Annotated in this window: 43 protein-coding genes and 1 pseudogene (1 of these 44 running past the window's edge); 16 read left to right on the forward strand and 28 right to left on the reverse strand. The window is 64.0% G+C overall.

The features are described from left to right. Positions 1-211, forward strand: a 211-nt coding sequence (locus G8760_RS22830; protein ID WP_166355153.1) for an IS30 family transposase, incomplete at its 5' end; no start/stop codon positions are given. A gap of 309 nt (positions 212-520) precedes the next feature. On the opposite strand, the gene G8760_RS22835 is transcribed toward G8760_RS22830, so the two are convergent. The 4 genes and pseudogenes from G8760_RS22835 to G8760_RS22850 all read right to left on the reverse strand — a co-directional run. Next, positions 521-2,197, reverse strand: a complete 1,677-nt coding sequence (locus G8760_RS22835) for an extracellular solute-binding protein (RefSeq protein WP_166355154.1) — start codon at positions 2,195-2,197, stop codon at positions 521-523. A 197-nt stretch (positions 2,198-2,394) separates the two neighbouring features. Further along, a complete protein-coding gene (locus G8760_RS22840) occupies positions 2,395-3,291 on the reverse strand; it encodes a carbohydrate ABC transporter permease (RefSeq protein ID WP_207782629.1) in 897 nt (298 codons plus the stop codon). Between the two features lie 86 nt (positions 3,292-3,377). After that, on the reverse strand, positions 3,378-4,313 hold the full coding sequence (locus G8760_RS22845) for an ABC transporter permease (RefSeq protein ID WP_211198999.1): 936 nt from the start codon (positions 4,311-4,313) through the stop codon (positions 3,378-3,380). 911 nt (positions 4,314-5,224) lie between these two features. Further along, positions 5,225-6,214, reverse strand: a pseudogene (locus G8760_RS22850) (IS110 family RNA-guided transposase); the annotation flags it as partial. A 584-nt stretch (positions 6,215-6,798) separates the two neighbouring features. On the opposite strand from G8760_RS22850, the gene G8760_RS22855 reads away from it, so the two are divergent. After that, positions 6,799-7,530: a FadR/GntR family transcriptional regulator gene (locus G8760_RS22855; RefSeq protein ID WP_166355156.1), complete on the forward strand. Its 732-nt coding sequence runs from the start codon at positions 6,799-6,801 to the stop codon at positions 7,528-7,530. A 19-nt stretch (positions 7,531-7,549) separates the two neighbouring features. Here G8760_RS22855 and G8760_RS22860 read toward each other — a convergent pair whose 3' ends face one another. From G8760_RS22860 to G8760_RS22870, 3 genes are read right to left on the reverse strand one after another with little or no spacing between them, the layout of a single operon-like run. Further along, positions 7,550-8,896, reverse strand: coding sequence for an amidohydrolase family protein (locus G8760_RS22860; protein WP_343074450.1), 1,347 nt, complete (start codon positions 8,894-8,896; stop codon positions 7,550-7,552). Continuing rightward, on the reverse strand, positions 8,832-9,308 hold the full coding sequence (locus G8760_RS22865) for an amidohydrolase family protein (RefSeq protein WP_166355158.1): 477 nt from the start codon (positions 9,306-9,308) through the stop codon (positions 8,832-8,834). Before G8760_RS22865 ends, G8760_RS22860 begins: the two co-directional genes overlap by 65 nt. Continuing rightward, entirely contained in the window at positions 9,271-9,639 is a 369-nt protein-coding gene (locus tag G8760_RS22870) for a hypothetical protein (protein ID WP_166355159.1), read from the reverse strand. Before G8760_RS22870 ends, G8760_RS22865 begins: the two co-directional genes overlap by 38 nt. Positions 9,640-10,724: 1,085 nt before the next feature. Between G8760_RS22870 and G8760_RS30635 the strand changes: the two genes are divergently transcribed. After that, positions 10,725-10,847 (forward strand): hypothetical protein, encoded by a 123-nt coding sequence (locus tag G8760_RS30635; RefSeq protein ID WP_281355175.1) that lies wholly within the window; start codon positions 10,725-10,727, stop codon positions 10,845-10,847. Positions 10,848-11,306: 459 nt separating this feature from the next. Continuing rightward, positions 11,307-11,939: a helix-turn-helix domain-containing protein gene (locus G8760_RS22875; RefSeq protein WP_166355160.1), complete on the forward strand. Its 633-nt coding sequence runs from the start codon at positions 11,307-11,309 to the stop codon at positions 11,937-11,939. A 12-nt stretch (positions 11,940-11,951) separates the two neighbouring features. Here the strand turns inward: G8760_RS22875 and G8760_RS22880 are convergent, their stop codons facing one another. The 5 genes from G8760_RS22880 to G8760_RS22895 form a co-directional block, all read right to left on the reverse strand. Beyond that, positions 11,952-12,266 (reverse strand): hypothetical protein, encoded by a 315-nt coding sequence (locus G8760_RS22880; RefSeq protein ID WP_166355161.1) that lies wholly within the window; start codon positions 12,264-12,266, stop codon positions 11,952-11,954. A gap of 333 nt (positions 12,267-12,599) precedes the next feature. Further along, on the reverse strand, positions 12,600-13,403 hold the full coding sequence (locus tag G8760_RS22885; protein WP_207782631.1) for an SDR family NAD(P)-dependent oxidoreductase: 804 nt from the start codon (positions 13,401-13,403) through the stop codon (positions 12,600-12,602). Next, on the reverse strand, positions 13,330-14,031 hold the full coding sequence (locus G8760_RS29980) for an enolase C-terminal domain-like protein (protein WP_246222662.1): 702 nt from the start codon (positions 14,029-14,031) through the stop codon (positions 13,330-13,332). The genes G8760_RS22885 and G8760_RS29980 overlap by 74 nt, the downstream gene beginning before the upstream one ends. Before the next feature lie 64 nt (positions 14,032-14,095). After that, complete coding sequence (locus G8760_RS29985; protein WP_207782633.1) at positions 14,096-14,521, reverse strand: enolase-like domain-containing protein; 426 nt, start codon at positions 14,519-14,521, stop codon at positions 14,096-14,098. After that, entirely contained in the window at positions 14,518-15,903 is a 1,386-nt protein-coding gene (locus G8760_RS22895; protein ID WP_166355162.1) for an endo-1,4-beta-xylanase, read from the reverse strand. The genes G8760_RS29985 and G8760_RS22895 overlap by 4 nt, the downstream gene beginning before the upstream one ends. Before the next feature lie 251 nt (positions 15,904-16,154). Between G8760_RS22895 and G8760_RS22900 the strand changes: the two genes are divergently transcribed. Together G8760_RS22900 and G8760_RS22905 are read left to right on the forward strand one after the other, a co-directional pair. Continuing rightward, positions 16,155-16,847: a FadR/GntR family transcriptional regulator gene (locus G8760_RS22900; protein ID WP_166355163.1), complete on the forward strand. Its 693-nt coding sequence runs from the start codon at positions 16,155-16,157 to the stop codon at positions 16,845-16,847. Between the two features lie 82 nt (positions 16,848-16,929). Beyond that, positions 16,930-17,544, forward strand: coding sequence for an RraA family protein (locus tag G8760_RS22905; RefSeq protein WP_281355176.1), 615 nt, complete (start codon positions 16,930-16,932; stop codon positions 17,542-17,544). A 1,455-nt stretch (positions 17,545-18,999) separates the two neighbouring features. On the opposite strand, the gene G8760_RS22910 is transcribed toward G8760_RS22905, so the two are convergent. The 5 genes from G8760_RS22910 to G8760_RS22925 all read right to left on the reverse strand — a co-directional run bounded on the left by G8760_RS22910 (position 19,000) and on the right by G8760_RS22925 (position 26,417). Continuing rightward, positions 19,000-20,895, reverse strand: a complete 1,896-nt coding sequence (locus tag G8760_RS22910) for a UvrD-helicase domain-containing protein (protein ID WP_166355165.1) — start codon at positions 20,893-20,895, stop codon at positions 19,000-19,002. After that, entirely contained in the window at positions 20,888-22,783 is a 1,896-nt protein-coding gene (locus tag G8760_RS22915; protein ID WP_166355166.1) for an ATP-dependent nuclease, read from the reverse strand. Before G8760_RS22915 ends, G8760_RS22910 begins: the two co-directional genes overlap by 8 nt. A gap of 278 nt (positions 22,784-23,061) precedes the next feature. After that, entirely contained in the window at positions 23,062-23,595 is a 534-nt protein-coding gene (locus tag G8760_RS22920) for a M23 family metallopeptidase (protein ID WP_166355167.1), read from the reverse strand. Beyond that, entirely contained in the window at positions 23,505-24,269 is a 765-nt protein-coding gene (locus tag G8760_RS31280) for a hypothetical protein (protein WP_484549617.1), read from the reverse strand. Before G8760_RS31280 ends, G8760_RS22920 begins: the two co-directional genes overlap by 91 nt. 549 nt (positions 24,270-24,818) lie before the next feature. Continuing rightward, complete coding sequence (locus G8760_RS22925) at positions 24,819-26,417, reverse strand: Ig-like domain-containing protein (protein WP_166355168.1); 1,599 nt, start codon at positions 26,415-26,417, stop codon at positions 24,819-24,821. A gap of 99 nt (positions 26,418-26,516) precedes the next feature. On the opposite strand from G8760_RS22925, the gene G8760_RS22930 reads away from it, so the two are divergent. Next, complete coding sequence (locus G8760_RS22930) at positions 26,517-26,720, forward strand: hypothetical protein (protein WP_166355152.1); 204 nt, start codon at positions 26,517-26,519, stop codon at positions 26,718-26,720. Between the two features lie 229 nt (positions 26,721-26,949). Continuing rightward, positions 26,950-29,529, forward strand: coding sequence for a LuxR family transcriptional regulator (locus G8760_RS22935; protein WP_166355169.1), 2,580 nt, complete (start codon positions 26,950-26,952; stop codon positions 29,527-29,529). A gap of 16 nt (positions 29,530-29,545) precedes the next feature. Here G8760_RS22935 and G8760_RS22940 read toward each other — a convergent pair whose 3' ends face one another. From G8760_RS22940 to G8760_RS22960, 5 genes are all read right to left on the reverse strand, one after another. Continuing rightward, positions 29,546-30,961, reverse strand: coding sequence for a copper amine oxidase (locus G8760_RS22940; protein ID WP_343074451.1), 1,416 nt, complete (start codon positions 30,959-30,961; stop codon positions 29,546-29,548). A gap of 197 nt (positions 30,962-31,158) precedes the next feature. Then, positions 31,159-33,141 (reverse strand): choice-of-anchor G family protein, encoded by a 1,983-nt coding sequence (locus G8760_RS22945; RefSeq protein WP_166355170.1) that lies wholly within the window; start codon positions 33,139-33,141, stop codon positions 31,159-31,161. 444 nt (positions 33,142-33,585) lie between these two features. Beyond that, positions 33,586-34,074 carry an acyltransferase gene (locus tag G8760_RS30970; protein WP_425502375.1) on the reverse strand — a complete coding sequence of 163 codons (489 nt, stop codon included), beginning with the start codon at positions 34,072-34,074 and terminating at the stop codon, positions 33,586-33,588. 266 nt (positions 34,075-34,340) lie between these two features. Further along, a complete protein-coding gene (locus tag G8760_RS22955) occupies positions 34,341-36,167 on the reverse strand; it encodes a choice-of-anchor G family protein (RefSeq protein WP_166355172.1) in 1,827 nt (608 codons plus the stop codon). A gap of 136 nt (positions 36,168-36,303) precedes the next feature. Then, positions 36,304-37,245, reverse strand: a complete 942-nt coding sequence (locus G8760_RS22960) for a class I SAM-dependent methyltransferase (RefSeq protein WP_166355173.1) — start codon at positions 37,243-37,245, stop codon at positions 36,304-36,306. Positions 37,246-37,386: 141 nt separating this feature from the next. Between G8760_RS22960 and glgX the strand changes: the two genes are divergently transcribed. After that, positions 37,387-39,534 carry a glycogen debranching protein GlgX gene (gene glgX / locus G8760_RS22965; RefSeq protein ID WP_246222660.1) on the forward strand — a complete coding sequence of 716 codons (2,148 nt, stop codon included), beginning with the start codon at positions 37,387-37,389 and terminating at the stop codon, positions 39,532-39,534. Between the two features lie 6 nt (positions 39,535-39,540). Here glgX and G8760_RS22970 read toward each other — a convergent pair whose 3' ends face one another. The 3 genes from G8760_RS22970 to G8760_RS22980 form a co-directional block, all read right to left on the reverse strand. Next, entirely contained in the window at positions 39,541-39,939 is a 399-nt protein-coding gene (locus G8760_RS22970; protein WP_166355174.1) for a hypothetical protein, read from the reverse strand. 1 nt (position 39,940) lies between these two features. Then, positions 39,941-40,876: a DUF222 domain-containing protein gene (locus G8760_RS22975; protein ID WP_166355175.1), complete on the reverse strand. Its 936-nt coding sequence runs from the start codon at positions 40,874-40,876 to the stop codon at positions 39,941-39,943. A gap of 212 nt (positions 40,877-41,088) precedes the next feature. Continuing rightward, positions 41,089-41,487 (reverse strand): UTRA domain-containing protein, encoded by a 399-nt coding sequence (locus G8760_RS22980; RefSeq protein ID WP_166355176.1) that lies wholly within the window; start codon positions 41,485-41,487, stop codon positions 41,089-41,091. Between the two features lie 42 nt (positions 41,488-41,529). Between G8760_RS22980 and G8760_RS22985 the strand changes: the two genes are divergently transcribed. Then, the gene (locus tag G8760_RS22985; protein ID WP_166355177.1) at positions 41,530-41,715 is read left to right on the forward strand and encodes a hypothetical protein; all 186 of its coding nucleotides are present in this window, start codon (positions 41,530-41,532) and stop codon (positions 41,713-41,715) included. On the opposite strand, the gene glgP is transcribed toward G8760_RS22985, so the two are convergent. After that, positions 41,704-44,265 (reverse strand): alpha-glucan family phosphorylase, encoded by a 2,562-nt coding sequence (gene glgP / locus G8760_RS22990; protein ID WP_166355178.1) that lies wholly within the window; start codon positions 44,263-44,265, stop codon positions 41,704-41,706. The genes G8760_RS22985 and glgP overlap by 12 nt on opposite strands. Before the next feature lie 160 nt (positions 44,266-44,425). On the opposite strand from glgP, the gene G8760_RS22995 reads away from it, so the two are divergent. The 6 genes from G8760_RS22995 to G8760_RS23020 all read left to right on the forward strand — a co-directional run bounded on the left by G8760_RS22995 (position 44,426) and on the right by G8760_RS23020 (position 53,899). Continuing rightward, positions 44,426-46,423, forward strand: coding sequence for an alpha-1,4-glucan--maltose-1-phosphate maltosyltransferase (locus tag G8760_RS22995; RefSeq protein WP_166355179.1), 1,998 nt, complete (start codon positions 44,426-44,428; stop codon positions 46,421-46,423). Beyond that, a complete protein-coding gene (gene treS / locus G8760_RS23000; protein WP_166355180.1) occupies positions 46,420-48,123 on the forward strand; it encodes a maltose alpha-D-glucosyltransferase in 1,704 nt (567 codons plus the stop codon). The genes G8760_RS22995 and treS overlap by 4 nt, the downstream gene beginning before the upstream one ends. A gap of 2 nt (positions 48,124-48,125) precedes the next feature. Beyond that, the gene (locus tag G8760_RS23005) at positions 48,126-49,532 is read left to right on the forward strand and encodes a maltokinase N-terminal cap-like domain-containing protein (protein ID WP_166355246.1); all 1,407 of its coding nucleotides are present in this window, start codon (positions 48,126-48,128) and stop codon (positions 49,530-49,532) included. Beyond that, positions 49,532-51,385: a 1,4-alpha-glucan branching protein GlgB gene (glgB, locus tag G8760_RS23010; RefSeq protein WP_166355181.1), complete on the forward strand. Its 1,854-nt coding sequence runs from the start codon at positions 49,532-49,534 to the stop codon at positions 51,383-51,385. Before G8760_RS23005 ends, glgB begins: the two co-directional genes overlap by 1 nt. Positions 51,386-51,685: 300 nt before the next feature. Further along, positions 51,686-52,615 carry a type IV toxin-antitoxin system AbiEi family antitoxin domain-containing protein gene (locus G8760_RS23015; protein WP_166355182.1) on the forward strand — a complete coding sequence of 310 codons (930 nt, stop codon included), beginning with the start codon at positions 51,686-51,688 and terminating at the stop codon, positions 52,613-52,615. 141 nt (positions 52,616-52,756) lie between these two features. Further along, positions 52,757-53,899, forward strand: a complete 1,143-nt coding sequence (locus G8760_RS23020; protein WP_166355183.1) for a glycerophosphodiester phosphodiesterase family protein — start codon at positions 52,757-52,759, stop codon at positions 53,897-53,899. A gap of 11 nt (positions 53,900-53,910) precedes the next feature. Here the strand turns inward: G8760_RS23020 and G8760_RS23025 are convergent, their stop codons facing one another. Both G8760_RS23025 and G8760_RS23030 read right to left on the reverse strand, forming a co-directional pair. After that, entirely contained in the window at positions 53,911-56,676 is a 2,766-nt protein-coding gene (locus G8760_RS23025; RefSeq protein WP_166355184.1) for a S8 family serine peptidase, read from the reverse strand. A 317-nt stretch (positions 56,677-56,993) separates the two neighbouring features. Further along, positions 56,994-57,671 carry the 3' portion of an HpcH/HpaI aldolase/citrate lyase family protein gene (locus tag G8760_RS23030; protein WP_166355185.1) on the reverse strand. It continues 159 nt past the right edge of the window, so only the last 678 of its 837 coding nucleotides appear in the window; the start codon falls outside the window, past its right edge — the gene reads right to left on this strand; its stop codon occupies positions 56,994-56,996.

The following is a 57,671-nucleotide window of genomic DNA, read 5'->3' on the forward strand; positions in this document are numbered from 1 at the left end:
GCGTGGCACCAACGAGCACTTCAACGGCCGCATCCGCAAATACCTGCCCAAACGAACCCGCCTCGACACCATCACCGACGACGAACTGGCCGACATCATCACCGAGATCAACAACCGGCCACGCAAAATCCTCGGCTGGCAGACCCCAGCCGAAGTGTTCAACCACCTATGCTCGACCCCAGCCACACCAACCGTTGCACTTCAGATTTGAATCCGGGGCCGCCCCGGCCTAAGATCGGTCGTATACGCTAGGGACCTGGCGTCATTACCCTCGGTCGACGGTGCCAGATCCGGCCGCACCCCTCCATAGGGCACATACGACGGCAACTCAACACCGGCCACCTGCACCGAACCCGCAGCGCCCTCATCCTGACCGCTGCCGACCGGCGCGTCGTCGACAAACCTGCGAACACCGAGCAGCCCTGCGCCAACTACGTCCGACGCTGTGGCTCCCTGTAGGCAACGCCGCCGACTCAACGACTGATCTCCTGCCATCATCGATGGCCAACATCCTTCGATATCACACGTCGAATTCAGCGTGGGCGATCTCGAATTCCTCGCGGATCTGATCTCCACCGCTTGCGCGCCAGTCCTCAATAGCCTTATCCCAGTCGTCCAGAGTGTTGCGTCCTTGGACGATGTCGTTGCGGAGTCCGTTGAGAGGCTGAAACAGACTGGACGCTTGACGGTCGTTGGTTTCTGAGTACAATCTCGCAGAGTCGTCCTGAACCCCGCCCGGGATAGCTTCGCTGTGGTGCTCGTGCATGGCCTTGCTGAACTCGGCGTGCCCTGGGTCAAAGAACACTTGAGGCGCACCGGCCAAAAACCGTACTGGAATCAGTTCGCCGTCTTGTTCGGTACGGACCGGAGCCTGCAAGTCCTCGTCCCACGTATAATGGACATTTTCATCACCATACTGGAGGTACAGATATTCTTCACTTCCGAAGGGCGCAGCTAGATAGTTCAGCAATTCTAATAGCTCACGCACGCGCTCTTGGGAATCTTGTTTGCGAATTGCGGTTATCCGATACGTCCCCGTCCCCAGCTCTGCCCTGGCTGGGCCACCACCGTCGGCCATTGGCGGGGTGAAGATGCCCATCCGCAAGCCGGGGATGTTTTCGTCGAGAATAGCCCGATAGCCGTTACCTCCTTGGTTGTGCAGCACAGTCGTGCCGCCCTTGAAAAACTCCAACAGGTTCACCGAGCCGAATGAGTCAGGATGAAAGACTCCCGCGTCCCATAGCCGGGCCGTGTATTCTAACGCAGCGCGATATTCCTCGGTCTCATACATGTGCACAAAAGCGCCGTCGTCATCGACGCCCCACTGCCACGGAGCATCGAACATAGCTCTCGCTACTCTGTTCAACACTTCGGCAGGAGCCGCACTAGCGTATCTATTGGCCGCCGCGTCAGTGACGTCGAGACAGAAGTCGAAGAACTCGTCCGCGTCACCAGGCTGCGGGTTCGCTCCCAACTCGTCGATCAGGTCCAGGCGAGTCAGCCAGGACACAGTCTTCACCGTGTTCTGTGGCGGCACCGCATAGATTTTACTGTTGAACACCGTCGCCTGCCAGCCCACTGTGGGCAGGTTGGCCAAGAACGGATAGTCCAGCACGCCGTCACCAGCCAGATACTCAGTCAGGTCCTCGAACTCTGCCTCCATGACATCTGGCAACCGAGCCACGCCGAATATCTGCACCAGGTCGGGCAGATCACCGCCGGCGATCACGGTGTTCAGCCGGGCACCGTAGTCCGCAACCGGTGTCATGTTCACTTGAAGGTCCACTCCGAGCCGTTCGTTCAACCCCTGCCACCAGGGGTTCTGCCCCACGTTCGGCGGCACCGGACCAACTGCCCCCAACATGGCCGTCACAACACCCCCACTGCCGGGCGGACCACCCGCGGCCGGCTCGGCCGGACGTGGGTATGAGAAGTACCCCTCCGGCACGCCCTCCGCGCTCCCTGGCAAGTCTGGCACCACCACCTCAGCACGCTGATACGTCGGCAGCTCCAACTCCCCGCCGCGCACACCACTACCGACATCACTGCCGCCATCGTCACTTGAGCTACTTTCACCAGTGCCATCACTGCCACATCCGGCGAAAGCCGACACCCCAACTGCCGACGCCCCCAGGGCCGCCGCGCCACGCACAAAACCACGCCGGCTAAACTGACTCCTGAAACCGGTACCAGGCATCTCGACACTCCATCTCCGTTGATCCATCTATCGCTCGCGACTTAGGAACCGACTCACAATTTGATGATCTTGGAAGTCCGCCAACGATGTCTAGTAGCGAACGTCTTAAGTCTTAAGTATTAAGCTAGCTACCTCCGCATTAGATTGTCAATAGCCCGAAGAGAACGGCCCGGTACCTGCCCGGCTCGCGCCGGTCTCTAACCTTTGACAGCGCCGATGACGACACCTTTGGCGAAGTGTTTCTGCAGGAGCGGATAGACGAGGCAGATCGGGATGAGGGAAACCACGAGGATGGCCATCTGCAGCGTTTGCTGTGGCGGGACCACATCCCCGGGTAGATCGACCCCAATGGCGGTGTTGTCCACCACATACGTCCGCAGCACCAGCTGCAAAGGCCATTTCTCGGTGGAGTTGATATATAACACTGCGTTGAAGAATGCGTTCCAATACGTCACCGCGTTGAACAACGCGATCACGGCCACCACGGCCTTCGACAACGGCAACACAATGCTCAAAAGGATCCGTAGCTCGCTAGCCCCATCGATCCTAGCGGCATCAATGATCTCCTGTGGGGTTTCCAGGAAGAACGCCCGCATGATGATGATCTGAAAGGCTGATGTTAGCGTCGGCAAGATGAGCGCCCAATAGGAGTCGATCAACCCCAACTGCCGGATCAACAGATAGTTGGGGATCATGCCCGCGTTGAACAACATAGTGAACAGGACGAGGAGCAGAATGGGTTTGCTGCCCCACGTCCCCGGACGGCTCAATGAATAGGCGAGCAACGCGACCACGGTGACGGACAGGCCAGAGCCCACCACGGTGATCCCAATCGATACCAGCGTCGCTCGGGTGACGACACCGCCGCGGAAGATCGCCTCGTAGGCGTGGAAGCTGGGGTTGTCCGGCCAGAGCACGTACCCGCCAGCCTGGTTGATCTGCGCCTGGTCCGCCAAGCTGGTCGAGATCACCGCGAGGAACGGGATGATCACCACGGCGCAGCACAAGAACAGGACAATGCCCTTGACGCCGCGCAGAGCCAGGCTGGGGGGGGTCGCGCCGTTGATCGCCTGCAGTCGCTGCTGCCGTGACACCCCTGGGAGGAGCTTTGCTGGGGGACCCTTCCTCCGCCTACCGTTGGTGGGTGGTTTGAGGGCGGTGTCAGGTCGTATGCCGGCCATCAGCGCGAGTCCTTTGCCGAGGAGTAGATGCCACGTTCACCAAACAAGTGCGCCACCTTGTTCGCGCCGAGGACGAGGATCGTCCCGACGAGACCCTTGACCAGGCCGACCGCGGCAGAAGTGCCCCAGTTCCCGCCGACGATTCCTCGGTTGTACACATACGTGTCCAACACTTCTGACGCTTGCAACCCCGCCGGGCCTTGTTGCAGAAAGATCTGTTCAAACCCGACCGTGAGCACGTCACCGAGTTTCAGGATGAGCAGCAGGATAATGACCGGGCGGATCGCGGGCAGGGTAACGTGCCAGAGCTGGCGCATCCGCCCCCCGCCGTCCACCGCGACAGACTCGAAAAGCTCCAGGTCGACGCGGGAGATCGCGGCCAGGAAGATGATCGTTCCCCACCCCGCGTCCTTCCAGATCACCTGCGACGTGATCAACGCGATGAACAGATCCGGGTCCCCAATGATGTTCATCTGAAAAAAGTCATGCTGCCGCGCCCACGTGTTGTACAGCCCGGCGTTCCCCAGCATGTGCTGGAACAACGCGACCACGATCACCCACGACATGAAGTGCGGCAAGTACAGAATCGACTGCACCGTGCGCTTGATTCGCTCGCTCAAAAGGCTGTTCATCAACAACGCCAGTGCGATCGGGATCGGGAAGACGAACGCGATCTGTACGAACGAAATGATCAACGTGTTCGACAGGGCGTTCACGAACGCCGGGTCACCATTGAAAAGGATGGCGAAATTCTCAAGCCCCACCCACGGCGACTCCATGATCCCCAGATACGGCTGGTAGTCCTTGAACGCGATCACATTACCCAGCAAGGGGACATACTGGAACAACAGCACCAGGATTATGCCCGGCAAGCCCAATAACAACAAGAACCGGTCCCGCTTAAACCGATCCCACCGCGATATCGGCCGCAACACCGGCCGCTCCTTGCCCTCGGAGTCTCGCCCTCCCCTAACTGTCGTTATATCTGTCACAGAAGCCGCCTTTTTCTAGCTCGAGGCCGTGATCTTACGTCACGGTTCATAAGGAATCACGGCCACACTCGGTGAAAGCCGACACCCCACCTGGCCGACGCCCACAAGGATCACCCAGCCACACAAAGATCATTTCGGCTGAGCTGACTCCTGAAAGCAGTACCGGCCATCTCGACACTCCACATCCGTTGATCTACCGCGGGCAAACTGGAAGAACCCACAAACCATGGGTGATCTTGGACGCTCACCGACGCTGCAGCTTGGCGGACGTCTTAAGTCTTAAGTGTTAAGCTAGCTTCCTTCACACCAGATTGTCAATACCCGAAAAGAAGCATGGCCCCAGCGCGTTCCCGCCTCGCGCTTGCGCCAGCCCTCATCTATTCGCCGTGGTCATGAAATGGCAAAAAGACACTCGAGGTGGCGAGTGTCCCTGAGCTGGGAGCATGACGGTGTCGGCTCCTTGTCCATGCAAGCTTAGAAGGAGCACTTTCCTGGGCAGTGCTTGCGGCCGGTTGGATGGCATCTAGTGATGGGGTAGCACATCGCGTTGCACGCCAGACCGCAGCGTTGCAGATACCGGCCGGCGAGGTCATGTCTGGCCGGCAGAGGCCAGGCGACATGTTTGAAGGCCACGGCTCGGCAGCCGCGGGTGAACGACCGCGGCCGGGTGTTGTCGAGTTCGCGTCGTGAGCGTCGTCGATGTCCCACGTCATCTCGAGGATCGCCAGCGCGGGGTGGGCTCAAGGAGGCGATCGGACCGGACATGTCGGCATGAGAAACCCTATGTCAAGCCGCTTCGTTTTGAGGGGTGAGGAAGCGTTGCAGGGCGCGGTGTTTGTCGGGGTCGTAGGTGAGGCCGTCTTGCCAGCGACTACGCGGGCTTTGCCGGATTGTCGGGTGGAGGGTGCGGCGCCGGCCAGGCAGGCCAGCGACTCGGGGGTGGGAAACTTCGCGCGGCAGTCGCCGATTTCGGCGAGCAGTCGGGCGGCGCGCACGCGCCCGGCGCGGGGCAGGGACGTGAAGATGTGCGCATCGGTGTGCGCGTCGAGTTGGTGGTCGATCTGGGTCGAGAGGATCTTGATCTGCTCGGTGAGGGTTTGGAGCACAGCCACCAGGGCTGCGGTGATGTGGGCTTGGGCGGTGGCGTGTTCGCCGGTGGCGCCGCATGGGGCGTCGAGAAGGCGTTGGTGCAGTACAGCGGGGTCGAGTCTGCCGGAGTAGCCCTGTTTGGACAGCCAGTCGCCGAGCCGCTTGGGGGTCAGCCAGTCGGCCTGGTCCTGGATGGTGAACCGGGTCAGGAACGCCAGGCTGATCGCCGAGTCGAGATCTCGGAACAGGCCGACCACGGCGGGCAGGACGTTACGCAGGTGCACGCGCAGTTGGTTCGCGGCCGCGACGCGGTGGGAGGCGAGGTCTTTTCGGGCACAGCAGGAACGGCGCAGCGCGATGGTGGCGTCGGAGTCGGGGACCAGGGGCCGCAGCCGGGCCCGGTCGGTGCGCAGCGTGTCGGCCAAGACGTAGGCGTCGAACCGGTCGTCCTTGTTGCCGGCCGAGCCGTACCGGCCGCGCAGGTTCTTGACCTGGTTCGGGCTGATCACCACCACGGTGAGACCTGCCTCGAGCAGGGTCTCGACGACCGGGCCATCGGGGCGCTCGATGGCGACCTCGACCACACCGTGTTTGCCCAGCGTATTGACGAGTTGCCGCAGGCCAGCGGTGGTGTGCTCGACGGTGTGCCGGTGGATCTCGCGGCCACGGCCGTCCACGATCGCGACCGCGTGGTCGTCGCGGGCCCAGTCGATCCCGCCGGTCACGTCGTTGAGCGCAACCACAGGCAGGAACAGGGGCGGTTCACTATTGCTGGTGTTGGTGGCAGACTCTGGCACTGCCAGCCTTGGCGCACAGCCCTATCGACGGTCCACAGACTCCGGGCGACCACCAAATCCCGCAGATCTCATACTGGACATCACCCGTGTCAAGCGAGCAGGGCAGTGACCTGGCGACACCCGGGGTGCATCGACGCCCCTATCGGAGAACGTCGACATCAGGAAGGTAGACCAGTGAGCCATGTGCCGGGAGCAGGAGAGATCGCCGCTACTGGCGACACCGGTCGAAGTGCAGAGGTGCTCCTGCGGTGAATGACGATTGGGCGCACGTGCTAGGCCCACGTCGCGCCCGCACGGCGAGGAACGGCGGGCGATGCGGGTCGCCCGATCGAGAAAGTCAGTGGGTTTCCGGCCGGATGCAACCCTGTTCCCGATGGTGTCTGGGATCAGATGAGTAGGTGGAGGCATGTGTCCTAGTTTGAGGCTGACACCATGATACATAGACCCAGCACATCTTAAGCCCTAGGCATTAAGATGTTGGTAGTTCACGAGTTGTAGCCTGAAGCCGAACAGACTTGGCGCGATCAGTCAGAAGGAGCATCGTGGCAGACGCCGATCCACCTGCCCTACGGAACAACCGCGATCCGCTTGGCGCTCAGTTGGCCCAGCTCATCCTGGTGTGGATACGCGAGGAAGGGCTACCTGACGGCGCTCCCCTACCGTCCGAGAAGGAGTTGGGCCAAAAGTATGGGGCCAGCATGCGCGTGGTCCGCGACGCGCTTCGGCTGCTGAGCCAGCAGGGCGTAATTCGCACCAGCCAGGGACGCCGGGCTGAAGTCAGTCAGCTGCGCCCAGTCGCCGTGGGCACCCATTTCCGACTCATGCTCGACGCGCACGAAGGTGCGCTACGAGACTTCGTGGAATTCCGCACCGTCCTGGAAGTGACAGCAGCCGGAATGGCCGCCGAGCGAGTTTCCGACGCTCAGCTCGAGGAGCTCTCAAAGATACTTGACAAGATCGAAAAGCTTGGCAACAACCGGGTGCCCGAGCGCGCCGAGCTTGACCTCGCCTTCCACGTCGGGATCGTCAACTGCACCAGCAACCACTTCTTGATCGCCACCATGGAAGCGCTCGCCGAAGTTCTAACGACCGAACGGCAACGTAATCTCGCCACCACCGAATCCATGGGAATGACCCACGATGAGAGCGACGCTGAGCACCGCGACCTGCTCGCCGCGCTCAGAGCGCACGATTCGGGACGAGCTGAGCAACTCATGCGCACCCACCTCGAACGGGTCCGACGCAACATACTCGCCTGGCTGTCCCGCCGCTAGGCCAGCTGACGATCGCTCACTACAACCAATCATCACTCTTCACCAGCTGCCCGTCGTTCACCACCAGCCGTCCCGCCTGCCAGACCTGGCGTACGCTCCCCAGGCTGTCAGAAGAGGCGTCCACCACTCCGTCGAGAACGACAAAGTCGGCCACCTTGCCTTCCTCGATGCTTCCGACACTGTCTTCCACACCAGGTGCCTCAGCGGCGCGAAGCGTCACCAGACTGATCGCCTCGCTGACCGCCAACCCGAGAGCCACCATGCCGCATCGGATGGACTGGCTGAGACCGTCGAAAGACGTCAATCGCACGCCCGCGTCACTCGCCACCACCAAACGTGCCCCAGCCGCCCGCATGCTCCTCGCCCAAGCAAAGTCCTCACGCAAGTCACCGGTATCCGAGCTGATGAGCGCAGCTTTCCTCAGCGCGGAGTCCGGCGCACAGTTCGGCAGAAGTCCCCGCTGGATTCCGGCCATCGTGAGAACGACGAACGGACCGCGCCGCACGATCTGCTCGACCACCCTGGCGTCGACGCTCAGCCGTCCGTCCGCAGACCGCCAGGTGCAGTGCTCTATAGTGTCCACTCCAGCACTCACCACGTGCCGGATCGCTTCCGTGCTGTGCGCATGAGCTGCCACCCGCAAGCCTTGCGTGTGCGCTAGCGCCACGAGCTCTCGCAGCTCAGCCTCGCCGAACTGCGGCGCCCACGGACTCGATTCCCTAGTCATATTGCCGCCGCTGGCCATGACCTTCACTAGATCCACCTTGTTAGCAAGTAGGCCCATGACAGCTGTGCGCATCTCTGTGAGCGAAGCGACGGCACCTCCACACCAGGACAGATGTCCGCCAGGCACAGTGATCGGCGGGCCGGCAGCCAGAACACGAGCTCCACGACGACGGCCGGCGGCGATGTCGTCCCGGACCCGCAGCGACACGAACTCCCGGTCCCCGCAGTCCCGCACTGTAGTGACCCCACCGCGCAGACATTCAAGAGCCCGGCTTGCTGCCTGCTCCACCAACTCGTCCCGCGTGGCATTCTCCACTGCCGCCCTCGTGGAAAGGTGATCCTTCCCATTTCCAAAGATCAAATGGACATGGGCGTCCACGAACCCCGGAACCAATGTCGCGCTGCTGAGATCAACCACGTCAACGCCGACGCCTCGACCATTCGCCCATGGCCGCACCTGGACAATTGGGCCATCGGCAATCTGCACCGCCATGTCTCGCGCCGGCGCGTCGCCGTGCCCGGTCAGAAGTGCACCGCAGTGAAGCCAACGCCCAGTCGACCCGCCTTTAGCACCGCTAGACACGATGGTAAAGCCGCTCGAAGTTCCCACGCAGCACCAACCGCTTGTCGTTCTCTCCATACTGACGAAGAACTGACAGCGTCGGTTCACGTGCGTCCTGGTACGAGGCTGCCTCGGTGCACAGCGGCCAGTCCGAGCCCCACACGACACGCTTAGCGCCAAACGCATCCAGCGCAGCGACGAGGAAAGGCGCGAGGTCGTCATACGGCGACCCCTGCTGGGAGAAGAACGGCGCGTTCGGCGTCTTCAACCAAACGTTCTCGTGCTTAGCCAACGCCAGCACCGCCGCAAAACCCGACCCACCTATCCCCTCGCGCAGGTCCGGTCGCCCGAGGTGGTCCAGCAAGTACACGATTCCTGGGTACGCAGCAGCCAGCATGCCGACGAGGGCGATGTTCTCTTTGCCCGCGTGCAGGGCAACGGGCAGACCCGCCTCAGCTACGGCCTCCCCATGCGGACCGCGCGTTGCCATCGAGCACATCACCCTGCTCGGCAAGGTCAATCCGAAAACCTCTCACATTGTCGTCGATCTGTTCTTTCAGCGTCCTGACACTTGACGAATCGGTGAGCCGAACACGTGAGATTGCTACCAAACGCTCGGGATGAGCGTGCGCTGCTTGAAGGGTGACAGAGTTATCCCAAGCCATCGACCGCGGCGTAATCACTGCCGCCATGTCAACGCCAGCCGCATCCATGGCCGCCAACAGGGAGACGGCCCGTCCGTCCTGCAACGAGCCGGCAAGAAGCTCAGGCCACGGTGGCGACTCCGACCACACGTGTACATGCGCGTCGTTCACCCGCACGAAACACCCTCCTAGATTCATAGGTCTTAGGTTTTAAGTTATCGCTACGGGTGTTGGAATGTCAATCAAGATCATGGCTAATCACGAGGCGCCCAGCGAAAGCCAACCGCCTGCGCAACATCGGCAGGTGCCGTTGCCCCGCAGCACGCGACTGTCGCAGGAGTGGTGCCCACATGGTCACCGCAGCCGAGCCCAGCCAGCTACAGCGTCCCTGGAGGAAGGCCGACTCGTTCACGTTGGCGCTGAAGACAAGTGGCAGGCCACTCCGCTACCGAACTGGAACCTCAGCCGCAAACAACTACCCATGTTGTGCGAGTCGCACCCTATCCGCTCAGCCGACCCTCTTGGTGAATAGAGTCTTGAATAGGAACCAGCATCTGCAGCCTCTTCTCACCTTTCACTGTGCAGTGGACGGAGCGAATATCGTTCGCAGCCACCAGTTGCGGGACCCGCATGCAGTCGTGTCGCCTCTGCGCTCAGCAACGCCGCTTTTCCGGAAGCACCAGATGACCACCGCGTGGTAGCGGCGAGCCGAGCCTTAGCCCGCCTGACAATCGCCTCCGGCGAGAAATGACCACATCGACAAGGTTCTGGTTCGTAGAATTCGAGCTGCCTGCCGAACTTAACGCCGCGGAGTGGCTAACCAGCGGCGATATGCCAAATGTCGAACGTCGCCGGCTTCGCACCAATCTTCTGGCTCGATGACGTCATCGAGCCACCGAAACGTCCCCCGCCGGCAAGTGGTCGCGCATCTTCTCCTTGCCAGGCTAAGGCTGTTCACTAAGGAGAGCGTCTCGGCGCGGCGCCCCAGAGATTTCGGTCGTGTCGCAGGCTATTGCAGTATCAGACGAGTTCGCCGCCGGCTCGAGCCTCACGCTAGAGGCTCTGGCAGGCCAAATCAACATCAGCCCTCGCAACTGGCTCACCGCCTCCGGTCACCCCCGGCTTCCCCCGAACCAATCCCTTCCGAGATTTGGATGGCGCAGGTGCATCGCCAACTTCACGACTCACTGAGCGAGACACTTGAGGCTGATAAGTCTTAGGTTTTAAGTTGCCGTGATTAGTGTTAAGGTGTCAACAAGATGATGACCACTGACCCAAAAACGTCCTGGGAGTTGGCGGTAGGCATCGTCGGCCCAGGTGCCATCGCCCGCCACCACGTTGCCGCTATCCGAGCCGCGCCGGCAGCCTCAGGGCTGCCACCATGATCGGGCATGTCAGCAGCTGTGGCGCCACCGGCAGCTGCAATAGGCAAGACTCCCGTTGTCCAGTCCATCCAGCAACCACTCCCTAGCAATGAGAAACCGGTTCCACGCATACTACTACAACGTTTCGCGCAGCCGAGCTGCAATCCGCCGTCGGCGTCGTCGCCGCATCGGCCACGATGCCCAGTAGCCTTACTCAATCGGTCCGACGACATGCGGGGAGGTCGGCTGCCCTTGAAGGTCATCCTTCGTGGCGTGTGGAGAATGGGCCATGGCGGTCCGTGGAGCCTCCCGCCTGAACGCGTCCACGATCTGCGGCTCATTGTCGTCCAGGCAGGTCGTGGCGTCTGGACTGTAGACCGGCAGCCGTTCCTGGTTGAAGCGAACTCGTTGCTATGCTTCCGGCGCGGCCAGGTTCGTCACGCATCGATGGTCGCCGGAGAGTCCTTACGCTACATAGCCGTGAGGTTTGAGGCGCGCGACTCCCACGAACACCAGCCGGCTTGGCTGACACTTCCGACCGTGCTCACCCTCACCCCTGGACTTCGCGACCACACTGTCAGCTCTATCGAGGACATGGAACGAGAGTTGGAGGAGCGCGGTCCACATTTCGGTGACGCGGTAAACCTGCTGGCCCAGCAGTTGTTCCTGAGAGTGCATCGCGCATACCTCAACGGCGTCGCCGCGGTGGGAGTCAACCCGCCGGCCAGCCATTCCTCGGTACATCATGCCGACATGATCGACGACCTCATCCACTACGTCAGCCGCAACCTCACCGAGGACCTGAGCGTTGCCAAACTTGCCCAACGGTACGCCGTATCAGAATCGCATCTGCGGCGCGTAGTCCGCGAGTGGACCGGGCTGGCCCCACGAGACTATGTCGTTCAGGCTCGTCTGCGCCGAGCCAAAGAGCTTCTGGAGGCGCGGTACAAAGTAGGAGAAGCCGCAGCTGCTGTCGGCTATCAGGATGCTTTCTACTTTAGTCGGCTGTTTCACAAGCATGTTGGCCATTCACCCACGGATTTTCTCCGTGCTCGCACCACGCGCCGGTTCCCCGAAACATCAGAAAAGGCGCCTGTGCCGGGTAGTAGATAAGTCGGACTGCCCCTACCGCGCTGCGAAATAATGCGTCATTGCAACAATCGACTCAACCACGTGAGCATAACCCGCGGCGTCAGGGTGCAGCGCCTCGTGCAACATGTGTATGTCTTCTGAACCGAGCGCATCGGGCCCTTTGAGCAGGTGTACACGCGCATCACTGTGTGCGCGGAGCGACCGGTCGGCTTCAGCCGCCTGTTCGCGCATGTGCGACAGCTTCATACCGGTACGACCGACGGTCTCCTCGCGGTCGAGCGCGTCGACCGCTAGATCGGCGTGACGGCCACCATAGGCGTCTGCGGGTTGCTGAGCCAGACGCACCACCGGGGGACCCGCCCGAGACCCGACACGACGTCTCGGACCATTCTCGCCAGCATCGGCTACACATAGCGCCAACCGCCGAAGTCCAGACATGCCAGGTCCGCCCCCATCTCGCGAGCGACCAACGCCGACTAGTAATGAGCGCGGTAAGCGCCAGACTGGCACTCGGGTTGGACCTGCCATACGTGATCAGCCCGGGACGTCGACGGGTCGGCTTTATTCACACCCGAGCATCGCCATTCAACAGAAGAATCGATGGCGAAAGTCACCAAATTGCGCGAGCCATCGCGTACCCATGTGCTCACACGATCAATTCGCCAGGGCACCATCCTTAGTTTAGAGGGTCATCCCGCCGTCAACTACGATCGTCTGGCCGGTGATGTACTCACCCGCCGGTGAACACATCAGGAGCGCTGCACCGACGCAGTCGGTTGGCTCGCCGATGCGGCCGACGGGGATGTGGTCAACGAGTTGCGTAGCGTAATGGTGATCCGCCAAAGCCTCGCGGTTGCGGTCGGTGTTGATCACGCCTGGTGCAAGTGAGTTGACGGCAACACCATGGGATGCGAGTTGTCGCGCAAGATTGCGAATCAGATTGTCCTGTGCCGATTTTGTTGCAGCGTAGACGGCCATCTCCGGGTGCGGGCGGATCTGCTGCACACTTCCAATGGCCAAGATCCTGCCCCACCGCCGCTCACACATCGCCGGCGCCAGTGCCTGAACAAGTTCTAGCGACGACTGGACGTTGACTCGCCATTGCCTTTCCGCGTCGTCAGCAGTGATGCAGTACCACGGTTGGCGTATCTGTAGGGAGGCACTGAGAACGAGAATGTCCACATGTCGTCGAATACGCGCTACAGCGTGGCCCAGGCTGCGGCCGCCACCCGGACGGCTCAAATCCTCGTGGATGACGGCCACAGATGCGTCAGAAGCTTCCTCCCCTGGAAGCCCATGCGCGATGACGTCGGCGCCGTATGCCGCCAAGCTATCGTGGATAGCCCGACCGATGCTCTTGGTGGATCCTGTTACCAATGCGGTGCGACCATCGAGGCGAAACACGTCCACGCTAGACTCCGCCGACGATCGGATACCAGTCTGGCCGTCGAGGATCAGCGTGGAATCGAGCGTAATAGTCGCCATGCTCGTCAAAGTATTTCTCGTACTTGTCCATCTTCTCCGGATCCAGCTCCACTCCAAGCCCCGGACCTGACGGAAAATCAAGGGACCCGCTGCGGTACTGCATAAGCCCACCAACGATGATGTCGTCGGTCAGGTAATGGTAGTGAGCGTCCCCGGAAAACGTCATTTCGGGTATGGTAGATGCTGTGTGCAGCATGGCCGCGAGTTCGACTCCGAACTCGCCCCCGCTGTGCATGGCGACACCGAGATTGAAGGTCCGGCAGACAGCGGCCAGTTCTTTGACCCCTCGCGGACCCTCCCAATAGTGCAGGTCGGTCAGGATGATGTCCACCGATCGCAACCGGATCGCAGGTGCGAGGTCGTCGAACCGTGCGGGGAACATATTCGTCGCCACTGGGATGCGTACGCGCTCGCGCACCGCGGCATTACCGTTCAGCCCCCATGCGGGGTCCTCGAGGTACTCCGGTCTTACCGCCTCCAGACGCTGCCCTATCCGAACGGCAGTGGGCACGGACCACACTCCGTTGGGATCGATGCGCAGCCCGAAAGCTGGCCCAAGCCGCTCGCGGCACAACTCCAGAACTCGGGCTTCCTCATCCGGCTCAAGTACGCCGGCCTTTAGCTTCATCGCCCGCACGCCGAGAGTCTGATGCAGTTCTTCACACCATTCAGCCAGGTCCTCCGCACACCGATCATCCCCGCCCGACGGACGGTCGTATCGCCAGATACAGATAGGCGATCATCGGAATCTTGGTTCGCACGCTGCCGCCCAGCAGGTCACTCATCGGGCGTCCCAGTACCTTGCCTTGAATGTCAAGACACGCCATCTCGACTGCGGCGTATAGACGCGCATTGGAAAGATAGTAAATACTGCGCAACAGCTTTAGCTTAACCGTCTCGAGACGAAAGGGATCGAGACCGATCAGCCGAGGCTTGAGCTTCGCCAACGCCGCGCGCTGGTCACCACCACCAACCTCCCCCAAACCCGTGATCCCCTCATCGGTGACGACTTCAACGATCGTGCGCACAAAGTAGCCGGGATGCACGCCCGTGTTGTGCCGTAGCTGTGCGGTTGTGGGAATCGCCACGGTGCGCGCACGAAGATCAACGATCTTCACAGTGCTTCCCCCACCTTTACGAAAAGCGGCCCGTCATCGCCAGGTCGTAACGTAAACGAGCCGTGCTCTGTGGAACCGTCTGGCAGGCGAACCTCAATCTCGTAGGTGCCGAAGAATCCACGAAACCGCGCCTGGCCGCCTCGAATCTCCGCCGTGACATCCGTGGACCACCTCTGCAAAATCAGGTCCGTCAACACGTCGTACGCTGGCTTTGGAGAAAGATCCCGACGCACCAGACCGCCGACATCGCAGAAACTGTGGCGATCAGTAAGATCCCACCAGATCATCGCGTCCATCTCCGGTCGAGAGAACATATACGTATAAAGCGACTCCACATCGCATGCCTGTCGTTCCTCGGCAGCAGATTGATCGGGACCGTCGGTCTTGAAAGTGATCTCAGTCAGGTGGATGGGCAAGCCGAACTCCCCGAGGGCATCCAGCCCCTCGGCAATGTTGTGCACCAACTCAGCATTCAGCCGGCCGAAATGTCCCTGAACACCGAGCACATCGATTTCTGTCCCCAGCTCAAGTGCTCGCTGTAGCAATTCGATCGAGTGGCGCCTGTGCTCCGGACTGAACGCCTCCCTCGGGCAGAGATTCAGAGTCAACCGACCTCGGGGGTTTGCCGCACGCGCGGACGCGAACGCCCGCCTCACCGCTTCCAGCGGAGTCCCAGGCGGCGTGCACCGCAGCGGCTCATTAATGCAGTCCCATAGGTCAACGACGTCACCGAACCGCCTCAAGAGCGTACTAATCCGCCGTTCCGACCACCGCCAGTAGGAATCGTGATCCATCTCTAACAACTCGCGGGGAACCATCCTCCGGTTCTGGAAGACCAATGGATGGCCCTTGACCGCCAGGCCACGCGCGCGCGCCCAACCGATCATGGATGACACACGATGCAGTCGCATCGCGTTCAAGTCCGGCGAGATAGCGGACTCGTAAAACGGAACAACCGCAAGGTTAAATGGCCGTGCGAACAACTCCGCATAGCGCAAATCATCCGAGTCACGCAGTCCGTCATACTCAGCCCCATGGAGCCGGACTCGCCTATTGATCGCCGCATCCGCGACCAATCGCTCTACTTCATCAAGTTGCGCATCGACGGACTCTTGGCCACCCACGCCCACCGTCGCCGCGACATCGGACCGGCCGACAGCGTCAGGCTGACGTAAGCGAGCCATCTTGCCCAGGCCAAAAGCGTTACCACCGAACGAAAACGCGTGCCCGGTCTGCACGAACCTTACTTGGCCATTATCTAATACACCCACCGGAGTAGCGACCTGAAGGACACACTCTCGAGTCCGGTTGGCTTGGATCCCCACGTCCATCGACTCGAAATCTGAGAAACTAACCGCATCTGTGGCTTCGGCAGCAGCCATTCATTCTCCTCCTTCATCCTCCGCGCACGCGTGCCCGCGCGCCGCTCTCGAACCGTCGCGCATGGAACGACCAACGGCCATGGATCAGAAAGCAGAGACATGGACATATCGCTCAAACATGTTCAGTACCTTTATGGTAGGTTTAAAGCTCGATCGGATGGCGCAAGATTCGCGCCCCACGCCCAGCCTGAATCGGAGAAGCAGCAGAGTTGCCTTCACACGAGATACGGCGAGAGACACTAGGCCAACAAGTGAGTCGCGCGCTCCTGACATCGATCACCGATCAGGGCCTCCGTCCGGGCGACGAGCTCGCCTCAGAGGGCAGCCTCGCCACCGAGTTCGGTGTCAGCAAGCCGGTATTGCGCGAGGCCGTCCGGTCGCTCGAAGCCGTCGGCGTGGTCGTGACTTCCAACGGCCGCCCACCGACCGTCGGCTCGGTCACCTCCAAGCCACTGCGCGACTACTTTCAATGGGTCGCCTACGCGCAGGACAGCGCGGAGATCGAATTGCTCGAAGTTCGCCAAGCTCTGGAGACGCAGTGCGCAATACTCGCTGCCGATCGGGCTACCGACGACGAGCTCACCCAACTCAGCCAGATCATTCACCGAATGAGTGAGTGCTCCAACGATCCCGACACGTTCATTAAGATCGACACAGATTTCCACCTCGCGATCGCACATGCCTCACACAACACCCTACTGAGCCATCTCCTTACAGCGATACAAGAACCGATACAGGAGATAATTCGACGGGGTCTAATACGTAAATGGCCGCATGACCACCAACGGATTTACCAGGTCCATGCAGACATCGCGGCTGCTCTAGAAGCTCGGGACTCCGAAGCCGCATATATTGCAATGGCAAGACACTTCACGAGTGCAATTGGCCGGACCAAGAATGTTCCGAAAAAACTCCGAATGGAACCCAAGAAAAATCGACGCTGAGGCCTACCGGTACGGCGACATGAAGGTCGAGAAACTAGTCGAGCGCTAACGGAGCCTCTACACAGGCGCCGCGTACGACATAATGGAAGAGATGGGCTACCCGAACCAGGCCCTCGCGAACGACATCAAGCCGATACGCGACGATATGATCCTCGCAGGACCCGCATTTACCATAAAGGGAATAGGTGACTACAACGACGACACTGACATGCGGGCCAATCGCATCAACCTTTTTAGCAATATGAAGCAATTCGGGGTTCCCCTCATTTACGTCCGTGAGAGCGGCGGTGACAAGATCGTCGCCCACTACGGTGAAATGACCGCTGCGCTTGGCCGCGCTTGCGGCGTGGTGGGTGCCCTTATAGACGGCGGGACCCGCGACACCGGGTTCCTCCTCAAGCAAGACTTCCCAGTCTTCAGCGAATACCGATCGCCTGTCGAAGCATTCGGCCGCTGGAGCTACTACCAATGGCAAATCCCAGTCGCGCTACGCGGCGCACTGACAAAGGTCGTCATGGTACGCCCCGGCGACTTCGTTTTCGGTGATCTCGATGGCGTCGTCATCATCCCCCGAGAGATCGTCGTCGACGTTCTGCAACGCACGGAGACACTCGTCAACGACGAGAACACCGATCGCAGCGACTACGAAAGCGGCATCGACCCCACGGAGGTGTACCGCCGCCGCGGCCGACTGTAGCGGGGCAGATCACAGGAATCCGACTCATGTAGAACCCCAGGTCAAACCCACGCGTGAAACAACGCTCCTCATGCGTACCGTGTCGACATTTCCGGCGGTGACCGTGGCGTCACGGACATCGTGGATTCACAGCCCAATTCGGCAGAAGCCGGAGCCCCGACCAGCCACGGTGGCCGGCCTCGCTGGGTCGATCCGTGCGGGTGGGGCGGTGCGGGACCGAGACCAGCCAGGGATCCGGAAGGCGTCTCCGGCGGGCAGGCTGTCAGATGGGCTCAGCGCCGGTCGGCGACATGAAGGTAGGACAGGTCGACATCGAACAATTGCTCGCATAACCGTATCAATATCGATCACCGTCGACCCACCTGATGGCTTACATTTCGGCTATTCGTGCTGTTGGCGGCGAGCGCCTGGCGGGCGTGCTGTTGGCGCCCTGCATCGGGTGGAGAGGACTGGAACTGCGTAACGGGTGCAAGTCTTCCTCGGCTCGCGTGACCGGCGGTGCCTTATCGCCGTCGGGGTCGCTGGACGGTCAAGTTCGGCGAGCTCTTTCTCGACGTCGGCGAGGCGTTCTTTGGCCTCGTTGAGTTCTGCGGCACGATCGAATAGGTGTTCCGAGAAGTGTGGCGATCTGCTCGGCGTGGGCGCGTTGTTCCCGCCAGGTTTTGGTTCGCTCGTAAAGGGCGGTTCTCGATCCGGTTGAGGTAGCCTTCGAGTCGTCTGCGCACCCGTAGCCGGGGTTCGCGCCGCCGATCTCGTCGGCCCGGACGGCACGTGGACGCATCAGGGATGCCGTCCACGCTGACGGTCACCTTCACGGAGCGACCTTTCGCTTCGATGCGGATGTCGAATCCGCCCAGTGCACCGATGTCGTCGGTGGTCGCGTCGGACCGTTGTGCGTGTTGGATATGGGCGATGACGTGGAACAAGGCGCGGCCGGCGTCCGGGCGGGTGGTGTAGGCGCGTCCCTTGATGGTCATCGCAAATTGGTCACCGTCGGTGGGTTGACGTCTAGTGAGCGCGGTCCGAAGTGCGGCGATGGCTGTGGCGGCGGATTCGATGGCCGGTTGGGCTTGACGGGCGGCGAAACGGTTTCTCGGTTAGATGAACGCCTAGCACGAGCGGATGCTCGGCAGCAGCAAGCGTAACCGCGTGCCCAATCGCCCGGAGGCTTCGCGGCTTCCATAGTGGAGGCTCGGCCATCACCTTCCGTAGGCGCCAGGCGACCACAACGAGCTTGCGTCAGCGTCGGTACCAATGCTTGCCGGACACGGAAACGACGAATACTCTTCCAGGATCATGAAGGGTGTTCACCCTTCGGGTTTGTCTGCCTGGCAGCCGACATCGAAAGGTGAACACCCCCAAGGCGAAGTACCGATAGGACTCGCCGATCAACCGTCACATCAGGCCGTACCCACCCCTGCATGAGGCCGCACCGCTGTGGACGGCACCGCTACGTCAAAGCGCAACACCACGATCGACCAAGTCAGTCGGGTCCGCCGGGTTCGTCGGCTCTGACGGCACATCGACCGTGCGTCTCACCTCGACGGAATCGAGGTAACTGACCCCCTGACCGACATCAGCGAACTCGACAGTGAGCTCCGTGTGCTCACCGCTGCTGAATGTCTCGGTGATCAGTACCCACCCGCCGTCGGCGCCCACGGTGTGCGGCCCGGTCAGGGGGGTTCCGTTGGCACCACGCACGACGTAGCTGATCGTGCCGCCGGGAGATCTCACCCAGAAACTCATCGTGTAGGCGGTATCGGACGCCGCCCTTACCGTCTGCGCCAGCGTCGTGCCGCTATCGGAGCCATCGACCTTTGTTGACGCAGAGCCGGTGAACTTGTCGTCCTTCGATAGCTCAAGAGCCTCCCCGACGACCCAATTCGTCGTGGCTTTTGCGTCGAATTCGCCGTTGTTCACCAAGTTCGGGTACAACGGGGCATCCGTCATGCGCTGAACGCTGAAGTCGTCGAACAGGTACGTTCCCTCGCCGTTGAAGCCGACGTAGAGCGTCAACGCGGTGCGGGTTCCAGCATTGAGGCGAACGGTGTACTCGGTCCACTCGCTGTTTGCCGGAATTGTCCGCTCACCGACGACCGCGCCATCGGCGAGGATGCGCACGAGCGAGCGATTCTCGGTCGACTTCGCCCAGAAGGTCACCCGGTAGTCGTGGTACGGCTCGACGGCGAACGACTGCGACGTGCCGCTATCGGCGCTGGCGAGTTCGGCCAGCGTGGGGTTCGTGACGACGCGATCGAGCGCTTCGATGGCGGGTTCGGCCCCTGCGCGCTTGTTGCTGGTCGTGAGGAGGTCGGATCCGATGCGACCGTCGGCGTATCGCTTGCCGAGTGGGCTGGGGTCAAGTATGCCGTGCCCGCAGTGGCACTTCTTCGTGAAGCTGAACAGCCAGGACGCGTAGCGTGCGAGGTCGGCGGTGACGAGCTTTGCGAGCCAGTCGGCCATGAACTTGCCAGCGATCTCCTCCATGACGGTGTAGTTGCCTTTCAGGGCACCGGCGATGTCGCGGGCGATGTGCGCCTGAGCGGCAATGATGAGGATAGTCTCGGCGGTGGGAAGCGAGAGAGCCCGGAGGGCCGCAGTGGTGACGCCGTTGGGAGCGCCGGAGACGTTGGTGAAGGTGACGCCGGTCGGGTAGTTGGGGCTGTTGAGATGCAGCTCGTGGTCGGGCTCGAGGCCATCGCGGACCTTGAGCAGCCACTCGCCGAGGACTTCGTTGTGCCCGACCCAGCGGCGGGGCTTGACTTCGATGGCGCCGTGCTCGGGGAAGTCGGTGAGGACGTCGGCCCAGGCGGGGAGTGGGTCGGTGAACCCAAAGATGGCCTGGAGGGGGTCGCCGAGGATGCCGATGTTGGGGATGGCGTCCTTGATCTTGAGGACCAGGGAGTGATGGTACTCGTTGCAATCCTGATACTCGTCGACGAGGACGTGGGTGTAGGAGGCGGCGAGGATGGCCTTGATGTGCGCTGCGGCTGTGACCTTCGCGGCGGCCTGGATGTACTTTTGGGAGTCCTCGGGGACCATGACCTTCGGGACGAACATGTTGCCGAGGACGGGGTAGGCGCGGGCGAGGCGGAACGCGAAACTGGTGATGGTGGAGACGTGGACGCCCTTGGTGACGCCGAACCGCTTCAGGCGGGCGCTGATGGCGTAGACACCGGCGTTGGTGTGGGTGAGAACGAGGACCGTCCGGCCGTCGGTGACGATGTGCTTCGCGGTGGCCGCGAGCAGGTGGGTCTTGCCTGCCCCTGCGGGCATGACGACTGATGCCGGGAGCGCGGATACGAACCCGGCGGCGTCGGCCTTGAGCTCGTCGGACAGGTGCTCAGGCATCCCCAGGACCTTCCCGAGGGTCGGCAGGCTGCCTTCCAGCCGAAGGTGCAATCGGAGGAGTGACCGGCTCGCCGTCGAGCGCAGATCCCTGAATGTCGCACGCGTCCGTGGTGTCGTCCGCAGGCTCTTCCGCGGCCGGCGATTCGGGGCGGGCGTAGATGGCGGCCTTGAGGTCGTCAATCTTGGTCTTCACGTCTCCGGTCTGGAGGGCGGCAGTGTCGAGGATGAACCGGCCGAGTCGACGGCCTTTGTCGACCCTCTTGAACCAGCCCTTCATCTTCGCGGTCATGCCGACCACTGTGCGGGCCTTGGCCAGGTCGACGCCGGCCGCGCCCCAGGTGGCGACATCGAGCGGGTCGGCGCCCTTCGCGGTGTGCGGCGCACCGTTCGCCCCCAAGTTGTCGGCGAAGGATTGCTTTGCAGCAGCCTCGTCGTCTGCGACCTCGAGGCCAGCCTGAATGAAGGCGTTGAGGCCGGCCTCATCCAGTTGAGCGCAGACTGCGGTCTCGATGCTATGGCCGCCGGTCCACTGGATGACTGTGCCGCCAAGCGCCTCGACTTCTCGGACCATGTCGTTTGCGGCCCGGTCGTCGCTGTCGATGAACAGGACGACGTCGTAACCCACGCCACGGAACTGCTTGGCCTGCCCAGCGGACCCGGTGCCTCCGTTCCCTTCGATGGCCACAACGCCGAGAGCTGCACTGGGCACCAGCTGTGGATTGGTTCCGTGGTCCCAATCGTCGAGGTGCTCCAGGACCACGCCGTACTCGGTCTTGCCCTCGTTGATCACGACACACCTGGCCAGGAACGCCTCCGGGCACGACTTCAGCAGCGGTCGCAGACTCGCCGGGTGGTCCAGCGGCTTGAGCTCGGTTACGCCACCCGCCGACCGGACCATCACGAGCTCGTCCGGCTCGAGGTGAAGGAGTGCGGTCGGCGAGTGCGTGGTAACGAACACCTGTGAAAAGGTGCCTTCCTTTCGGAGGTGCCGGAGCAGGTGAACGAGACGGTGAGGCTCGAGCCCGTACTCGACCTCGTCGACCAGCAGGGCGGTGGTGCCCTCGTTCGCGAGCTGCTGGGTCGCAGCCCCGGTGAGGCGCCGGGTGCCAAGGCCGAAGTTGGTCAGCGGAACATCACCCTCGAAGAGCGCAAGGTTGCCCTGGGTGTTGGTCAGGGACACGTCGAGTCCGGGCTTGAGGTCGGAGAAATCGGTTGTCCCGATGGACTGCACCTGCTTCTGCACGTCCTTGGCGAGGGCCTTCAGCTCGTCGGTCACTGCCTCCGCAGCCGCGTCCCTCGCTGCCCGGCTGGCCTTGGTGAGCGTCGCTCGCGTATCTTCGCGGTTCGAGGTCAGCTTGCCCAGCGACGACGTCCGGGACCAGCGCAGGTGCGCATCAACCCGGTCGTCGATGCGGTACGCCGTCATCTGAGCGCGGTGACGCGCCCGGATCGGGTGCGGCTCCTCCTCGCCCATCCCGTTCACAGGTGGCCGGTACGACTGCCACACCGGCTCCAGGTCGCCCTCGACTAGGAACTCGACGACGACACACCGTTGGGAGTCATCGGTCGGGTCGTGCGACAACTCGCCTTTGTCGTCGATGCCGGCCAGGAATCCGCCGAACGCGTCCATCGCGATGAGCTCATCCGGTAAGTCGTCAATCGCGACCCGGATCCGGATCGGCTCGTCGACCCTGGCCCCGTGGAAGTCGGTGTCGAGCACGTTCAAACCGGCACGGTCGTGGAGCGCCCGCTCGATCGCGGAAAGCACGGTCGTCTTCGTGGAGTCCCCGGGGCCGATGAGCACAAAGAATCGTCGGTCAGCCGGAAGCCGCCACGAGGCTGACTTGATGCCTCGGAAGTTCTCGATATCGATGCGGCGGATTCTCATCGCGTCCTCGCTCGTCGTTGTTGGACTACGAGTGGACCACAGAGCGCGGACTATTCAGCGTGACATGTCGCGCGTGTGCCCGTTGGTGCAGTTGAGCGCAGGGTGCTTGGAGCGGTGCAGCGTGTGCGGGACAAGAAATGCTATCCGGGATCTCGGAATCGCGGTGCGTCATTCTGGGCTACTAGAGACTTCCGGTGGGGCCGGTGTCTGGCCAGACTCGGTCCAGGTGCCCGGCGGGACGCTCTCTGATTCTCTCGAGAACGTCTGCTGCCAACATGTCACGGTGTGATGCCATAGTCGGCGAACCAGTTCTCTGGGTCGATTGCGGCACCTTGGGCGTCTCGGATTGTCAGGTGCAGGTGGGGTCCGGTGGAGAGCCCTTCGTTGCCGACGGTGCCGATCTGTTGTCCGGCGGTCACGGTGTCACCGGCTGTGACAGCGGCAGAGGCCATGTGGCCATAGGCGCTGGAGAACCCGTTACCGTGGTCAAGCTCTACGAGGTGTGGCCCGGCCCATGGCTGGAACCCGACGAACGTTACCTCGCCGGCTGCGACCGCCATCACTGGTGTCCCGGCCGGTGCCGCGAAGTCGAGGCCGTCGTGCAGCTTCCATTCGCCGGTGATGGGGTGTTTCCGGTAACCGTAGCGGTCGGTGATCCGGTAGACGCCGTCCTCGATTGGCAACGACGCTTCGCATTCTGGGTCCTCCCCGGTGAGCTGGGCTACCCATGTGCGTGCGTGGTCCTCCCATACGGCGTAGCGGTGTGGGAAGGCGCTGCGTTGAACGGCCTGCGCCGCGTCGCCGATCGGCATGCGTTCCCAGCCGGGTATGTCGAGCAGTCCGGGTGGTTCGCTTGCCGCTCCCCGTGAGTTGGGCCCGGCTGAGCCGCCGAAGAATGCCGCCGCCGTATATCGGGGATCGAGCAGCTGGGTTGGTGTGCCCCAGCCGGCTGAATGAGCGGTGCCGGCCGCGCCGTGTGCGCACTCCGCAAGATCTCCGTCACAAGGTCATAGGCGTGCGCGTTCTGCACCCGGTGAGCAGGGTTCAGCCCGTAGTACCACGACTCGAACGTGTCATGGTCAGCCACTTCTGGCAGGCTCAGGTCACCGAGCACTGGGTTAACGAGCCGGTCCAGGAGATCCTGGTAATGCTCACGTGTTCGCGGCTTCAAGGGCAGTCCGCGTCGAGTGCGCTTGTTCGCCAGCCACATCTCGGCGTACGGGCGGAAGGTAGTCCCGCTGCTGACCTTGGGCGCCTTCACCGGAGCCTTCCACCGTCCAGCTTCGATCTCTTTTCGCACCCACGTCAGATGGTCCCCTGCCTTCTTCGCGGTAGAGAACGTCAACGGCCCATGATCGATGCCGTGGTTCTCCTCGGCGTAGGTGATACGAGCCGAATGCCACGCCCCGGAGAGCTTCCACCGAGCCTGATACCGCCCCGACGGGAGTTTGCGGACATTCCCGAAATCATTGCGCCGTTCCGACATGAGGCGCACACCCTTTCCCGAACTCCCCGCAGCGGTGGCACAACCCAATCCGTGCCACCGTCGTGCCACTAAGAGAGTACATAGGAGGCAGCATCTGTCAACGCTAGTCACACGCCAGACTCGCCCACATTACCTGGTCAAGATGCTATTGGCGAGGTAAACATCTTATCCAGAAAGATGCTACGAACCTGGTTCGAGTCCAGGTGCGGGAGCAAGAAGCCCCCACCTGCGCAGATAAATGCGCCAGTGGGGGCTCTCGTCATATGTGGCTCTTCGGATCTCAGTGGGCTGCGGGGTCGTTGTTGATCATGTGCGAGTTGCACCCCCGGTAGGGGGAGTTCCCTGCACATGATCAAGGTCGCATCTCCTTGGTGCGCTGAACGCTCGCCGGAACCACGCATCTGGGCCCATCGAGCGAGGACTCACCGCACCAAGCCGGCCGCTTCCCAACATGACAAACGTCCAACGACCCCACACACCCGCTGAAATCCGAAGAGCTGCTATTCGCAACGTCAGACCAGGACGCGCGTGCCGTGCAGTGCCGCCCGGTCAGGTGGTCACGATGCGCCGACGCCGCACCATGGTCCCGCCAGCCAGGCCCAGCGCGGCCACACCAGCCAACGCGGCCACCGCGGGCGCCACGATCGGAATGTCGTCAGGATCAACCACGATCACCGTCACCACGGCCGTGTACGTCTCACCATCGATGCTCACCGAATACTCGAAGGTGTCCTCACCCGTAAACCCGGCATCCGGGGTATACGTGATCGTGCCGTCCTGGTTCACGACCACCGAACCGTTTGACGGACCCGAGAAGATCTCCGGCATCTCATCGGCCACACTGGCATCATCGTTGTCCAGCACCGCGATGGTCACCGGGGTGTCCATCTCAGTCGCCGCCTCGTCATCAACCAGCAGGTTCTCCGCACAATCCGCCGCGGTCACCGTGATCTGCCCGCTAGTGGCCAACGTGCCCGTCACCGACGACGTCAGCGCACCCTCATGCGAAGCCACCACATCGGGCGCTTCACACTCAAGCACCGGCGCCGTCAACGCAAACTCCACGAAACCCTGACCACGCGTGTAGTCATGCGTGTCCAACGATTCGACGGCGTTGTATACAGCGTACGGCGGCCAGTTAGACGTACCTGCTGCGCAATCCCAGTCAGTGTCGGGGGTATTGGACGCGTTGGTCGCCGCCGCATGCGGGTCACCATTACCGAGGTCGAGGACCGTCAAGTAATACCGTTGGTTCCCGGCGACGTACTGACACTGGTGGAAGTTGGTGTACCGGTTATCCAGCAGGTCCATCGCGAGCACGCCGCTCCAGTTCGGTGAATAGACCCAGCTGTTGGTGCCGCTACCGCATGAGACCACGCTCTCGGCGGTGTTCGATGCGTTCGTGGTCGACGAATACGCCCACGAGTACGGCACGAATGTTGCATACCAGCGACCACTGTTCACGTACTGACACTGGTGGAGATTGAGGTAGCGGTTGCCCAAAATGTCGATCGGGGCGTACATGGCCTCATTGCTGACGGACCAGCTACCGGCTCCCGGCTTGCAGTCCAATGCCGACGCCGGTGTGTTGGAAGCGTTGGTCCCAGAGCCGTAGGTCGACGCGTCACCACGGCTAGCGATAGTGGTGAACCAGCCGCCGGTTCCGTTGGTGTACGCACATTGGTGGAGGTTGAGGTAGCGGACCTTGCCGACCGACATCAACCCCTCGGTTGCGCTGTTCGGCACCCCGTAGAACCCGGCGTTCGGTGCGATCGTCAGATCATCACCCGACCACACCGCCCCCTCATCCGACGGCGCATACTTCACCTCCCCCGACGGGCTCGTGGGGTCCGTCGTACCGGGGTTCAACCCGATCCGCGTCGACCCCGCCACCAGCTCAAACCCATCCGGCACACTACTGGTCAACGACGCACCATCGATATTCGACGACGTGTCGTTGTCGTAATACAACCGAGCCAGCACCTCACTACCCGAGGCCACCACCGGATCCGTCGTCCACGACGCACCACCGTCAACCGAATACACCAGATCACTACTCGGAGCGGCCGAAGCGGTCAACGTTGCCCCCGCCCCGGCAACAGCAACCGTGAGCACTACCGCCCCGGCCGTGTGGATGATTCTTCGCACGTGCCCTCCTCTAGTGGTTAGGATCCGCGCCACCTAGACGCAGCCTTCACCCGTCCACTAGAACGAGAGCACAGCAACTAGCACGCCGAGCTTCGCCTGATGATGCGGAAGAAGGAGCTGACGTTGGTCACTGCCACGACAGGTAGCGGCGACGATCCGGCCGACGCCGACGACCCACCCGGCGACCTCGGTGGAGAGACGGTCTGCTGGCTGCCGCGGGTCTGCGACGAGTGCGGCCGCCTGTCGGACAGTGAACCGCCGACGGTCTGCACGAACTGCGGGGCAGCTATCCCCGTCGCATGATTACTACAGCCAGGTCGCGTCGGCCACATCGCCCCAAACGCGCGGTACCGATTTCGCCCAAATTCCGTACTTACGTGAACGGTGCAAATCACCCGGCACGGTCGTCCTTGCTGGTCATAGGGCGACAGCATGAGCCAGGTGGCGTACTCTACGAGCGAGCAACGGCACACTCCGCTGTCATGCTCACGGGGGGCTCCGAGACGCCGGCATGGCATCACAAGGAGTCAGCATGGTTGATCGCATGGTGCAGTACGCCGTCGATACGCCGTGGCTTGGCCGCGCACGTGACGAGCGCTCCATTGCCCTATGGGCGAGATCGGTTGATGTAGATCCGCTCATCGTCACTGGTCCGAGCGGCATGGGGAAGACGACGACCATTGTGCGGGCGCTGCGCAGCGTACAGCGACACGTCGCCGCGATACGCATTGGATGGACCAAGAGCCGATGGCCCTACGCACACGGGGTAAGTAGCGCCGAGAATCTCGATCTGAGCTGCCACAGCGCTGCAGGGCAACAGTCCGAGGGCGGCCCGTCCGCCCTGCTGCCCGGGCTCGACATCAGCACCCTGCTACAGCAGCTCACCGAACGGGTCCACGACACCAGGTCACCCGACGTCGCCAGGGTGCTCTTCATCGACGACGTCAAACGTCTCGACGACGACGAATCTTTTGCCGCCCTATACGAACTCGAAGACACCATCCGGCCGCGCAACTGGAGAGTTGTCGTCGGAGCACGAGTTGGGCCGGCCAAAGCGCCCGACGGCCTTCTCGTCCGACACCTGGACCCGCTGGATGTCGACGAGTTATACGTTGTCCTCCAGGATGCGCTTCCAGTCACCATCGCCGGTGACGTGATGGAACGGTTGCATTGGTGGAGCGCAGGGAATCCCCAGATCGCCTTGGAACTGGCCGAGAACCTCACCCGCGACGAGCTGATGGGGGCCGTCCCATGGGTTGGCCCGGGCCAAGCAGGCGCGGCTGCCAAACGCGTCTACGGCGACGTCGTGGCAGCTCTTGACGAGGCGACCTGCGAAACACTCGCCGGCGCACTGGCCAATCCGCTCTTGGCGGCATCCCCTGGCATGGTGGTGCCGGCCGAAGCACCGGGCCTGTGCGCCCTGGTCGACGCCGAACTCGTCGCCGGCAGCCACACTGTCTGGACCGTCACCCACCCAATGACGACGGTGCTCGCCGGAGAACGGCTACGGCGCAATGGCAACACGATGGCGACCGCCCAGCCGGGGCCCCCCAGTCCGGACCTCCCGACCGTGTTGACGGATCTGAACGCATATCTCGCCGAGCCCATCACCCCTCCACCTGGTATCGCGCCTCAGCTTCGAGCAGCGACGTTCGCCCTGGCGTTGATGTCCGGCCAAACTGCGGGCCTCGACCTCAGCGGCATCCAACCGCACACGGCCACCGAGCGGTTCGACGACAACTCCGATCCCGGTGACGGATCAACACCGTCCTGGTGGGACCACGTGTGGTGGCTCGAACCCGAGCAGATCGATCCACATCTCAGAGCCGCTGGGCGCCGGGTCGCCGCAGCCATACTGCGGGCGGAACGGGGCCACGCCATGGAATGCCGCGTCACTCTGGCGACCGATCTCACTAGCATATCGGCTGCTCCCTTTCCGGCGCCTCATGCCGCCTTCCTCCTGGTGAGGGGTTTTCTTGTGGCTGAAGATCTGGCCGGCGCCCACTCAGTGCTCACCAGATTCCCCACCTCCCGCAGCACCGACACCCGGATGGCGATCAGCTGGATCGGTGATCAGGCGCGTACCGGTGCCCGTCGGCCACCCACCATTGCCGACCGCATCAGCGTGGAACTCGCCTCCGCCATGGTCGCTGCCGTCGAGGGCTACTACCGGCGGGTGCGCGATCACATCGACCGCATCGAACGGCTCCGGCAGGTGTGCGCTCGCTGGCCCGCCGTGTGTGGCCTGCGGGTTCTGTCCAACGCAGCCTTGGACGGCGCAACTCCACCAGTCAGCTTGCCCGACGAGACATTCGGTGGTTCACCCCGCGCGCTCGGCGAACACGCTCTCGACCTAGCCATTGGGCATTTCCTGCTGGGGTACCTCGAGACTGCGGCGTCACTGTTCTCAATCGGGCTTGAGCACTGCCCCTGGCCCTATCAAGGCCGCCTGGAAATGTGCACGGCCGCATTCGAGTCGCTTCTCTCCGCCACATCTCTCGGCGCCCGCGACGATCGCGTTTATCACCGAGTGCGCGCAATGCTGACCACGGCTACCGACGACGTCCGCACGGCAGACAGCCACTTCGCGCCGGAAGCGCTCGCCAAGGCACTGCTAGCCGTAGCGCCCGTTGAGGACAGTCTCCACGACGCCGACCCAGTGGCCGAATACGAGGCCGCGTTGCTCTCCGCGGTGACACATGGATCGATCAAACATCGAATCATGGCAGGGATGTCTTACGGACGTTTTCTGAAGCGACGCGGGGAACAGGCGAGTGCCGATTCTCTGTTGGACGAGGCTGCCACTATGGCTCGATTCGCGAGCATGGAAGGTTGGGCGCTCGGTATCACCTCGTGTCGAAGCGATCAGCAAGGCACCGTGCGAGAACCCGCTTGGGACCGACTCGACCACACCGCACGGACACTCGTCCAGATGGCCATTCACGGCTCGACGAACGCGGAGATAGCCAAGGCCGTGTTCGTGTCGGAACGAACAGTGGTCAACCGGTTGCGGCACATCTACGCCGAATTAGGGGTCGATGGCCGCCGCGAACTGATCGAACTCGTCGCCAAGTTCCGGCCGCCCTGGCTGACATCGGACAAGAACCCGTGAGAGGCGGCGCGACACGCTAGTCCTCCAGCTCATCCCATTCATCCCACTCATCAGGCTGGCCATTAACATCACGACGCCACTCGGGAATGTCTGGTCGTTGCGCGGTGAGGTCACGTGGCGTGAGCGAAAAACCCTGCCAATGCATCCCCATGGGTGATTGATCCTCATCGCGAACGACGTGGTGAAACCCAACCGCTACCCAGGACACGACGTCGTCCAACCTTTCGTCAGCACTGTCGGCGACGTAGTCGAGGACGCCGGCTCCACATGCTCCTCGGTTGGCGGTGGCAAAGACTTCACACTCGTCGTGGTTGGTAAATGCCACGTCGTACCCACCATCTTCGCCATGCCGGTGCTCGTCGTGCACGAACGTAAACGAGTCCGTCGCCTCGACGTTGATCTGATAGGAGATGGGATGTTCGTCGTCGTTGAGCACCCGTGGGGCCAGCACCCGCCACCATCGACGATCAACCCAGCGGGCCGTTGTCGGACGCTCCAACGCCGTCAGTTCGCCGCGCACAATTGGCGACTCCGGTCCCATCTCACCCGTGGGTTCGGCATCAAACTGTTCGACGGCTTGCCCGCCACGCCCCCCTAGTGCCCAGTGCACTCGCCACACCGCGTTGTGTGAATGACTGGCCGCGTGGTGGGAATCACCGTGGCCGATAGCCCAGCCGTGCTCCTCATCCGTGTAGTCGACCGGTGATACGTCACCAGTGGCTCCAAGCGATGGACGGATCGATCCATCCGCTCCGAACGTGTACTCGTTGACATATTCGTACCAGCCAACCTTGGAGATGGCCGACAACTGCCAGCTGGTCTGCCGAGCCACGGTCAGCCGGCCACCGTCGCGCGACCGATAGGCAAGGCCCGAGTCCTTCACCTCGGAGCAGAGCACCTCCCGCATGGGCGTCTCACCGAAGGACCCGTCCCCGATGTCGGGTACGGGGTAGGCGATCCGCTCCCCCAGACATTCGGTCTCGGTTAACGTGTGCATCCGGCGCCCACCGAACCCAGCGCTCGTGATGTCGGATGTCAGCCGGTCACCAGAGTCATAAGGGACCTCCAGCTGGGCAAGCGACAGCGATGCCATGATGCTGATCGGCTCATGTTCCACTGGCGCGAAGTGCACGTCGGTGAAGATCAAGCCGCGTTTCGGGTCCACCTGCCAGCACATCGACCACGTTGCGCCGCTCGACAATGTCTGCGCGATTGGTTCACCATCGACGCAGTCCAAATGCGCCATCGCCGACGGATCTACGGGAGCGCCGGGGCCGGGCACGACATCTCCCCCAGCAGTCGGGTGAGTGCTAGCCTCATGCGATGGGCCGGGCTCGGTGCATGCAGTGATTCCGAGCACGACGGCTGAGGCGATCAGCAGCCCGACCCGCGGACGGTTGACCGGCGGGTACCGGCGGCCACAGTTGAGCACGTGAGACCTCCCATGTGGCTGAAGCCCTGGACGGTGACGGTCTAGCTCGAGCTAGACAATGACCGGAACGTAGGCCGTTCGATCAAATGCGCGGCTGCGGAGAACGCAGTGAGGAGCAGGAGCAAGGTCTGAGGCAGCCCCCGCCGAAGCGGGGACTGCCTCATGGTTTTCCCTAGGGTAGGGATTGAGGGACAGCGTCAGCTGACTTCTTCTCTACGGCGGTTCCGTGTCAGAAGAGCGCCACCGGCGAGCAGGAGCATGGCAACCAGGGAGAGCGCTGCCACGTCACCACCTGTGTCCGGCAACTTCGGCTCATCCGGACCCGGCTTCTTGCCGTCGGCATCCGCGTCGGCATCCGCATCGGCGTCGGCATCCGCGTCAGCGTCAGCGTCGGCGTCGGCATCCGCGTCCACGTCAGCATCAACATCCGCATCCACGTCAGCATCAACATCCGCATCCACGTCAGCATCAACATCCGCATCCACGTCAGCATCAACATCCGCATCCACGTCAGCATCAACATCCGCATCCACGTCAGCATCAACATCCGCATCCACGTCAGCATCAACATCCGCATCCACGTCAGCATCAACGTCTACGTCCTCGTCCTGCAGGATGTTGACGCCAACCTCGGACCACGCGACCGTGAGCTCGGCGATGCTGTCGGCTGCCGGCAGCAGCTCCACCTTGAAGGCGGCAACCCCGAAGGGCCCGTCCGAGATGAGGCTCATGGGCTGGAAGTCGACCGCCGGGACACTACGCAGCAAGTCGGCCGACACGCTGTTCATCGGCTGGTCGGGCTGGTAGTTCAGCGTGATCAGAAGCAGTTCCGCGAGCAGTTCACCGATCGGCGTGAGCAGGTCGGTGAGGTCATCGACCAGGTCGGCCGCGGTCTCGCCAAGAGTGGTGATGAGGCCGCTACCGGTGTCGAGGACCAGATTGCCGATTGCCGGCAACAACTCCTCAAGGGCGGTGACCGCCAGACCACACGCCGGTTCGGCGAGTAGGCCACTGCAGTTCTCCTCGATGACCGCGTCACCCAAGACGTACTCAGCGACGGTGCCACTCGTGACGATGTCGATGACGTTGCCCAGGATGCTTGCGTTGAGCGAGATGTCGATCTGGACCGCTTCGAGCGCCTCCATGAGCACGTCGGCGAGGTCGGACACCCAGCCGTCGAAGAGGTTGCCAAGGTTGTCGGCCAGGCCGTCGATCACCGCGTTGCTCAGCAGCGGCGTGTTCGGCGGCTGCCCGTTCAAGCCACCCTCGAGCAGCTCGTTCAGGTCGATGGTCAAAGTGCCGGCGAGCAGGTCGAGTTCGACGCCGGTCCCTTCACCCAGAGGAGTACTCAGGAAATTATCGATGGCCTCTTGGAACGCGGTCTCGACCGACACACTCACGTCGACGGTCACGCCCGGCACGGCGTTGAGCAGGCCCAGTACGTCGCCGAGAAGGCCGGAGATGGCACCGTCGGAGCCCGCGAGCCCGTTGATGGCCTCGTCCAGCGGGCCAGCCAGATCACGGATCGCGTCCGCAAGCTCACCAACTGCTGGGATGGTCAGGATCAGCTTTCCGCCGGCGATCTCGTAGTCGCGGCTGAGCTCGAACTCACCCTCGGTGGTCTCGGGGGCGACAAGGTGCGCCTCGGACGAGATGGCACCGAGTTCAAGTTCGATGTCCGCGATGAGGTCGGTCAGCGCCTCACCGAGCAGGTCGGTCAGGTCGAAGTTGGCGTGCCCCGGGAAACCGGCGTCGACGCCGGTACCGACGCCGCCGTTGTCGGCTACCGCACCGGTGGCGGCGTGAGAGGTCGCCTTTGGCTCGGCCGCGGCCCATTGGTTGACCGCGCCGAGCTCGATGACCTCGCTCAGCGGAAGCTGGAGGCCGTTCGGAAGAGTGACGTTGATGGATTCGAGGATCGTCACGTCGACGGGGTTCGCGTCGAAGACCGTCTCGTCGAGACCGTCATTGATCGCTTCGACGCCGGCCAGCTCAACAAAGGTGTCGAGGTCGACGTCGAGGATCTCACCCGAAAGGAACCGCGCGGCACCGCGCGAGAAATCCCCTTCTTGGGCGACCGCTGGCGCCAGTGTGGTGCCAACGGCAAAAACGGGGGCGATGGCGCCGGCGACCAGTGTCCTGGTCAGCCGCTGCCTTCGCCGCGCCTTTACTACTGCCATGTGTTCTCCCCTAGGGTCTGCACATCTCTCCGCCGTGTGACGGGCGGAGAGTTTATTGACGAAATCCGAGGCCCGACAGTACCGGCTTTCGACACCCCCACGGGCTGCAAACAGAGGATTTGACGCAGGGGCATGTACGCAGATAACACGGCTTCGCGACTATTCGACTATTAAGGCCAGACAGGCCATTAAGTAACCAAATCCGGCATTGAAATGGGCACTAAAGTAGGGCATAGACGGATAAATTACCCCGGCGTGCCGCCTGGCCAACTATGACGCCGCCCAGCAACCGTTACCGATTCTTTATCGGCTACTTTTGCGTGCCGCACCCATGTCGACCGAGATCCAGAATCAAATGTCCGAATTCTCGGGATAAGATCCAAAAAAGATGATCATTACTTCTTCGATACTTGATCATGCTTGAGCTTGTCATGATCTTTCTCGTCACACCCTCCGACACTCGCTGACTCGTCTCGCAGACCGCGGTCTCAAGACGCGTGCGGGGACGCCCCCCGCCACCACGCGCCGAGGGATAGCTCCACGCACTACAGCATGCGCGGCAATTACGGTCCCCTCGCCCACAACCGACCCTCGGAGCACAGTTGTCTTGACCCCGAGCCAGCAGTCCGGCCCGATCCGCACCGGTGTCTTGACGATTCCTTGATCCTTGATGGGAGTGCCCAGATCGTCGGTTCGGTGGTCGAAGTCCGTCACGTAGACCCAGTCGGCGATCAATGTGCGCGCGCCGATCTCCACGTCTAGGTAGCAGTTCACTGTCGACTGACGGCCAATCACCGTCTTGTCGCCGATCCGCACAGTGCCCTCGTGGGCGCGCACCTGTGTCTCGTCGCCAATGTGTACCCAACGGCCCAGTACAACTCGGCCATATCCTGGCCGGCCGTAGATCTTGACTCGTCGGCCGAGGAAGACCATGCCTTCGGTGATCACCTCAGGGTGGAACAGTCGCAAACGCAAGAGCCGCAGATACCGAACGAGATAGCTCGGTGTCCACGCCCGACGACGTATCACCCAGCGAAGATTCGACCATGTCAGGTACCGGATCTGACGCGGATCACGCTTGCTGCGGAACACACCCACGACCGTAGCCGATGCAGCCCGGGCAGCGTAGCGGGTCCATGCCGGACGTCCGGCATGGACCCGCTGACGTACGCCGCGGGCATCGCCGCGGCCGGTTGGCCTCAGATTACGACATGGTCCATCCCAACGATGTCACCTTCCGCATCGACGTCAGCATCAACATCAGCGTCCACGTCCGCGTCCACGTCAGCATCAACATCAGCGTCCACGTCCACGTCAGCGTCCGCGTCCGCGTCCGCGTCCACGTCAGCATCAACATCAGCGTCCACGTCCGCGTCCACGTCAGCATCAACGTCCGCGTCCACGTCAGCATCAACATCCGCATCGACGTCCTCACCGGCGATGTTGGGGCCGACCTCCGAGCGGGCGAGCGTCACCGTACCCTCATCGATCGCAGGTAGTCCGATCTCCAGCGCCGCAACACTGTACGCCCCGTCCTCGGCAGTGTTCTGAAGGCCCAGCAGCGGAACCGACCGAATCAAGTGGATCACCGGCGCGACCTCAGGTACGCCGGCCTGGACGTTCAGGGTGATCGCGACGAGATCACCGATGGCGACACTGACCTCGACCAGGACGTCGGCCAATATCTCGACGGCTGTGCCAAGAACCTCACCAATGGTGGCGAGCACACCCTCATCACCAAAGACCAATTCGTCGAGAACACCGCCGACGGCGTCGACCACGGCGTTCGCCAGCTCCGCCAGGAGAGGCCCGACGATACCCACAACCAGGCCGGTGCTCTCGTCAGCGAACTCGGCATCTCCGCTGATGATCGCGTCGAGCGTAGCCGCGAGGCTCAGATCCAAGACGTCGGTGACAAGCAGGGCACTGACCTCGGCGAAGATGGTGATTTCCAGTTCGGCTGTACCGACGCCGGCCGCAATAGCTTCGGTCACCTCGTCGACGACGCTGTCCAGGAGATCGGTCACGCTGTTGGTTAGTTGCTCGATACCCTCCGCCCCGAGCAACTCGGTGTTGGGCGCCTGACCGCTGAGCCCTCCTTCGAGCAGGACGTCGAGATCGACGACGAGCACCCCATCGGCGAGATGCAGCTCGACCCCAGTACCGATGCCGAGGGGTGTACCCAGAATCTCGTCAGTGAGCGCCTCAAGATCGACGTCGAGAATGACGGCGATGTCGGGCCCGGAAACCCGCACACCGGGCACCGCTTCGAGCGCATCGATGAGTGTGTCGAGCGCGTCAAGATTATCGAGGAGCCCAGCGATCTGGGCTTCCAAGTCGTCGAGGACGTCGCCGACGGTGCCAATGACCTCGTCGATCTGCGCAGCGAGATCTGTGATGGCGGGCACCTCGACACTCAGCTGGCCACCGGCGATCTCGTAGTCTCCGTTGAACTCGGCCGCGCCGGACCCGTCGGAGAGGCTGACAAGGTGTGCCTCGGAGGAGATGGCGCCGAGTTCGAGTTCGATATCGGCGATCACGTCGGGAAGCACCTCGGCCACGACGGCGCCGAGATCGACTCGAAGGTCGCCGGGGTAACCGGCGTCTACTCCGGACCCAACACCTTCGCCGTCGGCGACGGCTCCGGCTCCGGCGCGCGAGGTTCCCGCGGTGTCCGCCGTGGCCCACTGGTTGACCGCACCGAGTTCAGCGACGTCTGACAGCGGCAGTTCGACGCCACCGACATCCACCAGGAGGTCAGCCAGGATGGATAGGTCGAGCGGGCTGGCATCGGTGAGCGGCTCTGCCTGACCGAGGTTCTCCACCACAACACCAGAAAGCTCGTCGACGGCGTCCAGGTCGAGATCCAGAATCTCACCGGAAAGGAATACCGCCGCCGCCCTGGATTCCGCGTCCTCGGTGGCCGCAGCCGGCGCCAGGGCGACTCCGACCGCGACCACCGGCCCCATCACCGCGGCGACCGCTCCACGAACAGTCCGGGTTCTCAGAGATTTCGTTTCTGCCATGACGTCCTCTCCTCGACATTTGCACATCCGGCGAAAATGACAAGCCAAATGCACCATGACTGACTGATTGACTATGAATTTATCTATCAGTCATGAGTCGGGCAACGAGAACCCCCCAATTCACGCCAGTCCAGCATCAACGGGGCCGAATGCCGGTGACCGAGACGTTGTAGAACAGACCAGACGGAACCACCCGCGCTAGGAGCCGGTCCACGGCGGAGAGTTGCTGCCAGCCCCGGTAGGCGAACATGGCCCAACGCCACCCCAGCCGATCCGGGTTGACGGCGTGTTCGAAGGTGCGGACCGGCCAGCCGAACCACGCCGCCGTCAGCTCCTCCGTCACGGTATGGACCTCGGCCGCACCGGCTCGCCGGACGGTTGAGGCCAGCTCATTGGGTTGGAAGGTGTGTAGGTCGACGACGGACTCCAGGGCGGCGGCTCGCGACGATTCGTCAAGCTCGGCCGGAGACCGCGCCCACCGACTAGCCAGCCCGGGCGCACGGGTCGCCCGGGTGGCCACCCACCAAGTGGCCCGGGAGAGCGTCCGTGCGATCCGGTCGCCGTACGTGGTCGGCTCGCCGCAGATCACCAACCTCCCGCCCGGGCGTAAGACACGGACCATCTCTCGGAACGCCTGCTCGACGTCGGGCAGATGATGGATGACCGCGTGCCCCACCACGAGGTCGAAGGTAGCGTCGTCGTACGGCAGCCCCTCCGCGTCGGCTACAACACCCGCGACGTCGAAGCCAAGCCGCGCCGCGTTGCGGCCGGCCTCGGCCACCATGCCGGACGAGATATCGGTGAGGTGTATCTCTTGGAGCACCCCGGCCTGGCGCAGGTTCAGGGAGAAGAAGCCCGTCCCGGCACCAATCTCCAGCGCGCGGGCATACGGCCAGCCCGCACGGCCGGCGACGGCGATGAACCGGTCTCGTGCGTAGGTGATGCATCGCTCGTCGAAGGAGATGGACCACTTGTGGTCATAGGTGCCGGACTCCCAGTCGTGGTACAGAACCTGAGCGAGTTTGGTGTCGTGCCACGCACGCTCGACCTCATCGGCCGAAGCCTCGCTCGCCGCCATGTCCGCCTCCGTCACCACCAGCAATACACATCAGTGTCGTCCGTGGAAGTGTAAAGGTGACGGCCACCTGACGAATCCGGGCGGCGGGCCGGGGTGTCACCGACGTGGGATGCTGTCAGCCGGAGCTGGCACAATGCACCGGTGGCAGATGCGAGCAGGCCGGCAGAGACGCCCCGCCCCCAACAGACCGTGCCCTGGCCGGGGCACTGGTCACCACTCGGGGCCACCTACTCCGACGGCGCCACCAATGTCGCCCTGTGGGCGCCGGACGCCGAGCAGGTCGAGATCTGCTTCTTCGACGATGCCGACACCGAGACCAGAGTCCCCCTGCTGAACCGCACCTTCGACGTCTGGCACGGCCGTTTTCCCGGTGTGCATCCTGGGCAGCGCTACGGGTATCGCGTCCATGGTCCGTGGGATCCCGCACAGGGTTTGCGCTTCAACCCAGCCAAACTGCTGGTCGACCCGTACGCCCGCGCGATCGACGGGGAGTTCGCCGAAGGCGGCAACAACGCAGACCCGGCGCACCGCGACGACCACGACTCCGCGCCGTACGTGCCGCGGTCGGTGGTGGTCGACGACGTCGGCTTCGACTGGGGCGACGACCACCCACCACAGGTTCCGTGGGAGAACACCGTCATCTACGAGCTGCACGTTCGCGGCTACACCATGCGTCACCCCGACGTCCCGGAAGACCTCCGCGGCACCTACGCGGGCCTAGCTCACCCGGCCGTGCTCGACCACCTGACAGGGCTGGGCATCACCTCGGTCGAGTTGCTGCCTGTCCACCATTTCGTCAGTGAACCTCACCTGTTGCGGCAGGGCAGCGCCAACTACTGGGGATACAACACGTTGGGCTTCTTCGCGCCGCATGCCGGCTACAGCTCGACGGGTACCAGTGGTGAGCAGGTCACCGAGTTCAAGACGATGGTCAAAGCGCTGCACGCCGCGGGCCTCGAGGTGATTCTCGACGTCGTGTACAACCACACCGCCGAGCAGGGCGCCGGTGGCCCGACACTCTGTTTCCGCGGCATCGACAACCGCGCCTACTACCGGCTCGATCCGGACGACCCAGGGCGCTACAGCGACTACACCGGTACGGGCAACACCTTCAACGTCAGCCACCCACACTCGTTGCGGCTGGTCATGGACTCGCTGCGGTATTGGGTCACCGAGATGCACGTCGACGGCTTCCGGTTCGATCTCGCCTCGGCCCTGGCCCGTTCCATGCACGACGTCGACATGTTGAGCTCATTCATGACCGTCATCGAGCAGGATCCCGTCCTGCGGGAGGTCAAACTGATCGCCGAGCCATGGGATGTCGGCCCAGGCGGCTACCAGGTGGGTGAGTTCCCACACTTGTGGACGGAGTGGAACGACCGGTTCCGCAACACGGTGCGCGACCACTGGAGGGGTATGGCCGGCGGGGTTCACGATCTCGCGTTCCGGCTGTCGGGCTCCTCCGATCTCTACGCCGACGACGGCCGGCGCCCGTATGCGTCCATCAACTTCGTCACCGCACACGACGGCTTCACGCTGCGCGACCTGGTGTCGTACAACAACAAACACAACGACGCCAACGGCGAGGAGAACCGCGACGGCACCGACGACAACCGGTCGTGGAACCACGGCGCCGAGGGCATCGAAGCCGACGCCGATCCAGACATCGCCCGACTGCGCCACCGCCAGTTACGTAATCTCATGACCACCCTCTTGTTGTCCACCGGTGTACCGATGATCACCGCCGGCGACGAGATGGGCCGCACCCAGCACGGCAACAACAACGCCTATTGCCTCGACAACGAGACCACCTGGGTCGACTGGTCGCTACGCGAAGAGTTCACGGAACTATCCGACCTGGTCCGCCAGCTTCTTGCCCTGCGGGCGAAGCATCCGGTGTTCCGGCAGCGGCGATTCTTCGAGGGGCGTCCGATCGTGTCGGGTGGGCGCAAAGACGTGGCGTGGTTCTCACCGTCGGGGCACGAGATGGGCGAAGCCGACTGGCACGACACCCACCGTCGCACGATTGGCATGTTCCTCAGCGGCGACGGCATCCGCTCCCGTGGCCACCACGGCGAACGGATCGTCGACGACTCGTTCCTGCTGTGGTTACACGCCGGTGCCGACGACATCCAGGTCACCTTGCCTGGGCGGCCCTGGGCACGACGCTACGACGTGACGATCGACACCGCTGAACCAGCGGCCGCGGCTCAGCATCCGGCCGGCGCGACCGTGGTGTTACGTGGGCGCAGCTGTCTTCTGCTCCGGGCCTCCGATGACGCGAGCTAGCCTGTCCTAGGCGGCGCGGGGTTGGGCGCCGACCCGGCGTCCTGGAGCAGGCGGGGGGCGTGATTGGTAGCGGTGTCCGGTGGGGGTGGTGGTTTCCACGATGTGCCGGAACGGGTCGACGAGCCGGATAGTCCATCCCGGCTGTTGTTTGACGTAATTACCACGGGCGCAGGTCCCACGCCCATTACCCGGCCTGGTCACCCCATCATGGGTGTAGGGATGGATGTGGTCGAAGTGCCGGATGGGTGCGTCGCAGTAGGGGTCGCGGCAGGTGCCGCCGTCGCGGTAGGTGAGCAGCCGGGCTAGGGTGCCGTCGAACCGGCGCCGTTTGGGGTCGCAGTCGGCGATGATCCCGGTGGCCGGGTCGGTGAACAACCGTCGTAGGAAGACCCGGGCCCGCCCCACGTCATCGCTGTGGCGGTTCCCCGGCGCGGCGGGTGATGTCTCGGGCGGTGTCGGCGGGGATGGGTCCGTACCCGAGCAGATCGGCCGCCGCACCATCACCGCCGAGCAGTGAGGTGTCGGTCATGACCAGCCCGATCTCGGCGGATACCGTGTCGGCGGTGGCTTGTCCGGTGAGGCGTTCGACGAGGGTGTCGGCCATGATCTGAGCCCGCGTGCGGGAATCACCACCGGCGGCGATCACCCCGTCAGCGTGGCGGCGCAACGCCGCATACGCCGCGACCCCTTGTTCGCAGGGCAGCAGTGCGGAGAACACGGTCATGGTGTCCGGCGCCGGGCGCACACTAACCCGCCGATCTTTCCGCGCCCGAGACGCCCGGGCCACCGCGGCGGCCGGGTCGGCTTCGATGGCGTAGCGCCGGGCCAACCGTTGAACCCGCTGCGGCCCGATCCCGGTGATCTCACCAGCCAGGCGGGCATCAACCTGACGCCGCTGCTCCGGGTCGAGATGGGAGGTCTCATTCACCACGAACGTCGCAGCGAACTCAGAGATCTCACCGGTGCGTAGCAGGGCGAAGGTGCCCGGGAGGTGACAGGCCAACGCCCGGGCCCGGCCCAGCTGACGCGCGGCGGCCGAGGGTGAGGTCTTCGTGGCCAGGCCGATCTGTTCCGGCACCCCACGGGTGGCGTGCCGTTCAGCGAATCCCATCCCACGCCGGGCCGCCCGCTGAGACTCGGCGAACTGGACCATCACCTCGTACTGCGCTGCCGCGGCGGCGGCTTTCAACCGCTCCAACCCAGCCAACACATCGATACGGGCGGCGTCGTCTTCAACGATGGTGGACAGTTCGGCCAGCCGGGACACCATCACCGCGACCTCACCAGCCACCGTGTCCCGGTCTTCCACTGCCGTGGGACCACCCATCGCCTGCTCGTTCATGTGTTCGATTTTACCGCCACGACAGCTGGAAACACAATCGGTCACGCAAGGTAGGCCTCACTTCGTCACGTTCGTGATCGACGCCCGTGGCCTCGCCGCCAAGGGCCACTGGTAGCTGTTGGCCAGGGGGAGTGACACCACGTAGCGTCCACAGGTCAAGGTGCTTAACTGATGTCGCGGTGACCCCTCATCGCCCTTAAGAGGTCCCGCGATCAGGGGCGCCGGATAGGGATCGGGGCGGGCGGCTGGATAGCGAGGCGGAGGAAGGAGGCTCGCTGGGTTTGTGCGTCGACTGACGAGCAACGTTGGTAGTGCCGATCAGCTGACATGCCCGGGCAACGCGAGCCCGGCGACTCCCTCTTCGCGGGGCCTCTAAGAAAATCCGCACGGGTTTTAGCGGATGCCGACGTAGAAACGGGATTGGTCGCTGCGGCGTAACCTCGGTAGTACTCGAACGGTACGTCGTCCGCATCCCAGCTGATCGACTCGATCCGGAGTGCGGGCATGCCGGGTGTCAGGTCGAGCAGCTCGGCCTCGCCCGGTGCCGGAATCACCGCCTGCAACCAGCGGTCCGCACCCCCGCCGTCGTCAGAGCGTTCGGCGAGTTCCATCGCTACCTCGCCGCGGCGCCGCGGGGCGGGCGGGTGGTTCTGGTGTCAACCAAGAACGTCGCCGCGCTCGAATGGGCCGCCGACCGCATTCGGGTCAACCACGTAGAGCCCGACGCGGTGTTCGACACCGCTATCTGGATACCCGAGCTGCTGGAACAGCTAGCTAACGTCCTGCGCGGCGAGCGCTCCCACCCACCGGCGGCAGGACGCAAGGGGTCAGCCGGGTAGGACTGCCAAGCCGAGTTCGCTGCCGCCACTGAGCAACGGGTGTTTCGGCACGATCCGCACCGTATAACCCAACGGACCGGTGCGATCCAGCTCAACGTCCCCGTCAAACCGGTGGCGGCCGGGTTCGTATCCTTCGCTGACACTCAGCGACGCGACCCGCGGCTCCCGCAGGTGGTCATGTTCGTCGACCCGACCGTGCACCACCTGGACGTCGATGTCCTCCGGGCTCAGTGTTCCGAGCGCGACGAAGACCCGCAGCTTGAGTTGCTCACCCATCTCGAACACGTCGGAGGCGTCGCTCTCGACGTGCTCGATGGCGACCTCGGACCACGCCGAGCGCACCCGCTGCTTCCATTCGGCAAGTCCAACCGCGCCTTCGTAGTCAGCGTTCAGCGCCCGCCCAGACTCGGCGGCTGGCCGGTAGAGCCGTTCGACGTACTCCCGTACCATCCGAGTGGCCTGCACCTTCGGGCCGAGTGACGTGAGGGTGTGCCGCATGAGCTCCACCCACCTGCTGGGTACCCCGCGGTCGTCCACATCGTAGAAACGCGGCGCCACCTCATGCTCGACGAGGTCGTACAGGGCGGCGGCCTCGAGATCGTCCCGGTGGTCGGTATCGTCGACACCTTCAGCCGATGGGATGGCCCAGCCGTTCTCGCCGTCGAACCACTCGTCCCACCAGCCGTCCCGGATGGATAGGTTGAGCGCGCCGTTGAGCGCTCCCTTCATGCCGGACGTGCCGCACGCTTCGTAGGGCCGCAGCGGGTTGTTCAACCACACGTCGCAGCCCGGGTATAGAGGCAGCGCCATCGCCATGTCGTAGTTCGGCAGGAACACGATCCGATGCCGCACTTCGGGGTCGTCGGCGAACCGGACCATCTCCTGGATGAGTCGTTTGCCGCCGTCGTCGGCGGGATGCGCCTTGCCGGCGATGACGATCTGGATCGGCCGCTCCGGATCCAACAGAAGCGCCTTGAGCCGTTGCGGGTCGCGCAGCATCAGCGTCAACCGCTTGTACGACGGAACCCGCCGGGCGAACCCGATGGTGAGGATGTCCGGGTCGAGGGCATCGTCGATCCAGCCGAGTTCAGCCTCGCTAGCTCCCCGCCGCCGCCATGACGCCCGCAGCCGCCGCCTGGCGTCGGCGACCAGGCGTTCGCGCAACTGGCGCTTGGTGGACCAGATCAACTCGTCCGAGATCGCGGCGACCGCGGCTTCCCAGTCGCCCACGTCGGCGTTGCCGTCGGCGAGTTCGCCGCCGAGTGTCATCACCTCTGGCGCTACCCAGGTCGGCGAGTGCACGCCGTTGGTGATCGACGTGATGGGTACCTCGTTCTCGTCGAACGCCGGCCACAAACCGGAGAACATCCCCCGGCTGACCCGGCCGTGCAGCCGGCTCACACCGTTGGCTCGCTGCGCCAACCGCAGGCCCATCACCGCCATGTTGAACACACTCGGGTCGCCGGTGTCATAGTCCTCCGACCCGAGCGACAGGATCCGCTCCACCGGCACGCCGGGGGACGCGTTGTCTCCGCCGAAGTATTGCTGCACCAGGTCTCGCGGGAAGCGGTCGATGCCCGCTGGCACCGGGGTATGCGTGGTGAAGACGGTCCCGGACCGGGCGGCCTCCAGGGCGGCGTCGAACCCGAGCCCGGCGTCCTCGGTCAGCTCCCGGATGCGTTCCAGGCCGAGGAATCCGGCGTGGCCCTCATTGGTATGGAACACCTCGGGCGCCGGAGCGCCGGTGATCCGGGTGTAGGTCCGCAGCGCCCGGACGCCACCGATGCCGAGCAGCATCTCCTGAAGTAGGCGATGCTCGCCGGTGCCTCCGTAGAGCCGGTCGGTGACCTCCCGTTCGGCCGGACCGTTGTCTTCGACGTTGGAGTCGAGCAACAGCAGCGGCACCCGCCCCACCTGGGCGACCCAGACCGCCGCCGCCAGGGTCCGTCCACCGGGCAAGCCGACCTGCACCCGGGTGGGTGTGCCGTCGCCTTCGCGCAGGAGGGTCAGCGGCAGGTTGTCCGGATCCACCACCGGGTAACGCTCCTGCTGCCAACCCTCACGAGACAGCGACTGGACGAAGTACCCGTGGCGGTACAGCAACCCGACGCCAACGATCGGCACGCCGAGGTCGCTGGCGGCCTTCAGATGGTCGCCGGCGAGAATCCCGAGGCCGCCGGAGTACTGCGGCAACACGTGGGTGATGCCGAACTCCGGCGAGAAGTACGCGATGGTGGACGGCGCGTCGCCGTCGGCACTTTGGTACCACCGCGGCTCGGTCAGGTATCGCTGGAGGTCGTCGTGGGCGGCCCGAACCTGGTCAAGAAACCCGGCGTCATCGGCCAGCTCGACGAGCCGCCCGTTGGGCACCTCTCCCAACAGCCGTACTGGGTCGTGCCGGACCTGCTCCCATACCTCGGCATCCACCGAGGCGAACACCTGCTGCGTGGGGGTGTGCCACGACCAGCGCAGATTGGTGACCAGTTCACCCAGCGGAGCCAACGGCTCGGGCAAGACGGTCCGGACGGTCAGGCGTCGTATGGCTCGCACGACGGGAAACGGTATCCCCATCAGGCACCAGATTGCACGCGGGGGCCGACACGCGAGAAACCTACGTCCGGACGGCCGGTGGGATGCGCAAGAATTCTCCCCCGTGAAACCTGCCCCTCCGGCGCTACACCACCCCACGAACTGGGTAGCGTTGAACCTGATGACTGGCCGTATTCCAATCCTCCACGTCGCCCCTGTGATCGAGTGCGGGAGATACCCCGCCAAAGCGGTCACGGGTGAGACGTTCGACGTCTCCGCCACCGTCTTCCGTGAAGGCCACGATGCCGTGGCCGCCACCGCGGTACTACGCGACCCCAAGGGCCGGGTCCGGCAGCGGGTTCACATGACCCGCACCGGGCCGGAGCACCTGGACCGGTGGCATGCCCAGCTGACCCCAGACACCGTGGGCCCGTGGACGTTCACGGTCGAAGGCTGGTCCGACCCGTTCGGCACGTGGCGACATGCCGCGGAGATCAAGATCGAAGCCGGCATCGACGTGGAGCTGATGCTCACCGAGGGTGCCCTGCTCCTCGAACGGGCAGCCACGGCACTCCCCCGTGGCCGCACCGAACAACGCCGCCTGCTGCGCGGTGCCGCCCGTGCGGTACGCGACACCCGACGCCCGGCACGGGTTCGGCTGGCGGCGGCGCTCGATTCGTCGGTCCGCGCGGTTCTGGCCATCGACCCGCTGCGCGACCTCGTCACCGAGGCCGGTCCGTTCCCACTGCTGGTGGAGCGGGAACGGGCCCTCTACGGGGCATGGTACGAGTTCTTCCCGCGCTCGGAAGGTGCGGTCCGCCATGACGACGGAACGTGGACGTCGGGCACGTTCGCTGACGCCGCGAAGCGACTGCCAGCCGTCGCCGCGATGGGATTCGACGTCGTCTACCTCCCTCCCATCCACCCCATCGGCACCACCTTCCGGAAGGGGCCGAACAATACGCTGAACGCCGGGCCGAACGACCCCGGAGTGCCGTGGGCCATCGGGTCCGACGACGGTGGGCACGACGCCATCCACCCTGAGCTCGGGACGTTGGCAGACTTCGCGGATTTCGTCGACGCGGCTCGAGAGAATGGTCTCGAAGTGGCCCTGGATCTGGCGCTGCAAGCGTCACCGGACCATCCTTGGGCACGCGAGCACCCCGAGTGGTTCACCCGCCGCGCCGACGGCAGCATCGCCTACGCCGAGAATCCCCCCAAGAAATACCAGGACATCTACCCGCTGAACTTCGACAACGACCCCGACGGTATCTACGCGGAGGTCCGCCGGGTCGTGCGGCACTGGATGTCCTACGGGGTGCGGATCTTCCGGGTCGACAATCCCCACACCAAGCCGGTCAGCTTCTGGCACCGCCTGCTCGCCGACATCCGCCGCACCGACCCCGATGTCATCTTCCTGTCCGAGGCGTTCACCCGGCACGACATGATGCACACCCTCGCCAAGGTTGGGTTTCAGCAGTCCTACACGTACTTCACCTGGAAGAACGCGAAGGACGAGCTGGCGGAGTACCTGACGGAGCTACGAGAGTCCGCGCATTACATGCGGCCGAACCTCTTCGTGAACACCCCTGACATCCTGCATGCCTACCTCCAGTACGGCGGACCAGCCGCGTTTAAGATCCGGGCCACCCTTGCGGCGATGCTTGCACCGACGTGGGGTGTCTACTCGGGCTTCGAGCTTTACGAGCACGTCGCCGTCCGCCCCGGCAGTGAGGAATACCTCGACTCGGAGAAGTACCAGTACCGGCCCCGCGACTGGGCCGCTTACGAGCCCGGTGGGCCGCTGGAAGGACAGACGCTCGCGCCGTATCTGACTCGCCTGAATCAGATCCGCCGAGCCCACCCTGCCTTGCACCGGATGCGCAATCTGCGCTTCCACGACATCGACAATCCCGACATGATCTGCTTCTCGAAGCGACTACCAGCGGGTGACGAGGCAGACACCGTGATCGTCGTCGTCAACCTCGACCCGCATTCGCCGCGGGAGGCCACCGTCTCCCTCAACCTGCCCGAGTTGGGCCTGGACTGGCACGAGACCTTCGCCGCACACGACGAGCTGACCGGCGCCACCTGGCACTGGGGTCGGCACAACTACGTGCGCCTCGATCCCGCCGTCGAGTCCGCCCACATCCTGACCGTCCGGCGGTGGCAACCATGACCGACCTCACCCAGAACCAGCCTGCCCTGCCGGCCCGCGGCACCGACCCCGAGTGGTTCAAACGCGCCGTCTTCTACGAGGTTCTGGTGCGCTCGTTCAAAGACTCCAACGGCGACGGCGTGGGCGACCTCCGCGGGCTGCGGGAGAAGCTGGACTACCTGGAATGGCTGGGTGTCGACTGCCTGTGGCTGCCGCCCTTCTTCCCGTCGCCGCTCCGTGATGGCGGCTACGACGTCGCTGACTACAAGAACGTCCTCCCCGAGTTCGGCACCCTCGAGGAGTTCGCCGATTTCGTCCAGACCGCGCATGAACGGGGCATGCGGGTCATCATCGACTTCGTCATGAACCACACCAGCGATCAACATCCGTGGTTCCAGGCCTCCCGGCAGGATCCCGACGGACCCTATGGCGACTTCTACGTCTGGGCCGACGACGACACCGGCTACTCGGACGCTCGGATCATCTTCGTCGACACCGAACCGTCCAACTGGACGTTCGACCCCGTGCGCAAGCAGTACTACTGGCACCGCTTCTTCAATCACCAGCCGGACCTGAACTTCGAGAACCCGGCGGTGCGGGAGGCTATTCTCGACGCGTTGCGGTTCTGGCTGACCCTGGGTGTCGACGGCTTCCGGCTCGACGCCGTGCCCTACCTTTACGAGGCCGAGGGGACCAACTGCGAGAACCTGCCCGACACCCACGCGTTCCTCAAACAGATCCGCAAGGTGGTCGACGACGAGTTCCCCGACACCGTGCTGCTCAGCGAGGCCAACCAGTGGCCCACCGACGTCGTCGAGTACTTCGGTGATCCCAGCGTCGGCGGCGACGAATGCCACATGAACTTCCACTTCCCGGTCATGCCGCGCATCTTCATGGCGGTGCGCCGCGAGTCGCGTTACCCGATCAGCGAGATCATGGCCCAGACACCCGATATCCCGTCGGGTGGCCAGTGGGGCATTTTCCTACGCAACCACGACGAGCTGACGCTGGAGATGGTCAGCGACGAAGACCGCGACTACATGTGGAGCGAATACGCGAAAGACCCGCGGATGAAGGCCAACATCGGCATCCGCCGGCGGCTGGCGCCCCTGCTCGACAACGACACCAACCAGATCGAACTCTTCACCGCGATGCTGCTGTCCCTGCCGGGTTCCCCCGTTCTGTACTACGGTGACGAGATCGGTATGGGCGACAACATCTGGCTAGGCGATCGGGACGGGGTGCGCACCCCCATGCAATGGACCCCCGACCGCAACGCGGGATTCTCCACCTCCGATCCGGGCCGGCTCACATTGCCGGTGATTATGGACGCGGTCTATGGGTACCAGGTGACCAACGTGGAAGCCCAGATGACCAACTCGTCGTCGTTGCTGCACTGGACCCGGCGGATGATCGAGGTGCGCAAACAGAACCCTGCGTTCGGGTTGGGCGACTTCACCGACCTCGGTGGTTCCAACCCCACCGTGTTGTCGTATGTGCGGGTCTTCGGCGACGACATCGTGTTGTGCGTGAACAACCTGTCGCGATTCCCGCAGCCGGTGGAACTCGACCTACGCCGTTTCGAGGGTACGCAGCCGGTTGAGCTGCTCGGCGGCGTACGCTTCCCCACCGTCGGTGAGTTGCCATACCTGCTGACCCTTGGACCTCATGGCTTCTATTGGTTCCGGCTCATGGAAGTGCCGGAGGAGGGGATGCCGTGACGATGGAGGAGATAGACGTCGACGAGACCCTGGCTGAGGCCGTTCTCCTGCTGCGAGACTGGTTGACGCATCAGCGCTGGTTCGGGGGCCGGTCGGCCGTCGACGACGTACACATCGTGTCCGCCACGTTGCTGCGCGACGACGAGCCACGGGTTTGGCACCTGTTGGTCGAGGTGCGCCGCGATGGGCACCACGACACCTATCAGGTGCCCCTAGCCATCCATCGTGACCTACAAGATCGCCTCGACCATGTCCACGTGGGCCAGGTCGAGGCCGGCCACGTGTATGACGCGTTACATGACAAGATCGCCACCGAGGCCCTGTTGGAGTACTTCCTCGACGGCGGACGGCGGGTCGGCGATCTCACCTTCCACACCGAGCCGGGTGCCGAGATCCCGGTGGGAGAGTCCGCGCTGGCACTGCCCGTCGAGCAAAGCAACACCTCGCTCGCCTATGGCGACGTCGCCCTGCTCAAGGTGTTCCGGCGGGTCCAGCCCGGCCTGAATCCCGACGTCGAGGTCCATGCGGCGCTGACCCGAGAAGGTTGTGGGTATGTGGCTCCGCTGCTGGGCTGGGTGGATGGTCGGTGGACCACTGCCGGCGGGGACCATCACGCCAGCCTCGCCATGTTGCAGACCTACCTCACCACCGCCTCCGACGGATGGGCGCTGGCCGCCGCCAGTGTCCGCGACCTCTACGCCGAAGGCGATCTGCATGCCGACGAGGTCGGCGGTGACTTCGCCGCTGAGGCTCACCGGCTCGGCGAAGCAACCGGGCACGTTCACAAGACCATGGCCGAGGTCCTACCGACCGGGCAGTTCAGCGCTTCCGACCTCGCGGCCCGAACCGACCTCATCCTGCGCCGTCTCGACCAAGCGGTGGGTGTGGTACCCGAGTTGGAGCCGTATATGCCCCGGCTACGCACGCAGGTAAACGCACTGCGGAGGGTCGACCACCCAGTCCCCACCCAGCGTGTCCACGGCGACTACCACCTCGGTCAGGTGTTGCGCACCGTGATGGGCTGGAAGTTGGTCGACTTCGAGGGTGAGCCGGCCCGGCCACTAACCGAACGCACCACCCTCGACTCTCCCATCCGGGACGTCGCCGGGATGCTCCGATCGTTCGACTACGCGGCGAGGTACCTGCTGATCACCGACTATGACCACAACCACCCCGCCTACGACCAGATCAGCTACCGGGCCACCGAGTGGGCCGAACGCAACCGCGACGCGTTCTGCGACGGCTACACCCAGGCCGGAGCGGGTGATCCGCGGCTGCACGCCGCCCTCCTGACCGCCTACGAGATCGACAAAGCGGTGTACGAGGTCGCCTACGAGGCGCGGTACCGGCCGTCCTGGTTGCCGATCCCGATGACCGCCGTCGAACGCCTCGCCAGCCAGGAGGCGTGATGGTCGGCGACATCGATCTCCACCTCATCGGCGAAGGCCGCCACGAACATCTGTGGGACGTCCTCGGCGCCCACGTCACGACGGAGAACGGCGTGGCCGGCACGTCGTTCGCGGTGTGGGCGCCGAACGCTCGGGAGGTCCGGGTAGCCGGCGACTTCAACCATTGGGACGGGATCTCCACGCCCTTGCGGCTGACTGGTGGCGGGATCTGGACCGGGTTCGTTCCCGGCATCGGCGACGGCGCGCTGTACAAGTATCAGCTCCTCGGTGCCGACGGCGTGTGGCGGGAGAAAGCCGATCCGATGGCCCGACGCACCGAGGTTCCACCGGCCCAGGCATCGGTGGTGCACGAGTCACGGCACGTCTGGAACGACGCGGCCTGGATGGCCCGACGCGCTTCCACCACCGCCCATGATCACCCCATGACGGTGTACGAAGTACACCTCGGGTCGTGGCGGCGCGGCCGCACCTACCGTGAACTGGCCGACGAACTCAGCGAGTACGTCCGCGACCTCGGGTTCACCCACGTAGAGCTGCTGCCGGTGGCCGAACACCCTTACGGTGGCTCGTGGGGGTATCAGGTGACGTCGTACTACGCCCCCACGGCCCGGTTCGGCACCCCGGACGACTTCAAGTACCTCGTGGACCAGCTGCACCAGGCGGGTATCGGGGTGATCGTCGACTGGGTTCCGGCCCACTTCCCGAAGGACACGTGGGCGCTGGCCCGGTTCGACGGCACTCCGTTGTACGAGCACCCGGACCCGCGCCGGGGTGAACACCCTGACTGGGGCACCTATGTCTTCGACTACGGGCGCCCCGAGGTCCGCAACTTCCTGGTGGCCAACGCGTTGTTCTGGTTGTCCGAATATCACGTGGACGGGCTGCGGGTCGATGCGGTGGCGTCGATGTTGTACCTCGACTACTCACGCGGAGAAGGGGCCTGGCTGCCCAATGTGCACGGCGGCCGGGAGAACCTCGACGCGATCACCTTCCTCCAGGAAACCAACGCCACCTCCTACAAGTCGGTACCGGGAATCGTCACGATCGCCGAGGAGTCGACCGCGTGGCCCGGCGTCAGCCAACCCACCCACGTCGGCGGCCTCGGCTTCGGCATGAAGTGGAACATGGGCTGGATGCACGATTCCCTGAGTTACCTGTCCCACGAACCGATCCACCGCCAATACCACCATCATCAGATGACGTTCTCGATGATGTACGCCTACAGCGAGAACTTCGTCCTGCCGCTCTCCCACGACGAGGTCGTCCACGGGAAGGGATCGCTGCTGCGCAAGATCCCCGGCGACCGCTGGCAGCAACTCGCCACACTCCGCGCCTTCTACGCCTACATGTGGGCCCACCCGGGCAAACAACTGCTGTTCATGGGTGGCGAGTTCGGCCAGGAATCGGAGTGGGCGGAGTCCGGGGAACTCGACTGGTGGTTGCTCGACTCTCCCGACCACGCTGGGCTACGCCGGCTCGTGGGCGACCTCAACCGGGTGTACCGGGAGCACCCGGCGCTGTGGTCACTCGATGCCGATCCGGCCGGATTCCAGTGGATCGATGCCAACGACGCCACCGGCAACGTCTTCAGCTTCCTGCGGTTTGGCTCCGATGGTTCGATGCTGGCCTGCGTCACCAACTTCTCGCCAATGCCGCACGAGCAGTACCGCCTCGGCCTGCCGCTGGCCGGTGCCTGGCGCGAGGTGGTGAACACCGACGCCGACGTGTACACCGGCTCCGGCGTCGGCAACTGGGGCCAGGTAGAGGCCGACGACGAACCCTGGCACGGCCGGCCGGCATCGACCACCCTCCGGGTGCCGCCGCTGGGCACCCTCTGGCTCACGCCCGCCTGATCCCACCCTGGAGTCACCCCCTTCCACCCCAACACCACCCATCTGCCCCGGTCGTTGTCAGGTCGGAGTGGAGTTGGTGCACAGTGTGGAGTTGGTGCAGGCGAGGAGCGGAGAAAGGGTCGCCATAGCCGCACCTCCCTCACTCCCCACGGCGCACCAACTCCACTCGGTGCACCAACTCCACTCCGACCTGACAACCGACGGGGACATATCCACAGGGTCACCATCCAGGTGACCGGTTATCCACATTTCCCAAACTGCCTCTGGTGGGCCGGTCGCGGCGACGGCAAGGTCGAAACCATGACCGTTGCCGACCAGATCGCCGCCATCGCCCGCACCCAGGATGCGCTGGTCACTCGTGGTCAGGCGCTCGCGGCAGGGATGAGCAAAGCCGCTCTCCGGCACACCCTCGAGCGCGGCCGGTGGCAACGTGTCGCCCGTGGCGTCTACGCCACCTTTTCCGGTCCACTCCAGGCCCGCCACCGGCTACGCGCGGCGCTGCTGTACGCAGGCCCGGACGCCGTGGTCTCGGGAGCTGACGCATGCCGTGCGTACGGGCTGCGTTATGTGCCCGCCGCGGCTATCGCCACCGTCCTCGTGCCGAACTCGGTGCAGAGGGCGGCAACATCGTTCGCTCACGTCCGCCGGGTCCGTCGCCTGCCGGGGCGGCGCAACGTCCTCGGCGGCCTCCCAGTGGCGCCACCCGAACGCGCGGTTGTCGATACGTGCATCCGTCTAACGTCACTGCAAGACATCCGGGCCTTGATCTGTGAGGCGGTTCAGAAGGGTCTCACCAGCCCAGACGCCCTGCGCAGCGCGCTGGGCGGGGCCCGCTGGCGAGGTGCCCGCGAGATTCGGATCGCACTCGACGACGTCACCGCCGGCTGCCGGTCAGCACCAGAATGTGAACTAAGAGATCTCGTCCGCCAGTCCTCCGTCCTCGACGAGCCGCGCTGGAACGTACCCCTGCCCGGGGTCACCGACGGGACGCTAATTCCGGATGCCTGCTGGCCGGACGCCCGCGTCGTGGTCGAGATCGATTCAGCCGAGTGGCACCGCTACGGCGACCGCGTGGAGCACACCGAGCAACGCCGCGCACGATACGCCGCGCTGGGGTGGACCGTCGTCCCCATCTCACCGCGCCGGCTACGCTCTGAACCCGCGGCCGTCCTCGCGCAGATCGAGGCGGCAGTTCAGGTCGGCATTACTCGACGGGCACGTTATGCCTGACCGCGCTCAGCAGGGCGCTACCGCACTGGGCGACCCTTCGATCGGATGTCACCTTGTAGACCGTTGACCTCCCACCTCTCGTTGCCCCGAGCTGGCAACGTCATGCGGCGACCCTTCTTAAGCAGCGGAGAGGACAGACACATGAATCGACGGTTCACGGCGACGATCGTCAGTATCGTCGCGGCAGCGCTGGCGCCCGTCATGGTCGGCACAGCGGCAGCTCAACCTACCGGGCCGGCATCCCCGACCGCCATCGCGTCGAAGACCACCTGGCTGAATCTGAACAAACCCGTCGACAACCGGTTCGACCTCCAGGCGCACCGAGGCGGCATCGGGCTCATGGTGGAGAGCACCCTGCCGGCCTTCGAGAACGCGATCGAACTCGGTGTCAGCACACTAGAACTCGATATCCAGATCACCAGGGATGGCTACGCCGTTGTCACCCATGACCGCCGCGTCTCGGGCACCCGGTGTATGGATGCTGAGCCACTGTTCGATGGCGACCCGCAGTTCCCGTACGTGGGTAAATACATCAAAGACCTGACTCTGGCCCAGGTTCGCACCATGGATTGCGGCGCGCAGACCCTGCCGAACTTCCCGGACCAGCAGGCCGCACCTGGCGCGAAGATGCCTCTGCTCAGCGAGGTCTTCGACCTCATCCACCGGTATCGTGCGTACGGCGTCACACTCAACGTCGAAACCAAGGTCGAGGCCGGAGCGCCACATGAGACGGCGCCTCGGGAGGAATTCGTTCAGGTTGTCGTCAACGACATCCGCGCGGCCCGGATGCTCGGCCAGGTGACGATTCAGAGCTTCGACTGGGGAACGCTAATGCGCATGCGCGAGGTGGAGCCCCGGCTGCCGATCGTGGCGTTGACCAACTACACGTTCCTGCAGATCGGCCAGCCAGGCGCGTCACCCTGGCTCGGTGGCATCGACATCGACGACTTCGGCGGCAATCCGCTGCCGGCCGTAGCGTCTTTCGGAGCGGACGCGTTCTCACCCGTACACGGCTGGGGCGGCGGCATCGACGATCCTGGTTACCAGCCCTACGTCACCGCGGACATGGTGGCAGAGGCACACGACCTGGGGCTCGCCGTCATCCCCTGGACCATCAACGATCACCCCACCATGCGCAAGCTGATCGAAGACGGCGTCGATGGCATCATCACCGATTATCCGGACCGGTTGCGCGAGGTGATGAGTGAATACGGCTACAAGCTGCCGCACGGCTACCGGGCGCCGCGGGGCTGGGACGCAACGTCGTACGTCCCAGCCCCGTAGCGAGCGGCCGGTCAGCTACCCGTACGGTCCACCGTGATAACCGGGGAGTCCCAGGTCTCGACGTGGTCCGGGTTGTCCGGATCACCCATCGGCTTGAGCACACTCAGCCGTAGGACGTACCGGCCGTCGGGCACGTCGACCGAGACGCCGCGGCGGCCTACCGTGCGGGTGCCGTCCCACGCGTAGGCGTTGAAGGCGACAGCACTACCACTACGGCCGAGATAGTCCAACGACAGGACGGTGTTGTGCCGCCCCACGACCGGCGGCCCGGCGCTGCCATCGGCGCGGGCCCGGAACAGTTCCAGCCGCAGGTTCTCGGCCGGGTACTTGCGGTTCACCATGATCACCGGCATGTTCTCCGGGCCGTCCATGGTGAACGTCGCGCCGTCCGGGTGTTGGTGGTAGGTGGCGTTCATCGTGCAATCGATCCCGACGAACCGATCACACGTATCGACCTGGCCGAGCATAGGCAGGCCGGTCGCCGGATCGAGGACCTCGATGTCCTGATAGTCGCCCACCAGGCCGGCGAATGGCACCCGGAGGGTGTCGCCGTCCTCTGGCGTGAGCAGCAGATACCCGCCGTACTGGCCATGCTCCGGGCTGTCCGGGGCGGTGATGGTGACGGGCAGGTCCACCGTGGCACCCGCGGGAACCGTGACGGTGTCGGTGCCGAAGTCGACACCCGCGCCGCCGAGGAAGAACTGCGGCGTGTGGGGTGGCCCGGCCGTGGTCACCGCGTCGATGGCGGACAGCTCGTAGATCACCGGAGTGTCGCCGTCGTTGCTGACGGTGAGGGTGGTGGTGACCGGGCCGTCGGAGCTGTCCCCGAGCGACAACTTCCCGGGGTTCACCGAGGTTTCGGCCAGGATGGCGGTGTCGATGGCTAGCATGCCGGCACCTTGCCGGTGCACGGGTTCGATGTAACCCTCACCCGGCATCAGCGACCAGTCGGCGGGAACCGCGTGGTTCTGCAGCAAGCTCCGTACGTCACCGGGATCGGTGTCCGGCCGGGCCTCCAGCAACAGCGCCACGGCTCCGGCCACGTGTGGGGCAGACATCGACGTGCCCGATGCCACCGCGTAGCCGTCCTTCTCCAGCGGGTACGTCGACCGGATCAGCCCACCGGGGGCACCGATGTCAGGCTTCATCTTCAGGTCGGCGGTCATACCGTACGAGCTGAACGAGGAGATCAGCCCGCCGGTGACATTCTCGACGACGGTCCGCTCATCGGTCCAGGTGAGGGTGGTCTCGCCGGCCGCGACGCGGCTGTCCAACTCGTGTCCGTCGGACTGGGAGATAGCCACCACCGGGATGGTCACCTCAGGGTGCTCCGGCGACGGCGCCTGAACGGTCGGGGCGAAGCTACCGGGCACGTTGTTGTACATCACGACAGCGCTGGCACCCGCGTTCTGCGCGTTGATCGCCTTCTCGTAGAACGGGCATTCTCCCCGACGGACCAGCGCACCGGTTCCGGACAGGTCCGGAAGTGGACCGGCGGCGTCACACGCGTCCTGTGGGGAGTCCGGGGTCCCGGTGCGGCTCAGGAGCAACTCGCCCTCATCCGGTGCGGGCGGGGCCGCGGTCGCGTCGCGGAAACCCATGAGTTGGTCGTCGGGCGCCGCGCGGAAGGCGCGGGCGGAGAACCGCGCGTTGTCGTAGGAGGCGACGCCGATTACGTCGTCCCCTACACCAGGGGAGCCAGCCGACCACGTGCCGCCCGCGCCACTGTTGCCGATCGACGCGACCACCACGACACCTTCGGCGGCTAGGGCGTCGCTGGCCACCGACGTCGGATACTGCGGCCAGGTAGCGAACGCCGCGCCGAGGCTCATGTTCACCACGTGCATACCGTCGGCGTGCGACATCTCGAGTGCGGCCAGGATGATGTCCGCGGTGGTCGAACCGCCACAGCCGAAGACGCGGTAGGCCCCGAGTTCAGCACCGGGAGCCACCCCCCGCACGCCGTCGGCGGCCAGGTCGCCGTCGGCGCCGATGATGCCGGCCACGTGGGTGCCGTGGCCTTGGCAGTCGTCGGGGTCGTCGTTGGGTTGGGGCTGCGGCGAGTACGCCGGAGACGATGGATCGGCGTTGAACGTGTCGCCCACGAAGTCGTAGCCGTACGGCACCCGTGCGGTGGGGAAGTCGGTGCCCCCGTCGACGCCGGAGCCACCGAAGTCTGGGTGATCGTAGTCGATACCGGAGTCGATGACGGCGACCCGCAACCCGGTGCCGTCCAGGCCGAGCTCACTCTGTGCGACGTCGGCGCCGGTCATGCCGAGCGCGGACTCCATGGCCGGCTCGACGGACTCAGCCGGCTCAGGCGCCGCTACCGTCAAGACGGGGTAGACGGCCGCGACTTCGCTGGACTCACTGATGCGAGCGATGTCGGCCTCCGACGCATCAACCGACACGCCGTTCCACAGCCGCTGGTACGAGTAGCGGACGTCGAGATCGGCTTGCAGGTCGGCGGCCTCGGCCAGCAGCCGGCGTTGCTGCCGGTCGACCGTGGCCGGTTGCCCGCCGCGGGCCGTGGGCCGCTCGGTCAGCTCGATGAACCATGCCCCGGACAACTCGTGCACGAGGTCGTCCGTGGCTGATGAGGTGTCGCTGAGGTCGGCGATGGATCCCAGGTATCGGTCGGAGGTCTCGGCCGCGGCGATCTCGCCGCCCAAAGGCACTCCCATGGTGGTCACCAGCATGCCTGCGGCGGCAACCCCACCGATGACGGCGTACCGGGTTCCGGTCCGCCGGCTCGGCTTGTGTCGTGGACGCGTCATTCCCGCTCCTTGTCGTTGATCGACGACGAGCGCCTTCCGCGGCGATGGTCCACCACGATAGGCACGTAGGCCGAAAAATATGGCGCATCGGGTCACAACGGAAGAGCCAGAGCACTGACTTATGGTCACGAAACGACAACAAGTTGAGAATGATCTCCTGTCACAGGGCTAGTGCCTCACAGCCCGACTGCACGTAGCGAAGTTGGTGCGTGATCGAAGTGCCGTCAGTGTCGCCAGAGCAACACCTCCGCCGCTCCTTCGCTGCACCAACTCCACTCCGCTCACCACGGTTAAGCCGCGACGGCCCCCTAGGCCGGTCAGCTGTCCTGCCGGCTAGTGCGTTCGTCGAGGTCGATCACCTGCCGGGCCTGGGCCACCATGGCCACATCCAGGAAGCTGCCGTCCGGGAGGGTCGACGTGCCGTCCCCGCGAGCCTGCGCCTGCGCCACGCTGTCCAGCACATCGCGGGCGCGTTGCACCTCGTCCGGGTCGGGCGCGAACGCCGCGACGATCACCGGTAGCTGCCGGGGATGTATCGCCGCACGCCCGACGAACCCCGACTGCCGCGCGCGGCGAGTCGATTCGGCGAGGCCGTCGAGATCGTGCACGTTCAGATACACCGGGGCCAACGGTGAAGGTAAGCCAGCCGCCCGGGCCGCCACGAGGATCCGCTGCCGACACCACGCCAGCGCGTCGTCCGTGCTCACGCCTAGATCGGAGGCGAGGTCCGCTTCCCCCAAACCGACCGAGGCAACCCCATCGGTACGGGCGATCTCGCCCGCGGCTTCCACCCCCGCGGCCGTCTCGATCAGCACGTGTACGGCTCGCCCGCCCACCTCGGCACGGGCAGCCTCGACGTCGGCGGGTGCGTTCACCATTGGCAGCCGCAGCTCGACGTGGGTGGGCAGGGCGGCCATCAATACGAGGTCGGCGGCACCCCAGGGTGTGCCCACCGCGTTGACTCGTACCTGCGTGGGCCGCCCTGGGAACTCGGC

Origin of the sequence: Phytoactinopolyspora limicola (genome assembly GCF_011320225.1) — a bacterium.
GTDB classification, from domain to species: domain Bacteria; phylum Actinomycetota; class Actinomycetes; order Jiangellales; family Jiangellaceae; genus Phytoactinopolyspora; species Phytoactinopolyspora limicola.

Coding starts and splice junctions, on each gene's coding strand:
- G8760_RS22835 (WP_166355154.1), bottom strand. CDS start 2,197: ATGCCTGGTACCGGTTTCAGGAGTCAGTTTAGCCGGCGTGGTTTTGTG.
- G8760_RS22860 (WP_343074450.1), bottom strand. CDS start 8,896: ATGGAGAGAACGACAAGCGGTTGGTGCTGCGTGGGAACTTCGAGCGGC.
- G8760_RS22865 (WP_166355158.1), bottom strand. CDS start 9,308: ATGGCAACGCGCGGTCCGCATGGGGAGGCCGTAGCTGAGGCGGGTCTG.
- G8760_RS30635 (WP_281355175.1), top strand. CDS start 10,725: ATGACCACTGACCCAAAAACGTCCTGGGAGTTGGCGGTAGGCATCGTC.
- G8760_RS22885 (WP_207782631.1), bottom strand. CDS start 13,403: ATGGCGACTATTACGCTCGATTCCACGCTGATCCTCGACGGCCAGACT.
- G8760_RS29980 (WP_246222662.1), bottom strand. CDS start 14,031: ATGAAGCTAAAGGCCGGCGTACTTGAGCCGGATGAGGAAGCCCGAGTT.
- G8760_RS22895 (WP_166355162.1), bottom strand. CDS start 15,903: ATGGCTGCTGCCGAAGCCACAGATGCGGTTAGTTTCTCAGATTTCGAG.
- G8760_RS22905 (WP_281355176.1), top strand. CDS start 16,930: ATGGAAGAGATGGGCTACCCGAACCAGGCCCTCGCGAACGACATCAAG.
- G8760_RS22910 (WP_166355165.1), bottom strand. CDS start 20,895: ATGCCTGAGCACCTGTCCGACGAGCTCAAGGCCGACGCCGCCGGGTTC.
- G8760_RS22915 (WP_166355166.1), bottom strand. CDS start 22,783: ATGAGAATCCGCCGCATCGATATCGAGAACTTCCGAGGCATCAAGTCA.
- G8760_RS22920 (WP_166355167.1), bottom strand. CDS start 23,595: ATGCCGATCGGCGACGCGGCGCAGGCCGTTCAACGCAGCGCCTTCCCA.
- G8760_RS31280 (WP_484549617.1), bottom strand. CDS start 24,269: ATGTCGGAACGGCGCAATGATTTCGGGAATGTCCGCAAACTCCCGTCG.
- G8760_RS22930 (WP_166355152.1), top strand. CDS start 26,517: ATGATGCGGAAGAAGGAGCTGACGTTGGTCACTGCCACGACAGGTAGC.
- G8760_RS22935 (WP_166355169.1), top strand. CDS start 26,950: ATGGTTGATCGCATGGTGCAGTACGCCGTCGATACGCCGTGGCTTGGC.
- G8760_RS22945 (WP_166355170.1), bottom strand. CDS start 33,141: ATGGCAGTAGTAAAGGCGCGGCGAAGGCAGCGGCTGACCAGGACACTG.
- G8760_RS30970 (WP_425502375.1), bottom strand. CDS start 34,074: ATGGTCTTCCTCGGCCGACGAGTCAAGATCTACGGCCGGCCAGGATAT.
- G8760_RS22955 (WP_166355172.1), bottom strand. CDS start 36,167: ATGGCAGAAACGAAATCTCTGAGAACCCGGACTGTTCGTGGAGCGGTC.
- G8760_RS22960 (WP_166355173.1), bottom strand. CDS start 37,245: ATGGCGGCGAGCGAGGCTTCGGCCGATGAGGTCGAGCGTGCGTGGCAC.
- G8760_RS22975 (WP_166355175.1), bottom strand. CDS start 40,876: ATGAACGAGCAGGCGATGGGTGGTCCCACGGCAGTGGAAGACCGGGAC.
- G8760_RS22980 (WP_166355176.1), bottom strand. CDS start 41,487: ATGGAACTCGCCGAACGCTCTGACGACGGCGGGGGTGCGGACCGCTGG.
- G8760_RS22995 (WP_166355179.1), top strand. CDS start 44,426: ATGACTGGCCGTATTCCAATCCTCCACGTCGCCCCTGTGATCGAGTGC.
- treS (WP_166355180.1), top strand. CDS start 46,420: ATGACCGACCTCACCCAGAACCAGCCTGCCCTGCCGGCCCGCGGCACC.
- G8760_RS23005 (WP_166355246.1), top strand. CDS start 48,126: ATGGAGGAGATAGACGTCGACGAGACCCTGGCTGAGGCCGTTCTCCTG.
- glgB (WP_166355181.1), top strand. CDS start 49,532: ATGGTCGGCGACATCGATCTCCACCTCATCGGCGAAGGCCGCCACGAA.
- G8760_RS23015 (WP_166355182.1), top strand. CDS start 51,686: ATGACCGTTGCCGACCAGATCGCCGCCATCGCCCGCACCCAGGATGCG.
- G8760_RS23020 (WP_166355183.1), top strand. CDS start 52,757: ATGAATCGACGGTTCACGGCGACGATCGTCAGTATCGTCGCGGCAGCG.
- G8760_RS23025 (WP_166355184.1), bottom strand. CDS start 56,676: ATGACGCGTCCACGACACAAGCCGAGCCGGCGGACCGGAACCCGGTAC.